This window comes from Shewanella sp. LC6 (assembly GCF_006385735.2).
In the GTDB taxonomy this organism is placed as follows: Bacteria; Pseudomonadota; Gammaproteobacteria; order Enterobacterales; family Shewanellaceae; genus Shewanella; species Shewanella xiamenensis.
This window is the reverse complement of record NZ_CP043902.1, coordinates 2,262,476-2,320,146: the sequence shown is the minus strand read 5'-3', so window position 1 is coordinate 2,320,146 and position 57,671 is coordinate 2,262,476. Positions and strand designations below refer to the sequence as shown.

The following is a 57,671-nucleotide window of genomic DNA, read 5'->3' as shown; positions in this document are numbered from 1 at the left end:
AGGTAACATCACATCGACTTCTTCAATCTTGAGCGGCTGTCCCGGCCCCCAGGCCACGGCGGCCTTTGACTTGATAAACTGTGGTTTTTCGTTCGACATGCTTGTCTTTCCTTCTTTTAATCAATGGGCTTATCAATTTACGGCTTATCCTAGCCCTACTCGCTTGTAAGCATAGATTGAGGTGGACGGATAAGCTTAAAAATAGTGTGCGGTAATGCAGTCACTAGATTGTATTTATTTCCTGAGGATTGATAATCTAGCATTTTGGCAATTCATTTTTACTGAGAAGCAACAATGTACCTTTGGGATGGCATATCAGAATTTGTAGCAGTAGCCGAAGCCGAGAACTTTACCTTGGCCGCACAGCGCCTCAATGTGTCCACCGCCCACGTGAGTCGGCAAATCGGCGCGCTGGAAAATCGCCTCGGCACTAAGCTGTTTTACCGTACGACGCGCAAGGTATCGCTTACCGAAGAAGGCACGATTTATTATCGCCATTGCCGCCAATTGCAAACAGGCCTCGAGGAGGCCGAGCGAGCAATTACCGATCTTAAAGACTCACCCCAAGGACTGATAAAACTCACCGCGCCCGTGGCCTACGGTGAAAAATTTATCATGCCGTTACTCAATGACTTTATGGTGCAATACCCGAGCGTGGAATGTAATGTTGACTTGACCAACAGAACCTTAGATTTGATTGAGGGCGGTTACGATTTGGCTATTCGCCTTGGTAAACTCGCCGACTCAAGCCTGATGGCCAAACCCCTTAGCAGCCGCACGCATTATGTGGCCGCCTCACCCAGTTACGTTGAAAAATACGGTGAGCCCCATACGCTTTCGGAGTTAAATCAACATAATTGTCTGATCGGGAATCACAATTACTGGCGCTTTATTGAACATGGCCGCGAGCGCAATATTAAGGTACGCGGCAACCTTATCTGCAACAGCGGTTACGCCCTGCGGGATGCAGCGTTAAAGGGCATAGGGATAGTACAACTCCCTGATTATTATATTGAAGAAGATATTCATGCAGGCAAACTTATCTCCTTTCTCGACGCACACCGCGAAGCTAAAGAAGGCATTTGGGCGCTCTACCCCCAGAATCGTCACCTGAGCGCCAAAGTGCGGGTTTTAGTGGATTATTTAGCTGAAAAACTGGCGAGCAGTTAACTATAACAATTAATCCAATATGAGTGACAATCATCTCGCTTTCGCCAGACTCCCCACCTGTTTAGCGCCAGTTTTCCCTGAGGGTGTAATACAACATACCTAGGGCCAGTGCCTGATTACCAAACCATTCATTCAGCGGGATCCGGATATGACGCATCGCGGCGAAGAGATCGAACTCTCGCATTTGACCATCGATCGCCAGCCCCATGATCTCGGCCATGATATGGGAAGTTGCCACGCCATGGCCCGAATATCCCTGACAATACAAGATATTCGGAGTAATTTTGCCCAACTGGGGAATACGGTTAATCACTATCCCCGCCATGCCAGCCCAGGCAAATTCAATGTCAACGCCCTTTAACTGGGGGAAAGTACGTTCAATCGCCGGGCGCAGCTCGGCGGCAACGTTTTTAGGATCGCGGCCGCTGTAATTGGTGCCACCGCCAAACATCAAACGGTTGTCGGCAGTTAAGCGGTAATAATCCAGCACGAAGCGACAATCATACACGGCCAAATCCTGCGGATTAAGTTGCTTAGCTAACTCAGCCGGCAATTGGGCTGTCGCACAATTGCCAAGGGAGGCAGGAAATAACATGCCCCGTAGCTTGGGACGGCCCAATTTGTGGTAGGCATTGCCCGCGATGAGCACGCTGTTTGCCTTTACCCTTCCCTTTGGCGTGAGCACGGTTGCAAGCTCTCCTTGCTGAATATCCAGCACCTGTGAATGTTCAAAAATCTTAGCGCCCAATGAAGCCGCGGCTCGAGCCTCACCAAGGCATAGATTTACCGAATGCAGATGCATATTGCGCCGATTGACTAAACCGCCGTGGTACAAGGGCGAGGCTAAATAGGTGGGCATCTCCTGCTCAGGCACTAAGGTCATAAACTCCCCCATGCCACGGCGATTAGCCTCGTCGAACATTTGCTGTAACTCTGCCATATGTGTGGGGCGATAGGCCGTCTGGATATGACCAAATTTTAAATCACAATCAATGTTGTACTTCGCCACTCTACTTTTGATGATATCGTGCCCACGCCAGCGAAGATCCCACACATAATCCTCGGCATCCTGACCAAGATGACGGCGTAATTGCTTGGTCATCGCTGCATCGCCAGATAGGCTTCCGGTCACTTGACCACCATTACGGCCAGTGGCGCCCCAAGCAATTTTATTTGCCTCTAATAATGCGACCTTGTAGCCTTTTTCAGACAACTCAACCGCTGTTGCAACCCCAGTAAACCCGCCGCCGATAATGGCAACATCTACACGAAGATTACCTTCAAGTTCTGGATAATCAGACTCTTGCTTAATGGTGGCATTGTAATAAGAGGCACAGCGTTTGGCTGACATAGGGTTTCCTTACACGATGTTATTATGATTTTTCGTTTAATATTTTTTACAAACGTTCAGAATTTTTGAGTATAACGAAGCTATTATCATGGTCAACAGAAGAATGCCCCCTGACAGGGAAATAAGCGAGTTTGGCAAAACAGCTTAAGCCATTGGATTAACGAGGTTAGTGACTTAAGCTAGGCACCACCCGCTAGGATGGTAATAGAATTGACCCTGCGTTATTGTCTCAAGGGTAATCGCCATCAGAAAGACGCATTTCACAAAGATTTATTTAACAATAACTTGTTTAACAATGACCTATCAGGAGAAACTATGCCGCAGGATATACAACCTCAAACAACTGATGTTCTGCCCTTTTCTCAAGCCTGTGAAAATAATAAAGCGCCTATTCTTGCGGTATTAAAAACCGCTTTTGCCAATACCAAACAAGTACTTGAAATCGGCAGCGGCACGGGGCAACACGCCGTTTATTTTGCGGCGAATCTCCCTCAACTTTTTTGGCAAACGAGCGATCAAGCGCAATATCTTGAGGGCATTAGTGCAAGATGTTTGCAACAAGGTCATCAACTTGGCGTTCATAATCTTGGCTTACCTATTACACTTGATGTGTCACTACCTTGGCCTATCAACGGCCCCCATATCGATGCAGTATTCAGCGCCAATACCTTACATATTATGAGTAAACCCAAGGTGGAAGCATTTTTTAATGGCTTAGGTGAGTATTTACCACAGCTCAACTCCCTATGCCTGTACGGGCCTTTTAACTATCAAGGTCACTATACCAGCGACAGCAATCGGCGATTTGATGACTTATTAAAACAAAGAGATAGTGAAAGCGGTATTCGAGATGTTGAATGGATTATCACCCTTGCCCAAGCCCAAAACTTAACCTTAGTTGAAGATATCGCCATGCCCGCCAACAATCGCTTACTGCATTTTAAACATTTATTGGCGTAAGGCGCTCAATCCTGAACCCAAGATTCGCATCACTGAAGCATAAGGATGCTGAGATTACTAACACTTAAACCATTATCCATACGCCCTCAAACTATACTGATAATAAGCAACAACTCAGCCCCGCACGCAATTACGGCCATCAGATTTAGCTTCATACAGGGCTTTATCCGCTCTGCTAAACAAGGTTTCTGCATCATCGCCCTTTTGCAAAGAGGCTAAGCCAATCGACACCGTAATGGCGCCCAATGAGAGTTTTTTATCTTTGCCTATCGCTAGGCGCCGCTCGGAGATCCGCTCCCTCAAAGTCTCGGCCACTTGCAGCGCATCATGAAAATGGGTATTAGGCAGCAACACCACAAATTCCTCACCGCCGTAACGGGCGACAAAGTCATCACCACGCACACATTGTTTTAAAGCCAGCGCAACATAAGCCAAGACTTTGTCGCCGATTTGATGCCCATAGGTGTCGTTAAATATCTTAAATCTGTCAATATCCACAAGTAATAAACTACAACGGGTTTGTTGTTCCTCCGCACGATGGATATGGTCTTGAATAGCAATTTCGTAAGCTCGGCGGTTATGTAACGAAGTCAATTGATCTGTCATTGCTGCCAGACTTAAATTTTCCATTTCAGCTTTTAAGTTTTGTACTTCTTGTCCCATGGCATTGAGGCTCTGCTCCATGGCTTGGTTATTAACCAATAGGCTCTGCATTTCATCAAGCACCCCATCGACTAATTGATTTAACGTATTCACATCGGGCGTTGATTGCAGTTGCAATCCAAAATCCGCCAAGGTGCTTGTAAATGCTTCCGTTCCTTGAGTTAACTGAGTAATTTTACTGATGAGAGAGTTAATCAGTATCTGAGTTTCTATCTGGACATTCTCAATGACTTCAGGGGACTTCTCTTGAATAAAATTCTTGTACAGACTGGTATTCACTTCTTTGGTAAATACGACATTGTTAGCAAGAAAACCATCAATAGCACGATTAAGATCTAAGTTTGACTGAGCAAAATACTCATACCAAATGGTGTAGTTTTCTGGCGTAACCGGTATATCGAGCGCAGACATTTGCGGTACAGCTAAACGTAAAATTTGAGCCGCTGAATCGAGCTCTTTATTTGCTGCAGGAAAAGACATGAATCATGCATCCATGAGTTGTTATAATTTTGTATAACTTAAGTTAACTCAACTGCTTCGTTTTGGATACTGGATAAAATGATTATTATGATGGCGCGCAAAAACAAAAAGAGGATGTTGCCATCCTCCTTTAATTTTTTATGTTATGCCAAAAGCGGCTCAACCTCGGCAGCGGGCAAAAATATCCAATTCAGGCTGATAAACCTGAGTTTGAACATTCATTAATCCCAATAGGCTATCGAATAAATTGTCATGGGAAAATCCCCCCTTTTCAGCTTCTTTAGCAAGACAAGCCATATTCAAGTGATTATCTTGACTAAAGTCCTCAGAAAACCAAGCCAGCATAGGAATACTCGTTTGCTCAATAGGCGCAATGCTGTAAGGGGCGCCATGCAAGTACATGCCTTTCTCACCCAAAGACTCGCCATGATCGGAGAGATAAAACATGGCGGTATCAAATTTTTCTTGCTGCTGTTTAAGTTTATTGACAACCTGACTAAGAATGTAATCGGTATATAAGATAGTGTTGTCGTAGGTATTCATTAACGCTTCAGCAGTGCAATTTTGAATATCACTACGTGGGCAATCCGGCGTAAATTTACGGTGCTCTGGCGGATAACGTAGATAATAGGTCGGCCCGTGACTGCCAATAATATGTAACGCAATCACGGTATCTTTTTGCTCGGCGTTAGCTAATGCTTCATCAAGTTTGTTCAACAAAACTTGATCAAAGCAATATTGACCGGAGCACAACTCAGGATCGCTCTTTAAATCGATAGTGATGTTCTCAACCTGATCGCACACGCCTTTACAACCCGAGTCATTATCAAACCATTGCACCTTAATCCCGCCATGATTCAGTACATCAACGGCCGTGTCTTGGGCATAGGCACGGCGGGAATCATAGTCATCGCGTCCCATGCGGGAAAACATGCAAGGCAGCGATACTGCGGTTGCCGTTCCACAAGAATGGGTATCCTTAAAGACCAGTAATCCTTGCCCCTGAGTATGGGCGTTAGTCGGTTTATCATAACCATAGTATTGATAGTTCATCGAACGAGCCGTTTCCCCAACCACCAGCACTAATAAATTGGGCTTACCGTTGGCATTGGGACTGACATTTTTTGCATCCAAGCCAAGCTGTTCATATTTGATTGGTGTTTGTAGGTAATGCACATTGATGTACTTAGCCGCCGCACCAATAAAATAGGTCGGCACGATATAACGCTTAATCTCATCATTATTGCGGCCAAAGGAAGCGTAGTCTTGGAAATAGAAGAAGGCGATAATCCCAAGCCCTGCTAACATCGCCAGCATAAACAACACTTTATGTAGTAACTCTTTGAAAAATGGCTTGTATTGGATATCAGCTTTGTAAATCAAATAGGCTGGCAAAATCCCCGTAAGCAGCATATTGAGTATGGAAGCAAAATTGACATACATCAGCGCTTCAGCGCTGTTGGTTTGAAAGGTGTTTTCAATCATGCCGTAATCAAACACGATATTGTATTTTAAGGCCGCAAAAAACACGCTAGATGATAATAAAGTGAGGATGATAAAAAAGGGCTTTAGCAGATACTTCACTGTAAACAGCGAAAACACAAAACTCAGCGCAAAGATCAAAAATAACGGCATACTGGCGATAAAAACCGGATCGACATCAGGTTGTTTTTCAATGCCTTTTTTGATGATTTCAAACAGTGGGATATTAAAAACGCAAACGTAAAATACTGCGGTGATAAAAGTGAAACGATTCACGGTTAGGGTTTTAAATCTCGTCAGCACTGGTTATGGTCTCTCAAATCAATAGTGGGCCGAAGCTAACTTAGTTTTCTTAAGGCAATCTTATGCCCTACAATTTGCGCCATCTTAGCAAGTCGTCAGATTCTCCTCAATTAAATAATCTTTATAATTAACAAGTTATAATGCGGATTAAAAAAACGGCCGAATCTGAAGGCATTCGACCGTTTTTGACTCCCCAACCTATAGGGACTTGCTCGGAACTAACCCCAGCTTGTTAATTTACTGCGGTAACAAGTGCGATTATTTTAACTGCTGTAATAAGTAGGCAAACGCCATTGAATTTAGTTCCGCAGCTTGATTATTATCTGCAGCCCCAGCATGCCCACCTTCGATATTTTCATAGTAAAGCACATCAATACCCATATCCTTCATCTTAGCCACCATCTTGCGGGCGTGCCCTGGATGTACCCTGTCGTCACGGGTTGAGGTGGTAAAAAACACCTTAGGATAATGCACGTCTTTATGCAGGTTATGGTATGGCGAGTAAGTTTTTATGTAGGCCCATTCCTCTGGAACATCAGGATTACCGTACTCCCCCATCCAACTTGCGCCAGCGAGTAACTTATTGAAACGGTACATATCGAGTAAAGGCACTTGGCATACCACGGCATTATAGAGATCGGGACGACGGGTAAAGGCGGCGCCCATCAGCAAACCACCGTTACTGCCACCTTGAATGCCTAAATGCTTGCTCGAGGTGATCTTACGGGCGATGAGATCCTCAGCGATGGCCTCAAAGTCCTCGTAGGCCTTATGACGATTCTGCTTAAGCGCCGCTTGATGCCACGCAGGACCATACTCGCCGCCACCTCGGATATTGGCCAGTACATACACACCGCCCTGCTCTAACCAGTTTTTACCAATGGTAGCTGAATACGCTGGGCGAAGAGACACTTCAAATCCGCCATAACCATAAAGCAGTGTTGGATTGCTGCCATCGAGCTTAAGATTTTTTGCCATCACCACAAAATAAGGCACTTTGGTACCATCCTTTGAGGTGGCAAAATATTGCTCGGTTTTAAATTTATCCGCCGCAAACTGCTGAGGCATACCTTTGATTTTTTGAGGTTTAAGCGCCTTAGCATTGACGGTATACAGGCTCGATGGCTCAAGGAAGCTAGTGTAGTTGACAAAGAAATCGTCACTGTCGCGCTCCATATCCATCACAGTTAGCGCGCCGTTGGCCTCAAAGGGCACTGGCGTGCTTTGCCATGCGCCTTTTTCATCTTGCTCGTAGCGAACCAGCTTACTCTTCACGTTATCGAGCCAATTAACAAAAATCGCGCTCTTACTAAAACTTAACTGCGCTATTGATGCTGTTGGCGTAGGGCTCACAAATTCAGTAAACGCCGCTTTTTGGGCAATTAAATCCGCCACATTAGCGTACACCACAGCGCCTTGGCCGAATGTCGCCGCAGGCGTTGCTAAGTCACTTTTTAGCTCAATAAACAATTTGCCTTGGAAATAGCCTTTAATCTCGGCATCTTGTGGGATTGGCAGCTTAGTCAGTTTTCCGTCTTGATAAACATATTGGGTGGCGGTGTAAAAGGTATGTGCTTCTGTGACTAGGCTCAGCGGAGTTTTATCGTCGAACATCACCCAACCCGATACTGCCACCGAGGTTTTATCACCACTAAAAATCGTTTTCGCTTGCTCAAGTGGCGTACCACGTTGCCATAACTTAACGACACGGGGATAACCTGAGTCCGTCATGCTTTGGCCATCACCAAAGTCGGTGCCGACAAATGCTTGGTCTTTATCTATCCAACTTAGGCTAGATTTCGCTTCTTTTAAAAAGAATGGCTTATCTTTTGCTGGCACAAAATCTTTGGTGGTTAAATCAAATTCACGCACTTCGACCGCATCGGCGCCGCCACGGGATAAAGACACAAAACAACGTTGATTATCGGGATATTGGCAATCAATGCTCTTAAATACCCAGTTAACCGATTCCGACTTACCTAAAGCATCGACATCAAGCACAGTTTCCCACTTGGGTTGCGCCTTTGTGTATTCTTCCATGGTCGTGCGGCGATAAATCCCCCGGACATGGGTATCGTCCTTCCAAAAGTTATACAACTTGTCGCCGATGTGGGTAGCGTAGGGAATACGCTCTTTGTCATTGAGGATAGCGAGGCTATTTGCGACTAAGGTATCAAACCCTTTGAAGGCTTTAATTTCGGCGGCTGAGGCGGCATTTTGGGCTTTAACCCATTCCATAGGCTTTGCACCTTCAACCTCTTCAAGCCACATATACGGGTCTTCTTGCGCGTGAACTTGAGCAGTCATAGTGAGCACACCTGCGATGCACCAAGGCAGTAATTTACGATTCATGTTATTCCTTTTTAAACAGAGCCCTTAAACATAGTCCTTAAACAGAGCCCTTAAATTGATTCCATCTTAATTTCTGCTCTACATTACCTTAATTGATTTTCAGTTCAACTTTTAATACAACAAGAATGTAACAAAAGATAAGGTATTGTAATCACGGATGATTAATCGAGAATGAATCGAAAATATTCAAGATGTTGTGTCATAAAAAAAGCGCCCATCGGGGCGCTTTAATCGTGACTTAATGAGCTACATAAATGTGCAATTAAAACTCTTGGTTCATCCGCGTCAGCAGGTTCAGCAGCACGCTGCGCTCCTCCGCGCTCATTTTAGCGGTGAGATCGGTCGTTAATTGCAAATGCAGCGCATCATGCTCAAGGAACAGTGCTTGACCCTTTTCGGTTAACTCGACCAGAATCGAGCGCCTATCGGTTTCGTGCGGGCGGCGCACAACCCATTGGGATTCGACCATCTTATCGATTTGCACCGTAAGCGTGCCAGTCGTTACCCCAATTTTATCAGCAAGTTCCTTCATCCGCATCGCGCCGTGCACTCCCAATAATTCAATGGTGTGAACCTGTGATAGGCTAAAACCCTTATCACGCACGATAGCATGCTCCCAAGATGATAATTTTTCATAAAACTCAATAATCACATGGTTTAACGCCTGATCCGTGGAATGGACGGCCGAGGCTGATAGAGCATCATGCTGCGGTGCAACTGTCATTAGGCTTCCTTAGCGACACACTCACGTTGACGACAAGTATGCAGCTCAATAGTAATATGGGATAACTCAGGGAACTTAGTCAGTAACTGATTAAAATAACTGGCTTCTTTCGGTGAGTGGGACACTATGGATAACATAATAGCATGGTGATCGGCACTCACGCGCCAAATATGTAAATCGGCGACTTGGTGATCAGGCACCGCTTCAATGGTTTCGCGCACTTTACGCTGTAACGCTGCATTTACCCCGCCGTCGAGCAAAATTGGACTCGTTTGCTGAATCAATCCCCATGACCAGCGGCTGATAATAATTGCCCCTACAATCCCCATAATCGGGTCGAGCCAAGTTAAGCCCATATATTTGCCGAATAAGAGTGCGGCAATCGCCAGCACTGAGGTTAATGCATCGGCTAATACGTGAAAATAAGCGGCTCTCAGGTTGTGATCATGCCCCGAATGCCCATGGGAATGTCCATGTGCGTGGTTGTGTGAATGGTCGTCATGGTCATGGTCATGGTCATGGTCATGGTCATGGTCATGGTCATGGTCATGGTCATGGTCATGGTCATGGTCATGGTCATGGTCATGGTCATGGTCATGGTCAGCAGCATGATGATCGTGCCCATGGCAGCAATGATTATCTTGATGAGCCTTATGGTCATCGTTCTCATCATCATGATCATGTGCGTGAGTGTGACCATGAGAGTGACCGTGTGAATGCCCATGTGAATGTCCATGGTCGTGGGAGTGATGGTCTTTCAACAAAAACACGCTTAATACGTTCACACTTAATCCAATCAAGGCTACGAAAATGGCCTCATTAAAGTGAATATTCTCAGGGTTTATCAAACGCATCCCTGATTCGATAAGCATGATAAGTGCAACCAGTCCTAAGGCGATGGCGCTGGTATAACCGCCAAGGACACTCACTTTACCGGTACCAAAGGCAAAGGTTGGATCATTGGCATGCTTACGGGCATAGGAATAGGCAAACAGCGTAATCATAAAGGCGGCGGCATGAGTGCCCATATGCCAACCATCGGCCAGCAATGCCATAGAGCCGTATATCGTGCCCGCCACAATCTCGGCCACCATAGTGATAACCGTTAAATACAGCACATAACGGGTATTTTTTTCGCCAGCAGTATTTTGTGTAGAGAATCCATGGGGATGTTGCCATTGGGCAATGGAGTGTCCAACGCCATGACTTGGCTGCGGCGTTGTTGTTGAAGGGGTTATTTTCATTATTTTTTCCTACGTTCCCTGCCCTTATCTGACCGATTTGGACAAAAGTACCTGTGGTGTTTGATGATGTCTGCCAACATTTTAGTTTGAAAATCAAAATATATAAATATCAAAATAATCATTTTTCAAACTATTTGCAGAAATATTGCCGACAATCACGAGATGTTAAAACGGACAGATACGGAAAACGGCGGAGTCTAGAAACACAAAGGCGCTTAAATCAACCGATTTAAGCGCCTTAACACAGGATTTGATTAGAATGCGGTATCAGAACATAGATACGAAGAATGCACTGAAAAATAAAGCAATTACAACTGTAGTACCTAGCGCCATTTTAAGTTCGGTGTTCATATTCACTCTCCTAGTGGGTATGAACCCATTATTATCAAGCCTGCGATAAATGCCTATATTGAGATAGTTATTTTGTGAGCAAGACCTAAATTATCCTGTACTTTTCACATCGCGTTTAATGGTGACGTGATACAGCTCACACCATGCAATCTCGCCTAGCGCACATCAACTCAAAAATCAAGGCATAGCAATTCGCTTATTCGATTAACATTAAGACTCGATTAACAATGATTTTTGTTATAATGCCGGCATAATTCATTGACCGAGATAATCCTATGTCACAACTGTTACACACAATGATCCGCGTTGGTAACTTAGAGCGCAGTATTAATTTTTACACTCAAATACTTGGCATGAAGCTGCTACGCACCTCAGAAAACCCAGAATACAAATATTCTTTAGCCTTCGTGGGCTACGGTGAAGAATCAACAGGCCAAGCGGTGATTGAATTGACCTATAACTGGGGCACTGAAAAATACGATCTCGGCACAGGCTTTGGCCATATCGCCATTGGTGATGAAGACATTTATGCTCGTTGTGAAGCCATTGCCGCCGCAGGCGGTAAAGTCACCCGCGCGCCTGGCCCTGTTGCGGGTGGCACCACCGAAATCGCCTTTGTGGAAGACCCTGACGGCTATAAGATTGAATTTATTCAAATGAAATCGGCAACCCAAGGTTTAGGTTAAACCTATTATCTTCCAACGTCTGATATAAAAACGGCGCTTGCAGTGTATGCAAACGCCGTTTTCTTTGCTCGTTGATAAATGCCAACACTACAGATTATCGCTTGCCCTCGGCGGCCATCGCGATACGGCTGCTGCGCTTCTTCTGCCAAATGGGTAAACGCCATGCGAGCAACAAACCAAAACCGAGGATATACAGACTCGGTTCGATGATTTCGGATTTGACCGACCAATAAAAATGGATCGGTGCTAGTATCGCCACGACATACACTCCATTGTGCAGCGTTTGCCAACGGCGGCCCATTTTTCGCATTAAGACCTTAAATGAGGTAATCGCTAAGGCGCTCACAATCACATAAGCCACAGCACCAACTAAAATATAAGGCCGTTTCGCCACCTCGCTGAAAAACAACTCCCAGGCAAACAGCAGATCTAAGCTGAAAAACGCCACAATATGCAGTGTGGCATAGGCAAACACATACAAGCCGACAAGCCTGCGAGTCTGCATTAACCAACCTAACTTAAATCTCTTGGCAATAGGTGAAATCAGTAGTGTTGCCAGTAGCGCATTGAGTGCGCCAATTCCAGTAAAGTGGATAATATGCTGCACAGGGTCGCCGCCCGCACGCCCCGACAGCACAGTAAAAACCAACCAAGTAATCGGGATAAACCCAATCAAATGAAAAACTAACTTTACCCAGAGCAGCTGTTTTGGTGTGACTCTTAACGCCGTGATGTTGAACATAAGACTCCTACTCTTTTCCCCTTTAAAGGCGCTAACCACTATCTCACTAGACAGATATTGCAACTTGTTCGCTAGGCGCAATCGATTGCGCCTAGAATACGGTCACCGAATGGGTTAATAAAACTGCCTCAAATCCATGCCGTCATATAAAGAGGCCACAAACTCGCCATAGCCATTAAAAGGCAATGTATCGATGCGCTGCGCCGAGAATAACCCACCTTCACCGATGCGCCGCTCACTCGCCTGTGACCACCGGGGATGATCGACAGCTGGGTTCACATTGGCATAAAACCCATACTCATGGGGTGCGAGTTGATTCCAGCTGGTGGGTGGCTGCTTGTCCATCACCCGAATACGCACAATCGATTTAATGCTCTTAAAACCATATTTCCACGGCACCACTAAGCGGATCGGCGCACCGTTTTGCGGCGGCAGGGTTTTACCATACAGCCCGACTGACATCAGCGTCAGTTCATTCATCGCCTCGGCAATGGTTAAGCCTTCCACATATGGATAATGAATGCCACCGCCCATTAAACGGCTTTTTTGTCCTGGCATTTGCTCGGGATCGAAGGCGGTCTCAAAAGCAACATATTTTCCCTTGCTGGTTACGCCCACTTTTTTCAATAACGCCGCAAGTGGAAATCCAACCCAAGGGATCACCATCGACCAAGCTTCAACGCAGCGCAGTCGATAAGTACGCTCTTCAAGCGGAAACAGCTTAGTCAGATCCTGATAATCAAGCGTCATGGGGCGCTCAACTTCGCCTTCAATACGCAATTGCCAAGGGTCGACTTTATACTGCTGCGCATTATCAGACGGGTCTTGTTTGCTGGTACCAAACTCATAAAAGTTATTATGGGTTGTGACCTTATCAAATGGTGTAAGCACCTCACCCTGACCAAAGCGCGCATTGGCCTCAAAAGTCAGTGGCGTGGTGATAAAGCTGGTTTTGGGCTGATCACCAAACAGATCAAATAATCCCGCCTGCACATAACCTGGGATACTGGCACCAATCGCACCTAACCCCATGGCTTTCACTATGTGGCGACGTGCCTTAAAGACCGACTCAGGAGTAACTTGATTGTCTTGTATATGCCAGCGTGCTTTTTTCAAAATACCCGGTGTAAAACGTGATTGATTAGTCAATTGACACCTCTGCAAAAATAAAATGTTATGTACCGGCTTTTGCTAACGCTAAGCGCTCACCCATAAAGCTCAGGTAAATTAACCTGTGTTGATAAGCTGTAGTGATATAGACACAGAAAACCGCAAAAAAATTTCATCCCTCACACTATATCAACCTAAGCGACTAAATCTTGCTCATTTGAGTCATCAGCTAAACAGATTGTTTATTAAAGCACTTGAAGCCTTTCTAGGGGCATGCGACCCTAAGCGCCATCGCAAAAGGAGTGCTAGTAAGATGCCATTTTCTCAATCTTTTTCCCTCGCCCAGATCATCGGCCTAATCGCCGTGGCCTTTTTAGGACTGTTAATCGGTGCCCTACTCAATCAACGTCTCACCCGTTCTCGCTGGCAACAGTTTAAGGACGAGTTAGAACAAGAAATGCGCCAAGTGAACGAAGATGCAGAGCTTTCCCTCGCGCAGCAGCAAATCTTAGTGGACGATAAAGATAGCCAACTCCGTCAATGCCAGCAGCGCCTAGAGCAAAAAATCGAACATCTAGGCAAAGCCGAGGCCTTAGCCGAGCGCGTGCCGAGTTTAGAGCAGCAATTAAACGATAGTCATCGCCGTCAACTCGAATTACAACTGGCGTTGTCTAAATCTAATGCCCTACAACAAACCATTCAGGCCAAAGCGGATGCCCAGCAAGAATCACTGCGGGAAAAGATCGCCACCCTAGAAAGTGCCGAAGTACGTCTGCAAACCCAATTTGAAAATCTTGCCAACCGTATTTTCGAAGAGCGCAGCGAAAACTTTAAACACCAAAACGCCAATCAATTAGAAGGCGTACTTGGGCCGTTAAAGCAACAGTTAGAAGGTTTTAGGCAGCAAATCCGCGAATCCTATAACCATGAGCAATCCGAGCGTAGTGCACTCAAACATCAATTAGAGCACTTGCGTGAGCTCAACTTAAAAATGAGCCAAGATGCCATTAACCTGACAAAAGCCCTAAAAGGCGATAATAAGCAGCAAGGCAACTGGGGCGAAGTGATTTTAGACCGCGTGCTGCAAGAAAGTGGCCTGCGCGAAGGCCACGAGTACCACACCCAGCAGGATCTCAAAGATGACAGCGGCAAACGCTTTAAGCCCGATGTCATCGTGCATTTGCCTGAAAATAAAGACGTGGTGATTGATGCTAAGATGTCACTTATCAGCTACGAGCGCTATTTTAACAGTGAAGATCCGCTGGTGCGCGAACAGGCCATCAATGAGCATGTGCTATCCATACGCAACCACATTAAAGGCTTGAGCCAAAAAGATTATCAGCGTTTACACGGGCTTAAAAGCTTAGATTATGTGCTGATGTTTATCCCCATCGAGCCCGCATTTTTGCTGGCTTTAGAGCATGACCCAAGCCTTGTTAACTTTGCCCTTGAGCAAAATATTATGCTGGTCAGCCCAACCAACCTCTTGGTTGCCCTGCGTACCATCAATAATATCTGGCGTTACGAGTATCAAAACCAACACGCCCAAACCATTGCCAAACAAGCAGGCCGGATCTACGACAAACTCTGCGGCTACCTCGACGATATGGAAAAACTTGGCCGCGCTTTAGATAACGCCGAGAAAACCTATCACAGTGCCATGAATAAATTATCCTCTGGCAAAGGCAATTTGGTGCGTCAAGCGCATTTAATGCAGCAACTGGGTGTTGATACCAGCAAACAACTCGATAAGATGTTACTTGAGAAGGCGCTCAATGAAGCCTTAGACGACAGTGATATTGATGAAACCAGCGAGTTCGAAAACGATAGCTCAGCTAAAACAACTGAACACCAAACCAGGGTAACAAAAATTGAGGATGCCACCGCACTCGAACAACTCAACACCCAAACGCAGCAAAACGCCTAAATCACTATTAATCCTGAATCGATAGGGAAAAATCGATTGTAACCTTGATGCCCGGAGGCAAGTTCTGCATGTGCAACCCATTCACAAAGATGGTGTTATCCAGCGCAATTATTATCGCAGGTGCATTTAATGCCTCTGCGGCTTTTGCTTTAACGTCGACCCAAAAGACTTTTCTTGAGGCTGAAAAAGCCTTGAAGAAACAAGACTATGCAACCTATAAGCCCCTACGTGCTAAGTTAGGTGAATATCCGCTGGCGATCTACTTAGACCATGATATCGATATAGGTCGGCTCAATGATTTACGCGGTAATGACGCTAAGTTTTTGATAGATAAATATCAAACAACACCAATGTACCAAAGACTGCGTTCGAAATATTTATTGAATGCTGGTAGCCAAAAGTGCTGGAACGATTTTCTGACGCTGGCTCAAGATGCGCCAACCGATGTCAGACTACAGTGTTATTTTTATGAGGCAAAACTTGCCAAAGGTGAAACCCAAACCGCCTATACCGCCGCGCAGTCGCTATGGGTCTATGGTGATTCCCGTCCGAAAGAATGTGACCCTCTGTTCAATGCCTGGACCAAAGCGGGCAAGCGCACTCAAGAGGTGATTTGGGCAAGGATGTTAGTGAGCTTCGATGAAGGCCAAACCAGTCTTTTGAGCTTTCTATCGCAAAAAATTACGGTCCATAGCGCCGAAGCCAAACGCTTAGTCGCCGTATTTAAAGATCCCAATAGCCTGCGCCATACTGAAAAATTTAAAGACAAAAATCCTATTGTTGGCGATATCGTTGCTGCTGGGTTAAAACGCCTTGCCCGTAAAGATCTCGACCAAGCCATCGATTTATATACTCGGTATCAAAAAGCCAAACGTTTTAGTCCCGCGCAAGATCTACAGCTGCAAAAGTATCTGGTGCGCCGAGTATTGATTGAGCAGGATGATAATTTTAAAGACTGGGCAGATAATCTGCTGCCAGAGATGAAAAGCGACGATATGTTCGAACGTCGTTTACGTTGGGCGATTCGTGAGCAGGACAGCACCCATATTGCTCGCTACTTAGATTTATTATCACCTGAAGCTCAAGCCAAAGAGCGCTGGCAATATTGGCTGTATCGCACCAATGCCAAACACGCCCCAGAAAGCGCCACCAAAGCCCTAGCGGCCGTTAGCAATGAGCGCGGCTTTTACGGTTTTGCCGCCTCACAATTATTGAATAAGCCCGTATCGCTAAATCAAAGTCCTGAGCCGGTTATCAATGGGAACAGTCCAAAACTCGAAGATGATTTGGGTTTTGTGCGAGTACAGGAGCTGATGGCGCTCGATCGTTATTTCGATGCCCGTTATGAATGGGTGGCACTGCTCAAACGCAGCAATAATGACATGCGTGCTCGTTATGGTCGTTATGCCCATGATCAAGGCTGGTATGACTTTGGCGTCGAAGCCAGTATTCAAGGCAAACTTTGGGACGACATCCCCCTACGCTTCCCAATGGCGCATCAATCGGGCTTTGAACATGCGAGCAAAAAGCACAAAGTTAATATCGATGAAATCCGCGCCATTAGCCGACGCGAAAGTGCGTTTTTCCTCTATGCAACGTCTGGCGTTGGTGCCCGCGGTTTAATGCAGATTATGCCCGCGACCGCCAAGGCCACAGCAAAAAAACACGGTGCTAAGTACAACGATCCAAAGGATCTCTACAGTGCCGAACTTAACTTAAATTTAGGCAGCGCCTATTACGCCCAATTATTGAAGGAATTCAATCAAAACCGAGTATTAGCCACAGCCGCTTATAACGCAGGCCCATCAAGGGTTCGCCGCTGGTTAGCTGAATCAAATGGTCAACTCGATGCGATGAGTTTTATCGAGTCTATTCCCTTCACCGAAACCCGTGAATATGTACAAGCCGTGTTAAGTTATCGCTTGATTTACGAAGCGCAAAAACAACAGCCACAGCCTTTATTTAACGAGGCTGAGCTGAAGTTCCATTACTAAGGACAAGACTAAATGTAATAAAGGTGGCAAAGGCCACCTTTATTACATTAACAAACATAATACCGTTTCAAATTCATACCGTTAAGCTATGTATATAAAATCAGCAAACGCACATCACTCAGGCAAACTTATTTGCACTTAGCACTATTAAATGCGAATAATTAGCAATTAGTCATTATCCATGCGTTGCTACATGCTCAAGCTCAGCGGTTTATCCTTAAGTTGCGAATACCAACCCTTCGTTTGCCCTCACACTAAACACATTCATGGTTATGAAGCACTCGCCCGTTTCTACCTTGAGCAAGGCCAAGCCATCGCTCCTAATCTGGTATTTGAGCAGTTACACGAGAACAGCGATGCACTTGCTTCGATCGAGTATCAGGCCAAAGCCTTTCAGCTTAAACACGCCCCCGCTGAACAAAGCTTATTTGTGAATGTCGATCCCCATGCAGCTAACGGCGTGCATACCCAAAAGTTACTCGACCTACTCTCCAGTCACCCGCAAGTCACAGTAGAGATTATTGAGAATACCTGCATTAATGACGCCGAGCTTGCCAATCAACTGTTTCATCAATTTAAAGCAGCAAATATAAACGTGGCACTTGATGATATCGGTGCGCCCCACTCCATGCTGTCGGTCGATTTAATGATGAATGTGGATTATCTGAAGTTTGATCGTCACTGGCTAAATTTAGTTGCCGAACCTCACGGCATCGCACTACTCAGTGCATTGATTGAATTTGGCAAACGCACTGGCAAACAATGTATCCTCGAAGGCATAGAAACCGACGCCCAGCTCCAGCTAGCCCGCGAGCTGAATGTCGATCTAGTACAGGGATTTTTATTCAAACCTTGGTTTATCCGCCCAGAGCAAAGCGAAAAGTTAATTTGTTAGGGACAATAAAGTTTTATATAAAAAATATTAATTGTCATTGTTTCCCCAGTAACACGACGTCTATTTATTTAATAAGAAGTGTCCTTATAGACTCGACCTCGGCATCTGCAACACATGGAAGTGTAAATGCCGCGATGAAAGAGCGGCCATGCCGCCAACGGTCACTGTTGCAACAATGGCAATTTTAATGACCATTGAACTGTTCATCTGGTTAAAAGCTTTTTGCACCAAATTGTGTTTCGTAGTTCAAAAGGGGAATTGGACAAGTAAAGCTCTGCCTATAGAAAAGTTGATGGTTCCAGTTAGAAGTTATGCATCCCTTCCTTTTGTAGCTTCAATGCTTTAATCAAAATCAAAGTCGTGGCAAAAAATAGCGGGGACAACCATATCTTTTTGTGGATGTATCAACGAAAGTAGCGCCAAGATACTGACAAGATTAAATATTCCCCATGATAATTGGCTCAAGCTGACCACCGAGTTTGGCAAACTATTTCACGGGCCAGTGGGCACGCTGCAAGAACTGAGCGATTACTGCGAACACTTAGAAAAGCGACGACGGCACTTTGCATCAAGCTGCCAGCACTTGCGCTGCAACTGACAACGACTTATATAACTTCGAAAATAACCCTTGCTGAGTATTTCCTAAGAACTGGGATGATTTACCTCGTCTGAAATGCCCCATTTTTTAAGGGATTAGCGCAATTTATTGTCTCAGATGCTGTCCCTATGACTTTTGATGGTTCTTTTCCAACAATGTTAACTTTTACAAGTTGTAGGCAAACTGAAAGTGCATTATGTTATTGATTTATATTGGGTGGCCGGATTTGCTTTAGTATATCAACCTTGTTCAAACCCTTAACAGCAAATATAGCTATACGTGGCGCAGGATATTATCAGGAGCATAAGCAATCTAAGCTATACAGTTCATCTAACGGACATTTTTATGACATAGATATTAACATCCGTGGTATGCGATATGGGCCACTAAACCCCGGAACCAGATTTGGTGATAACAAAGGGGACGGCGATGCAATTCTAGATGGCCACATATTCTTTGACTCATATTGTGAGAATAGATAAATGAAAAGGCTTATACTTTTATTTTTGGTTTCCTTGGTTGCAGGATGTAGTGATGATGCAAACTTTCACGTTATCAGTGACCAAGAAGTAAGTAATTACGTAAAAAGACACAAAGCCGATTTAGAGGTTTTAATTGGCAACATAAAAGAACTACCCAATTGGAGAGGGTTAGGCTTGCTTCTGGTAAATTAGAAACGCTACCTAAAGGGGTGTCTATACCGAAAGAGCTTGTGCAAGCTATGACCAAGGCAGAGTTGGAATTAATTGATATTAGAATGGATGAAGGAAAGCTCAAATATGTAGAGTTTATTTTGTCAGTCTCAGGGAGCGTGCTCAGCGGTGAAATTAAGGGGGTCCTATACACGCCGATAGCCTTAAGTGATAATGTTTATGAGAGTTTAGATGAGCTTAGGGAAAGTTCACTAAAGAGTAAAACTCAAGAGTCAGTAGTAGGCTACAAGCAACTCTCACCAAAGTGGTATATTTTCTATTCAATGGATTTTTAATGGCTCCCAATCAATACTAAAACAGGACAGCCAGGAAAACAGGACAGCCAGATCTTTTTGATGTTCGATAACCCCTCGATGCAAAAGGATCAACATAAAGAGGCAGGACAGGCATCGAACAAAACTGGACACCCAGCCTTAATAGCGCGGTAGTAAACCTCCGACTATGCTTTGGTTAAGCATTAAACAAGGAGGTTTTTATGCCGCGCCCTCGTAGAGCCCAGATAAGTCTTGAACTCTCACCTTAACATCAGTCCCTATTACCATTGCTGTAGTCGCGTTGTTCGGCGGGCATTTTTATGTGGTGATGATAGTTACTCGGGTAAAAACTATGACCATCGCCGTGCTTGGGTCGAGTCATTATTTTTTGAACTTGAAGCCGTTTTTGCTATTGATGTGGCGGCCTTTGCGGTGATGTCGAATCATCTGCATTTGGTGCTGCGGGTGGATATCGACAGTGCAAATCGTTGGACTGACCGCGAAGTGCTTGAGCAATGGCATAAGTTGTTTAAAGGCGATGAGTTAACGCAAAAGTTCGCAAAAGGTGAGTTGGTCGAGGCGCATGAGGTCAACAGATTAAGGCATGCAATCGCCCTTTATCGCAGTCGATTATGTGATATCAGTTGGTTTATGCGCTGCCTCAACGAACCCATTACAAGGCAAGAAAATCAAGAAGATAACTGCACAGGTCGTTTCTGGGAAGGTCGGTTTATCTATTTATTTTATGGAGACTCAAGCCCTACTCGATGAAACTGCGGTGTTAGCCTGTATGACTTATGTTGATTACTCTTTATTACAAGCAAAGTCCCATCATAGCCCAACAGGCTGATACATCTGAACAATCCGACCATACCAGTATTCAACTACGTATTCGGGCCGTATTAAAAGGTGAGCAGCCGAGCAATCTCCTGCCATTTATTGGTCACGAGAGCGACAACCAACCCAATGGCATTACGTTTGTCTTAACGGATTACCTTCAATTGGTGGATGATACCGGCCGAATCATTCGCAATGATAAACGTGGATGCATCAGCGAAAGTAGCGCCAAGATACTTAACAGATTAAATATTCCCCATGACAATTGGCTCAAGCTGACAACCGAATTTGGCAAGCTATTTCATGGTCCAGTGGGCACCTTGCAAGAACTGACCGATTACTGCGAACATCTCGAAAAGCGAGGACGGCACTTTGCGGCAAGCTGCCAGCACTTTCATTGCAACTGTTCTATATCACTTCGAAAATAATTATCGCCTAGTACCTTTCATGCACTATGGGCTCACTTGCCACTTCTGAAATACACCATTTTTGAATAAATTAGTTCAACTTATTGCCTCAGGTTCAGTTCTCGCGACGTTTGATAGCTCTCGCTCAAACCATTTGAGCCCGAGCAGGTTGTAGGCAAACAGAAAGTGCATTATGTTGTTGATTTAAAATGGCAGCTTGTTTGAAAGTTGATGAATGCGGTTTAAAAATAGCTAAATTAATCGTATAGTGACTTCGCAATAACCGAATGATTTAGCTTGAATAACGCTGTAAATTTCGCTTCGGTGAACAACGATTAATATCAGGAGACCACATCATGGATGACACACCAAGCAATACTAATGCTGCCAGAATCATAGTATTTGAGCATCCTGTGGTGGCACAGGATTGTGTCGATGCGTTGGTCAATCTTGGCTTTTTAGTCAGTTATATGCCAATAAAAGAAAACGTCATGAGGATCATGACGGATAGGCCCGATTATGTTTTTACCATCAACTTTAACCAGTATGTTTCTGAAGCGTGTGAACTGCTCAAAATTCCTTATCTCGCTTGGGTAATCGATACGCCCTGTTACTCCGTTTACGATAAAGCGATTAATAATTCCTGCAGTTTCACTTTTATGTACGATGTTGCCGTTGCTCAACGACTGAGAGACCAAGGTGTGAAGCAGGTATATCACCTGCCAGTCGCCGCTAACTTAGCGCGGATAAACCAAGTTTTGCAACATGAAGACGATACGTCTCTGGCCAATGATATTGTCCTAGTAGGCAATCTAACCAAAACTGAATATCACTCATTCATTATGCCCAAGTTAACCACAGCGACATTAGCTAGCTGTAACAGCTTGATTGAAAGCTTAAATACTCCCAGTGACACTTTCGAGCTAGCCGAACAGATTAGTGAAGACTTGATAGCCTCCATTAGACAGGAATCGGGCTACCATTTAGTTGGTGATCACCATCTCACGACCGCAGAAAAGTTGGCCTACTTATTGGGACGAGAGCATTCGTGGCGAGAACGAATTGAATTAATTCATACCCTAGAACAGCGCTTACCAATTCGAGTTTATGGTAACAACGAATGGCAAGCATTTGCGAAGGGATATGCGGGTTACGCTGACCACTACAGCCTGATGCCAAAAATATTCAAACATGCCAAAATCAATATCAATTTAGCTCGCTCTTTTGTGGAATACGGCTTGCCACTGCGAGTGTTTGATGTCATAAGTTGTGGTGGTTTTCTGCTCACCAATGAAAAGCAAGATCTGCATCAACTGTTCTCAAATGGTAAGGACTTAGTGATTTTTCGAGATACGCAAGATTTGATGGAAATATGTGAGTATTACCTTGAACACGATGCCGAAAGACAAGCTGTTGCAGCACACGGTTTGGCTACGCTGATGGAAAATCACACTTATCACCATCGAATGATCGATATGTTTACCACAGTGCAGAATCATTTGCGTGGACTGCCAACGACGTTAAGCCGTTGGTATATTTAGTTGGTGGGTTTAGTTAGGGCAAACTGCGGTTGCGAAAGTCCAGGAATACATACAGGAAGTACTAATACCGAGTTGGATATGGATAATGGAATGCCATCGAGGCATTCGTGAACCCATTTACATCAGACGGGTGGCCCGGCATCCACGGATGGACTTTCACAACATCCGTGTTTAACGGCCAGTTCGCCATCTGATAGGCAGGACGCCTGAATGTCGTGCTATGCAGGGACGCATGAGAACGACCATAGCTCTCGTTCATAAGCTTAGAAACCTAAGGTTTCTATTCACCGCGTCGGCGAGCAAATACCGCGGCTCGCCTGTAAATTCGAGCTAAAAGAACTTAACGCTAAACAACCATTCTTCCACTAACAAATTCTATTGAGCTCATTTGTAACGCTTTTCAGCCTCAAATCATACAGTGTGCAGATAATCGAATGCTTCGGCTCACCCCTCTATGGACAATAGGAATCTCACTAAGCCGTTTGATTTTACAGTAAAAGCGACTGGCTAAGCGCGGCATATTCCGCCATAGTGGTAGAGCGAATGACCTCATCCATGCACAAGGAGTCTCCAGTGGCACATTCTGGTTTAAGCCAACTATTACAACAACTTGAACAGGTTTTATTGGGCAAGCCACGGCAAATTCGCTTAGCCCTCGCCTGTATTCTCGCCCGTGGCCACCTATTAATTGAAGATTTACCCGGTATGGGCAAAACCAGCTTGTCCCATGCCCTCGCCCAGAGCCTAGGCTTAAGTTATCAACGCATTCAATTTACCAGTGATATGCTGCCCGCCGATATTCTCGGGGTATCGATTTTTGATAAACACCAAGCGCAATTTGTGTTTCATCCAGGTCCGATTTTTAAGCAGATGGTGCTGGCCGATGAGATTAACCGCGCCAGTCCTAAGACGCAAAGCGCCTTGCTCGAGGCCATGGCCGAGCAGCAAATTTCTGTCGATGGTATTACCCACAGATTGCCCAATCCATTTTTTGTGATTGCTACGCAAAACCCGACTGAGCAATCAGGCACCTTCCCACTGCCCGAATCCCAGCTCGACCGCTTTATGATGCGGATTTCCATTGGTTATCCCAGCCACGATGCCGAGCTTGCGATGCTCAAAACTGTGCAAACGCCGCAAACTCTGGATAATCTGCCGCAATGTTTAACCCCTTTGGCGTTAACCCAATTGCAGGAGCAATGCGATAAGGTCAGTGCATCCGATGCGCTGCTTAATTATATTTTGGCCTTAATCCATGATTCTCGCAGCCAAACGGACGCCATTGGCCTGTCGCCACGGGCAACCAAAGCCCTGTTACAAGCAGCCAAGGCTTGGGCATTTTTAGAAGGTAGACACTATTTAGTGCCCGAAGATGTGCAGGCGGTGTTTTGCAGCGTGGCCGAACATCGACTGCGCACCAGCAGTCAATTACAGGGAGAAGCGCTCTCGGAGCGGATCCTCGCAGGTGTGAATCCGATCATGTAACGGCTCAATCAGCCATTAAATGTGAATATTGATAAGAAGATGAGGACAGTGTGAAACGCGTGTTTTCTGCTTTTTGGCAGCGCTGGTTGGCAAGGCGCATGCCGCCCAGTTCTGAGTTCACCTTAAGCCATCGCAGTATCTTTATTCTGCCCAGTGGCTTTGGGTTTGTTTGGTTGGGGCTGATATTGCTACTGTACTTGTTTGGTACTAACTATCAGAACAATCTCGTGATTGGCCTGAGTATTTTGCTGCTCAGCTTATTCAATACCTGCATTCTCTATAGTTACAAAAACTTAGCAGGGCTACGACTACGGGCACTCACGCCGCCGGAGGTGTATGCGGGCGAGACGATCACTTTTCCTATTTTGCTTAACTCAAACCACAGCAGCCATCATATCAGCCTAAATTATCCGAATAATTTAGGTTATTTAGTCAAACACGTTGGCACGCAGGACGAGCAAGCGCTAGTGTCGTTTGCAAATCAACAGCGTGGAATAGTCTCCGCTGGACGGCTGAAGATTGAATCCACCTACCCTTTAGGACTCTGCCGTGCATGGTCGCATATCGACCTTGATAACGCCCATATTGTCTATGCCCAGCCGCTTGAAAGCCCCTTACAACTTGAAGCCGCAACGGAATCCGGACAGGACGAACCGCTTGAGCGAGCAGGCAAATATATTGCTGGCATTGATGAATATAAAGGCCTTAAACCCCATGTGCTCGGTGAGTCATTAAAGCAAGTGGCATGGAAACAATGGGCCCAAGGGCGTGGCATGTTAACCAAGGAGTTTGAACAGCCTCAAGGTGATCCGGTCTGGTTAAAATTAGCCCCTGATCCTACGCACCTCGAACAGCAACTCAGCCAATTAAGCTGGCAGGTGAACCGCTTAAGTCAGCTTGAGCAATATTTTGGCCTTTGGCTGCAACAGCCTAATGGGGAAGATATTATTCTGGCGCCCGCCCTCGGTAACTCGCACCGAATCGCCTGCCAACGGGCACTGGCGCTTTATGGAACACATACACAAACGCAAGATACAAGCGACAAATTATCTGTTAATCATGGATTTAGTCATAAGCCACATATTCCTCCCCACAGGCATAGCACTCAAACAGCATCACATGTTGAGGATCGCCTATGAGCCTCAAATCAATGACTAGTGCAATGGCCACTGAAAGTGCAGCTCAGCTAAATGCCTATCGCGCTAATGGACCTCAAACTGGGGATAATATCAGTCGTCAAACCCTGTTTTGGCTATTGCTCACCAATTTAGCAGTGCTCAGCCCGTTATTTGATAAAACCACCCCTTGGACCCTTGGGATCTGCGCCATTTGCTTGCTGTGGCGCATTGGTATCTATGTCGGCAAAGTCGCTAAACCTCCCCGTTATCTTGTCACAAGCCTTGCTATCGGCGCGGCAATCACGCTGGCACTGGTCTCGGGCACAATTGGGCTATTAAACGCTTTAGTCAACCTGCTCATTTTAGGTTATGCATTAAAATACATTGAGATGCGAAGTGTTAGGGATGTAAGAGCCGTCGTGATTGTCGGCTATTTTTTAATTGCCCTCACCTTTATTGACCACCAATCCATGCTCAATACCGTGCACCTTATTGGCGTCACGATTATCAATACCTGCGTACTGGTCACCCTCTACCAAAGCCAACATCGCTGGCAACACACGGCATGGATTGGGGCTAAGTTATTGCTGCAAAGTATGCCCTTAGCGTTATTACTTTTTTTGGTGCTGCCCCGTTTTGCACCGCTTTGGCTTGTGCCCAATGTGAAGGAAGCCCAAACCGGGCTCTCGGACTCCCTTGCCGTGGGCGATATCAGTAAACTCACTCGCTCATCGGCCTTGGCATTTAGGGTGAGTTTTACCGATGCCAGCCCCACGCAAGCCGAACTCTACTGGCGCGCCCTAGTGCTGGAAGATTATGACGGCTTAACATGGCGCCAAGATGCGGGTATCAAACAAATTCAAAAGGATGCGTTTTTCTTTCCGCCCTCAAGGCCAGATCCTGCGCGGCAGTTGCCCTCGTTAACGCCAAAAACACAAAACAGTACCAGCAATAGCCAACCAAGGGTTTACCGTTACCAAGTGATTGCCGAACCCAGTCATCAACCTTGGCTATTTGGCCTTGATGTGGCCTACAGCCAAGATGATAAGCTGGTGAATTTGCCCGACTATCGGCTCTATGCGCTGCGTAATGTCGATCAACGAATGGGCTACAATGCCAGTTCGTGGCCACAGGCGAAAATGGATCTCACCTTAAGTGACAAACAGCGACAAATAAACCTCAATCTACCAGCGGACAGCAATCCCCGAGCGCGCCAACTCGCCGCTGAATTTAAGGCTAAATATCCAGAACCCCATAAGCGACTTTGGGCCATGATGGGCTATTTTAATCAACAGCCGTTCTTCTATACCCTCACGCCCCCACCGATTGGCCGCCAGCAAGTCGATGACTTTCTGTTTGAAAACAAAGCAGGATTTTGCGCCCATTATGCCTCTGCCTTTATTTTTATGGCGCGCGCCAGCGGCATACCAGCACGGATGGTGACAGGCTATCAAGGAGGCGAATACAACCCACAGGCCAATTACCTCAGCGTGTATCAATACATGGCCCACGCCTGGGCCGAGGTGTGGCTCGAGAATGAAGGCTGGGTGCGTTTTGATCCGACCGCCATGGTGGCACCTAATCGGATTGAACAAGGCTTTGATGCCGAGTTTTCCCCTGAGCAAAGTTACCTGCAAGAAAGCCCTTTTAGCAGTTTACGATTTAAATCTATGCCTTGGCTCAACGAGTTGAGGCAACGCTTTGCTAGCGTTGATTATTACTGGAGTTTGTGGGTGCTCGGTTTTAATCAAGAACGGCAGAACAAAGTGCTAAGCGGTATTTTAGGAGAAGTCACTAAGGCCAAAGTCGCAATGTTTATGAGTGTGTGTATTGGGCTTATTGGCCTCTATATCGCCTACAGCGTAGGGCTATTTCGCTTTAAAAGGGAACAAGATCCCATCAGCGCTAAGTACCAACGCATTTGCCAGCGACTCAGTAAATTTGGCATCGCCCGCCCAGCCCACTTAGGCCCGAACGCCTTTGCAGCGCAGCTTATTGACACGCACCAGCAGCAATCCCCTCTGTTTTGTCGTGAGTTTGACACGTTCACCCAAAGCTACGTCGCATTGAAATACCAAAACTTGGCGGATAACGACTATCAAGTGGCGCTAAAGCGCTTTAATGCCGCGGCCAAAGCCCTCAACTGGCTGCTATTTGGCCCAAGTAAACAGTTAAAATAGATAGGATAGACCGCGGACAGACAAGATTGTTGAATCTTATAAATCAAACACATAGAATTGCCAAGCCCGTTTGCTATGCATAAAAGCAATTGGCTATGCATAACAGCAATCCCAAATCGTGAGTCGAATATGCTGAAGTTAATCCAATCCAACCAAATGGAAGTGCTCTGTGCCCATCTCGCTGCATATTTGCGCCAACCACTACCCGGCACGGCGTTATTGCAAAGCGAGCATATTTTGGTGCAAAGCCCTGGGATGTCGACTTGGTTACGCCTTGAAATTGCGAAACAAAATGGCATTGCCGCCGCGCTTGAGTTCCCTTTGCCCTCCAGTTTTATTTGGCAACTGTGCCACGATTTACTGCCCAATGTCCCCAAGGAAAACGCCTTTACTAAAGCGGCAATGACCTGGAAATTAATGCAGCTACTGCCTCGCCTACTTGAGGAGGAATCCTTTGGGCCACTGCGGCATTATTTAGGTCATATTGAGTCAAGCAGCCCCAACTCGAGCACAACAAATAATCAACTTGAAGCGTCAAACTCAATCGCCGCCGATAATATTAAGCTTTATCAGCTCTGCGGCCGTATCGCCGATATCTTCGACCAATATTTAGTTTACCGCCCCGACTGGATTGCCGCATGGGAAGCTAATGAACCACTCGATGCACTCAAATTAAATGAGGAACAACGCTGGCAACCTATTCTTTGGCGGGCGCTGATTGCCTTCAACCGTGATGAGCTGCGTCAAAGCCATTACCACAGGGCCAATTTACATCAGGATTTAATTGCCGCGCTGGCTGATAGCACCCATTCCATTGCCAAATTGCCTGAGCGTTTATTTGTGTTTGGCATTTCGTCTATGGCCCCACAAACCATTGACGTGCTCCACCAGCTCGCGGGCCGAATTGATGTCATCATCCTTAACCTCAGCCCCTGCCAACATTATTGGGGCGATATTATCGATCCTCGGCATCGAGCGCGAATGGCACTGCAATATGCTGGCAAACGCCAATTGGCTGAGCAATGGGAGGATAAACTCGAGGTCGGCAATCCGCTGCTTGCCAACAATGGCAAAATGGGCCGCGAATTACTCGATATGCTGCTCGAACTCCCGCCTGAACACTGCGATTTTGGTGACGATGTGTACTGCGAGCCCTGCAGCGATCCTAACGATCCGCATAGCAACGCCAGCATGCTGGCGGGGGTGCAATACGATATATTAGAAATGCAAACCCTCGACCGCGTACTCGGGCCTGATGCCGAGCTATATCAAGACGTTGTCAATCGAAGAGTGTTAAAAAACAGCGACCATTCGATTCAAATCAAGAGCTGCCACAGCCCGCTGCGTGAAGTCGAAACCTTACACGATCATTTACTCGACCTGCTGGATCGCGACAACCAACTCACGCCCAAAGATATTGTGGTAATGATGCCAGATGTCGCTGCCTACGCGCCTTATATCGATGCGGTGTTTGCCGCCAAACAGGGGCTCGAATATATCCCCTACGCCATTGCCGACCGCGGTGCGGCGCAGGAATCGCCACTCATTAACAGCTTTTTGAATTTACTCAATATTAATCAGAGTCGCTTCGGACTGACCGATATTTTAAGCATTTTAGAAGTGCCAGCGATTTTACGGCGTTTTCAACTCGAAGAAGACGAGCTACCACTGATCCGCCGTTGGTTAGATGAAGCCGGTGTGCGTTGGGGGCGCGATGAGCAAAGCCGTGTTAAACAGGGTGTGCCTGCCTTTGAGCAAAACTCCTGGGCCTTTGGTATCAAACGGTTAATCTTGGGCTATGCCTTAAGGGACGATGCCCCCTTGTATCAAGCAAGCCCACAGGCGCCGAGCTATTTAGTGGTGTCAGGGGTAGAAGGCCAATCGGCGCAGGCCCTTGGCAAACTGTTGAACTTTATTGAAGTCCTCGATGAAACCACGCTGCAATTAGCCCAGCCTCAAGCGCCTTGCCAGCGTTTATTTGAACTGACTGAACTGTTAAATGCTTTTTACGCCCCCGATGAGGATGAGCGTGAACAGTTACAGGAAATCCGCGACGCCATTGCTACCTTAGAGCAAGAGTTACTGGCCGCCAGCCCTGCTGACAGCTATACATCGGCATACGACTTAACCCCCAACTTCCTAGACCAAAGCGGCTTACACTCAAACGCCTTGAACTTAAGCATCGAAGTACTCGCACAATGGTTTAATCAGCGCTTAACCGAGTCACGGGTTGGCCAGCGTTATCTGGCGGGCAGTGTAAATTTTTGTACTTTAATGCCGATGCGCTCGATTCCGTTTAAGGTGGTGTGCCTACTCGGCATGAATGATGGCATATATCCGCGCATGCAACATCCTGTGGGCTTTGATCTGATGGCACATTTTGGTGCTCGCAAAGGCGATCGCTCCCGCAGATTAGACGATAGGTACTTGTTTTTAGAAGCACTACTCTCGGCACGGGAACAGCTTTACATCAGCTATATTGGCCGCAGTGAGCGGGATAACTCGGAGCGTATTCCCTCTATGCTAGTCTCCGAGCTGATTGAATATTGCCAGCTGTGTTATGTGCCAGAATCGCTTACAGCAGAAACTCCAGCCGTGGGTAATGAAGCCGCCCAACAGGCATTGCTTGAGGCCATCATAAGCCACCAGCCGCTGCAACCTTTTGATCCTAAACTGTATCAATCAACAGAGGCGCAAGCGCAGACGATAAAACAAAGTTACAGCCAGCAATGGTGCCCACCGGACATCAGCACACAGTCACTCCAGCGTCGTTTTATTGATACAAATACGCTGATTGTGCTCGAAGATGACACGATTGGGGATAGTGATATTCAACAAGATATTGAGCCACTAAGTGAAGAAGAGCATGTTGATATCTCCGCTTTTATCCGATTCTTTCGTAATCCCGCGCAATATTTCTTTAACCGCACATTAAAGGTTGATTTAAACCTGAATATTCAAGCGGATGATAATGATGAACCTTTTAGCCTCAATGCGCTTGAGCGTTATCTGTTACAGGCAAGGTTGCTCGATGATGCGCTCGAACAAGGCGCTCTTGAACAAGGACAGGCGCAGCCCAGTAGCGAACTATTACAACGCTTAAAAGCCAGTGGTAATTTACCCATGCAGCCCTTTGATAATCTGCTGCTGCGCCAATATAGCCATGATATCGCGCCGCTTGTCGGCAGAACCTTATTTATGCGTGGCGATGTCCCCCCGCGCCATGCGGATATTCGGCTCGCCTTTGAGTTACCTCATCAGAACGCAGGGAATCAGGTAAAAACCAAGCGCGTGATCCTCGAAGGTCGCATTGATGATATCAGTCCAAAAGGCTTGGTCAGTTGTCGGCCCGGCAGTGCCCATGGGCGGGATATTTTAGCGCTGTATCTGCGCCATTTATGTTTAATGGCCGCAGGACTAACTCAGCCTAGCGATCATCTGCAACCTAGCTATCTCCTCGATATGGGGCATTTTCACGCCCTCTCGCCGATTGCGCCAAAGCAGGCCCATGATCAACTGGCTCACTTGTTACAGCATTTTTATCAGGGACAGTTGCATCCGCTGTGTTTTATGCCCAAAACCTCCCTTGCCTACGCCAGTGCAGAGATCAATGAGGATGAAACCAGTCAACTTGATGGCAACCACGATAGTCAGCACAGTGTGCGGCTAGAGGCGGCGCAAAGCGAATGGCTGGACGAACAAGGTGAGCTTGGCGAAGGCACCGATCCCCATTACCAGCGGCTATTTCGGTTTCCTCAGGATTTTACCGAAGCAAATTTTGGCAAACTGGCCGACGAGATCTATCGACCCATGCTGAGCTTGTACCATAAAGACACCCTCGCCCAACTTGAGGAGTTTGTGCTCAATGCAGAACCACAAGCCGCCACATCAGAGGGAGCGCAGTAATGAGTGAACTATCAAATAATATGATCCTTCCTACTACATCACAGGCGCTGCCGTTAGATCCGCTCACCCTGCCATTTGGTGGTAGCCGATTGATAGAGGCCAGTGCGGGCACAGGTAAAACCTATACGATTTCGGGCTTGTATCTGCGACTACTGCTTGGGGATGGCTTAAGCGAACCACTGAGTTGCGAACAAATTCTGGTAGTAACCTTCACCAATGCCGCCACCGAAGAATTAAGGGACAGAATTCGCCGCCGTATACAAGTGGCTTTTAAGTGTTTCTTAGGGCTCGAAATTAACGATCCCTTTGTACAGGCGTTGTACGATAAAACCCCAGAATCTGAGCGCGCGATCGCCCTTAGACGCTTCGACTTGGCGCTCAAATCCCTCGACGAAGCGGCGATTTTTACCATTCACGGTTTTTGCCAACGGATCTTAGCCGATCTCGCCTTCGAATCCTCTTTACTGTTCGAGTCAGATTTTACCTTAGACGACAGCGAGTTTTTGCACCATGCGGTACGGGACTTTTGGCGTGAAGCCTGCTATCCGCTGCCGGAATATTTAGCCCAGATTATTGCCAGCGAATTTGGCGATCCCGATGGCTTAGTCAAGCAGCTTCGAGCCTTGCTCGGTGCCAGTGAGGCAAAACCGCTTAAACCCGTGCAGCCCTTTACTCGTTTGGCTGAGTCCTTAAGCCAGAGTGTGCAGCGCTTTAAACTCGCCTGGCCGCGTGGCCGCGACGCGCTGTTAGAGTTACTTCATAGCCTGCCGCTTAATGGCCAGCGCTTTGGTAAAGCGAGCGACAATTACCCCAAATTGGCGGAAATGTTCGACCAATTGGACAACTTTATCGCCTTTGGTCACGGCTTACCGCCGCTAAAAGTGCTTGAGGCCTTGTCACTCTCAGAGCTTAAGCTCAATAAAGGCGGTGTACTCCCAAGTGCCAGTGAAGCACCACTGCTTGACCATATGGAGCAATTAGCCGCGCTGATTAACGCGATTAAACCCGCATTTCTCTATAGCGCCAAACAAGGGATCAGCGAGCGCTTTGCCAAGCAAAAACAGCAGAAAAATGTGCTGACACCCGATGACCTGCTCACAACCTTGGCAGCGGCGATGCAGGCCAATCCAGACACTTTACCTAAGGCTGTGGCGAGTCGCTTCCCCGTGGCCTTAATCGATGAGTTCCAAGATACGGATCCTCTGCAATTTGCAATTTTCTCAGGGATTTATCAAACCCGTTTGGGGCTTGAAGCTCAAGGTTCGACGGCTGTCGAACCTAAGGATCGCTCGGATAGCAAATTAAGCCTGCTGATGATTGGTGACCCTAAACAAGCGATTTATGCTTTCCGCGGCGCCGATATTTACACCTATATCGAGGCGCGCAGACAAACCCAAGCACACTATTTTCTCGACACTAACTATCGCTCGAGTCGTAATCTGGTGGCGGGAGTGAATCATCTATTTGCCCAGCATCCCAATCCTTTTATTAGCCAATCGATTCCCTTTGACAGGGTAAAAACACCCGCCAGTGCGGCGGCAAAACAGTTAGTCGATAGTACAGCCAATAGTGCCGCACTGCGGTTAAAACTGTTACGCGAGGGCGAAACGGGGCTGAATAAAGCCAGCGCCAGACAAACCTTGGCCGAAGATACCGCCGCCGAGATCACCCGTTTACTCACACAGGCCGCCAATGGACAATGCCATACGCCAAAAGGGCCGTTAATTGCCAAAGATATTGCCATTTTAGTGCGGGATAGAAACGAAGCTGCGGTCATGAAAACGGCGCTCAGTAAACGCCAGATTGGCGCGGTATTTTTAAGCCGCGATAGTGTGTTTGATACCGTTGAAGCGCGGGAAATGGCGCTCATTCTGCGCGCATTGGCCAGTCCCAAGGATGAGCGCGCCCTGCGCAGCGCTCTCGCCACCGCGCTACTTGGCTATAGTGCCGAGCAAATTCATGCCTTTAACCAAGATGAAGAGCAGCGCCAAATGCTGCTCGAGCAGTTTTTTGCGCTACATCAGATCTGGCAAAAGCGCGGCATTATGCCGGCGCTGCTGAGCTTAGCCAACGCTACCCATATGGTGGCACGGCTACTGCAAACACCCAGCTTTACAGCCACTGCCGACCAAGATAGCGAAGAGCCCGATGAGGCGAGTAATGGCGAGAGGCGACTAACAGATTTTCGCCACTTAGCCGAGCTGTTGCAGCAAAAGGCCACTGAGATTGATGGCATCAGTGCCCTACTCAATTGGTATGAGCAGCAACTAATTGATAATACAGGGACAGATGAGCAGCAGCTTCGCCTTGAAAGTGAGCAAAATCTGGTGCAAATCGTGACTATCCATAAAAGTAAGGGGCTGGAATACCCAGTGTGTTTTATCCCCTTTGTTAGCCTTGCACGGGATAATCGCCGCCGCCCGACACCCATGCTCTATCACAGAACCGATGCGGATGGGGCACAAGAGCTGGTATGGGATATTGAAGGTACAGACGAAGGCTGGGAGCAGGCAAAGCAAGAAACCTTAGCCGAAGATCTTCGTCTACTTTATGTGGCGCTCACCCGCCCCGTATATTTGTGTTATTTGTACATCGCTAACCATAGCCGGATGTTAAAAGCCGGGATCAAAAGCCAACTGCATGAAACCGCTATCGGTTACCTTTTAGGCATTACCGATGCCGACTGTGATTTTGCTCGTCTGCACAATGCGGCGCAGGCGCTACTTAATGGTGTAGAGTCGAATGCGCAAGCGATCAGCGTTGAGTGTGTTGCTGACAACATTGCTGATAGCAAGCTGCACACGGGTGAAATGCAATCCCACACCTTAAATGCCCGTAATGTCACCCGTCAGTATCGCACCCCATGGCGAGTAGGCAGTTATTCAGGTTTAGTCAAAAATGCACCCCACGCCAAAGCCAGTCCGGGCGCCGATGATGAAGTTAGCGCGGTATTTGGCGCAGAACCTGCCAATAGCCTAAGTGAATCCTCATGGCAAGATAGCGCTGATGTGCCGCAGCTACCGCTACTCAATCGCTTTAGCTTTGAGCGCGGCGCCAACGCGGGGAGTTTTATGCACTTAGTGCTTGAGTTAATTGATTTTACCCAAGCTCAAACCGACTTACCGCGAGAGCTACCTAAGGCTATGTTGCAATACGGTATTGCCCCCGAATGGCAAAGTGTATTAGAGGATTGGTACCTTGAGGTCTTACAGGCACCGCTGGCATTGATGGCGCAGGATAATCAGCTCATCAATCCCGAGCTGTGTTTAGCCGCGCTCGCGCCACAACACACCTTAGTGGAGATGGAGTTTTACCTGCCTTTAAATCGATTAAAAGATGCTGAGCTGAATCAACTCCTCGGGCAATTTCGTTACGATACCGCGCTGCATTTTGATGAATTACAGGGCATGCTCAAGGGATTTATCGACTTAACCTTTGAATATCAAGGTAAGTTTTATATCGCCGACTATAAATCAAACCATTTAGGCGACACGATTCAGGCCTACCATTATGGTGCGCTTAAGCAGGCGATTAGCGATCATAGGTACGATTTGCAATATATTCTCTACTCCCTCGCCCTGCATCGATATTTGGCGATGCGACTGCCAAACTATGACTACGATACCCATATCGGCGGCTGTTATTACTTGTTTTTACGGGGAATGTCGGTTCAGTATCCCGGCTTTGGGGTTTACTACGATAAGCCACCTAAGGCGCTCATTCTCGCCTTAGATGCGCTGTTTAACCGCAGCCAAGATGAAAGCCATATGAGTCAACATAATACGGGAGCGATGGCATGAACCACAGCACCGAAATGAATAGCGCCGACATGAATAACGCCACAGCCCTTGCAGCCAATTGGTACAATGCAGGCGCACTCAGACTTAAAGCACCACTGGCTGAGTTGCTCAAATATTGGGAAAAAGAGCGGCTTATCACTGCACTTGATCGCCATTTTGCCCTCGAGATGGCCCGTCTTCACCCCAATGACGCCCAAGAGCCACTGTTTATGCTGCTGTGCGCCCTGTTGAGTCAGCAACTGTCGGCCCAACATACTTGTCTAGTGCTCGAATATATAGTGCCAACCAATCCGATGGCAGAGCCAGTAAACCGCTGTCAAATCCGTTTAAGCCTTACTGAACTGATTGACGCACTGCAACACTTTGACGCCATTGGTGCACCAAATAGCAATAAACCACTGATTTTTGAAGATGGTAGACTCTATCTTGAGCGTTATCATCATTTTGAAACCCAAGTCGCCAGCGCCTTAACAAGGTTATCAGCGACGGCGCTTTCGTTAACGCCCTCGCAGCCTTTAGCATCGGATAATCAGTCACTTTTACAACTACGCAGGCAACTGGATTGCTTATTTCCAAGCGCAACCCAAACCGTTGAAGCAAACATCGATTGGCAAAAGGTCGCCACCGCTACTGCGCTCGGTAGAAAGCTGGCGGTGATAACTGGTGGCCCCGGTACAGGTAAAACCACCACGGTGACTAAATTGCTGTTGTTACAACAATTAGGTACACCAAAGCAGATAAGACTTGTCGCCCCGACAGGCAAAGCGGCCGCCCGTTTAAGCGAATCCATTAAGGCATCTAAAGCGAGACTCGAGCAGGAACTTAAGCAGGCTCAAGCGACAAACGAACTGGCGCAAAACCACGAAACCCAAGCCCTGTTAGCCGCGCTTAAGCAAGTACCGGAAGAGGCATCAACCTTACATCGCCTGCTGGGTGTCATCCCCAACTCAGCGCATTTTCGCCATCATCAAGGCAACCCATTACGGCTCGATCTTTTGATTGTGGATGAAGCCTCCATGGTCGATTTACCTATGATGTACAAGCTGCTTAGCGCATTGCCGGAACACGCAGGCTTAATATTGCTAGGGGATCAGGACCAACTCGCTTCAGTTGAGGCTGGCGCCGTACTTGCCGATATTTGCGCCGGACTTAAGCAAGCCTCGATGCAACATACCGAATGGAAAATGCGTTATAGCCAAGCACAGGCCGAACAATTAACCGCGCTCACGGGCTTTAATTTAACCCCCTTTATCCACGCTGAGCCTAAAATTGGCGATAGCCTGTGTATGTTAACCCACAGCCATCGATTTAAAGGCGATGCCGGGATTGGCTTGCTAGCCAGCGCAGTCAACCATGCCGATCTCGCGGGCATTTTAGCGGTATGGCAAAGAGGGCTTGCCGAATTAACCTGGCTAGAACACAGCGTAAATCACAGCCAAACTCAAGCAAAAATCAGTGAACCTAGTAGCAATACCGGACTTAAAGCGCTACTTGCACAAGCCTGTGACCAATACGGTGACTATTTGCGCCTATTACAACCAACGCACGCCACCACAATACACACGAGTGAGCCATTTTGCCCGCCAAGCGCCATGGAGGCGATTGCCAAATTTAATCAATATCGCATTTTGTGCGCCATGCGAACCGGCGATTATGGTGTCGAAGGGATTAATCTTGCGGTGACGAAGGCGTTAGCACAGGCCAAACTTATTCAGCCGCAGCAGGAATTTTACCTCGGGCGCCCGATTATCATCCAAAGCAACGACTATAACTTAGGTCTGTTTAACGGTGATATTGGTTTGATTTTGCAGGATGAAGAGAGAGCTGACCGACTGATGGCCCACTTTATAAAGGCCGATGGCAAACTGCTAAAAGTGCTACCCGCAAGGCTACCTAGCCACGAAACCTGTTACGCCATGACGGTACATAAAAGTCAGGGCAGTGAATTTAATCGAGTCGCCCTAGTGCTCCCGCCAAATCCTAGTCTCGTTCAGTGGCAATTGCTCACCAAAGAGCTGATTTACACTGCTATTACCCGTGCAAAACAACACTTTAGCTGTTTAGGTACACAGCAAGTCTTCGAGCGTGCTAGCTTGCAAGCTACCCAGCGCGCCTCAGGTTTAGCGGATAGACTCTGGCGCGATAAGTCGATAATCAATTAACATTTAATAAATTGATTAATAAATAAAAATAGCAAAAAAAGGAGCAAGGGGTTGATGGAGCAAACAATGATAAAACTGCAACAGATGCAAGATGTCATCAATTTATTTGATAGCATCAAGCCTGAGGCGCAGTTACCCGCGCAATACTATGAAAGCACACGCTATATTCGTTGGTCTGAATTTGAGGCAATGCAAGTGTATGAGCTTGATTTTGAGCCTTATTTATCAATTGCTGAACGCTGTAACATGCGTTTTTTTACCCTGCATCAGAGCCAGCAACGTGTATACCTTGCTCATTTGAATGATGCTGGCCACGCACCAAGATGGGAAGCCCGGCCACTCTTATTATCACAGTTGCGTGATACCGAGTTGATGACATCTCTTATGCAAGATCACGCCTATCAATTAGGGCTGAAGATCAATCTCGAAGCAAACTACCCTATTTAGATTTTAGCGCTAGACGACATTGAAACCGCTTGTGGATCGATTGGAAAATATATTTTTACCTCAGTTCCCTTGCCTAACTCAGATGCGACGTCAATCGTACAATCGTGCTGACGCAAAATTTGAAGCACAATAGACATTCCCACTCCGGTCCCAGTCCCAACGGGTTTAGTGGTATAAAAGGCATCAAACATTCTTGTGAGGGTATACTCATCCATACCGCAGCCGTTATCAACGACCCTTAAGCATATGTTTGTATCGGATTGGGAGAGGTAAAGCTCTATTGCAGCAGATCTATCATCGACCACACTACAGGCCTGATAAGCATTCACAATAATGTTCATTAATACCTGATTGAGTTCGCCAACATTAAATAAAACCATAGGCACATGCGAAATCTCATTTTTTATCAAAACATTATTAAGCATTGGTCGCAATAATTTAAGGGTAAACTCTAGGGCATCGGCTAATTGAATGTAGGACTTCCCCGTTGAATCTGTTCGAGCAAAAAAGAGTAAATGGTTAACAATATCTTTGATACGCATTAAACCTTGGCAAGTATCGCTTGCCAGCTCAGGCAAATCTTCCTTAATAAACTGTAGCTGAGCCTGATCAATCTGTTGTTTATTGCCCGGCTCAATACTCGCCAATAAGTCCTGAGCATAGCTGGTTAAACTCCTGACATTTGAAAGAATATATGCAAGTGGATTATTAATCTCATGGGCAACCCCAGCAGCCACTGTGCCAAGTGATGCTAATTTCTCCTGCTGAATAATTGATTGTTGTTGCTGCTTAATCAGATCGATTTGTTGCTGTAACAACAGATTTTTCTCATAGAGTTGGCGGGTACTGTCTTCGAGCAACTGCTCCACCTCTTGCCTTGCCCTTTTTTCCCGCAGATAGGCTGCGTAGTAAGGATTTTCGCTGTCAGTCATGTTGTAACTCGATGATTAACATACAATGATCGGCGCCAGTATGCATGCAAGTATCGTGGGTGATCTGGATCTTTTGTTTAAAATGCTCTGCGGCACCAAACAGCAATCCTTCAGCACAAAAACACAGTCGGCGGGGGGATGAGTACCTTAACGCAATTTGATTGTCTGACAAGTGCTGGCCAGTAATATTCGGCAATGAGGGTTCATGGTAGAGCTTATTGACTTCTAAATGGATCACATCGTGGATCCCCATCACTAACGAAGTAAAATCTTCAAAATGTTCAACAACACCAGCGTGGCGTGAGGCCAGTCCATTAAACAGAAACTGGCCAAATGCTTTGACTACGTCCTGTATCGGCATATTAAGCCGCTGAGCCACGTCCTGAACAATGCTAAATAACTCCGACTCAGCATAACTTTTGGCAGACACATACACGCGATCCTTAGGAGCATGTTTTTCCAACAAATCGTTCCACACTGACATACCGCACTGAGCTACGACCATATCTTCAAGCACATTAAAAATAATTCCTTTCATACACACCTCATGGGGTGACCAAGTCGAGCTAACAGGCGAGTGTCACATTTGTCCTATACATTACCTATAAAGTAATAGCAGCAATCTTAATGTTCACCAGTATTTTTATGCGAAGTTGCTAGGGCGTGTTGAATGTTTCTAAACCCAAGTCATCAAGTAATGACGTCATAGCCAAGCCGTTAATAACATCGTCGATAATAACCCTTAGCAGCAGGTCTATTCGTGAAGCGTTACCACTCACTGGTTAAATGTTGATTTAGATACACAGATGCGAACTTGCGTCTCTTTTCTTGAATAAAATCAACAGGAGTATAAGTCGACGTCCATCAATGCAGCATCCTGTTATACAAGGGTTGTTGATGCGCTAAATGCGCTTATCGCGCCCTTTATGCCAGTAAAAATTGCATCGCAATTTGACAATCTGATGGATAGCCACTTTTGTTTAGCCTAATATGCCACCAACTGTGAAATAGGCCATGCGACAAACGCATATTACAAACATTGCCATACCAATAAGTAGTCACTTTTATGCCTAAAACACCCGCCCACTCGCCCGCTAATACCCTTGTGGTCCTCGATTTTGAAACCTCGGGTCTTTCGCCCAGTCAAGGTGCTCGAGCTATTGAGATTGGGGCGGTATTGATTGAACAGGGCCAAATCACTGCGCGTTTTTCAGAATTAATGAATCCAGGTTTTCGGATAAACACCTTTATTGAAGATTACACCGGGATCAGCAATCAAATGCTGTCACGTGCAGCGCCCTGCGCCGAGGTAATGTCACGATTTGCCAAGTTTATCGGCAAGCACCATTTGGTTGCCCATAATGCCGCATTCGATCAGCGGTTTCTTGATGCTGAATTTGCTCAAATTGGTCACCAATATTCCGGCCAGTTTGGCTGCTCTCTCCTGTTGGCAAGGCGCTTGTACCCAGAGGCGATTAATCATCAACTGGCAACGTTAGTAAGCTATAAACAACTGCCGACCGAGGGGACTTTTCACCGCGCGCTTGCTGATGCGGAAATGACGGGACACTTATGGCTACGAATGTTAGCGGATCTGAAACGGGACTTTGCAATAGCCGAACCACCCTTCAGTCTAATGCAAAAAGTGATGCGCAAGAGTAAAGCTGAGGTGCCTAAGTTTCTGCGTCAATATGCCAGAGGTTAATCCACTCAGCGTTGACCAGTTTTACACCATACACCAGCCAAACTTGTCATAAAAAGCCAAGTGCTAGCAAACACTTGGCTTAATCGCGTAAATCAATACAGAGACAGCTTAGCCTAGCAATGCGAGGTCAATCCCGCAGGAACTGCGAACGACTAAGGTGGTTGGGATCAATTGAGGGCCTACCGCCTGACCGCGAATAAGCTTGAGCAAACTCTCGACTAAAATCTCACCCGCTAACTGAGTATTTTGTTTGATGGTTGTCAGTGGTGGATTAGCAAAACTTGCCACAGGAATATCATCATAGCCCACCACAGCCACTTGCTCTGGCACTAATATCCCCTTCTCTTTTAAGGCACGAATGGCACCAATAGCAATCAAATCACTAGCGGCAAAAATCGCATCAAACGTAAGCCTTTTTTCTATTAATGCCATCGCCGCATCATAACCAGCACTTTCAGTGCTAATGGCTGAAATTTGCCGCTCAGCCACCACTGGTAATCCTGCGGTTTGTAAGGCTTTGACATGACCTAAATATCTGTCCCTAAATTCTGGGCTATGACTAGAGGCGTCACCTAAGAAGGCAAAAGCGCTACGGCCAAGGGAAATCAAATGTTCAGTGGCTATCAGGCCACCTTGGTGATTATCACAACCAATGGATAATACGGATTTATTGTTATGCTCGGCGCCCCAAATCACAAAATGAGTATGTTGAGCGAGTAACTTTTCAAGCTTCTGCTCGTAATCCATATAATCGCCGTAGCCCAGCAAAATAATGCCATCAGCTTTATTACTGTCTTCGTAGTCGGCATGCCAATCGCTAGAAAGCTGTTGAAATGAAACGAGTAAATCATACCCCTGTTGCGCAGTTGCCCGTGTTATTGAGCCTAACATCGACAGAAAAAATGGGTTGATGAGGGAATCATCATTAGTCGGGTCTTCACACAATAACAGCGCCAGAGTATGACTATTTTGGGTACGCAAATTACTGGCGTTTTTATCAACCTTGTAGTTAAGTTCCTTTGCAATTGCTTGGATCCGCTGACGGGTCTCTAAGTTGACAAGCGGGCTATTTCTGAGGGCTCGGGAAACTGTAGACTGGGATACACCAGCACGATAAGCAATATCAATTGAGGTCGCTTTCGATGCCATAACGGAGGTCACCATAATTATTATTTTGGGGGATACTAAAACAGTTCTAATGACTTGTATAGCCGAAGGGTTTACAACTGTCTAACAAGTTAACCGAGTTAATCTGCTTTAACCTATTGAAAGCTAAACTAACTTAACCGCCACCTTAACGCTGGGTGCTTAACCACGATAATGCGGCTTATGATTGTGTGACTAAAAACACAGACTAGAGAAAATAAATGCTTCAAAAAAACCGCTAACGCTATTCACAGCTTTGCATTCACTAATAATTTGCTGAGTCGCATTTATTTTCTCTTAACCAGATAGAAGTTAAATCCCTAATTCATCGAGTAAATCATCGGCGTCCACATTGGTATGATGTTGACTTATCGCGGGCTTGTCCGCCATTCGGCTCCAAGGAGTGCTTTCAACATTTGAAGCTTGCGTCCCACTCACGCCGTGCTGTTCGAGTAAGCTATCAGGGTCAAACTCCTCATCATATTCAAACTCATCCAGTTTGATAAACTCGGTCTTATCCATCGCAAATTCAAGGTAGAAAATGTGATTATTTTCGGTTTTAAAGGACACTCGCCTTGCTACAGCATCATCCAAGTTTGCATCAATAGAGATAGTCAACTCTTTGTTTATCGTTAACATTTTTGGCTGACTTTGGCTGATGGAAGTTTGTAATTCCTTAGAGACTTTATTAATAAAGTCACCTAAGATTTGGTTCATTAACTCCCCCATCACATTACCCACTTCATCAGAAGTATGGGAAAAGGCTAATTCCTCTTCAGGCATGCCCATATTGAGCATATAGCGACGGTAGATTTCGATAGCCGCAGCAGCGGAAAAGTTAATAACAACAAGCCCTGAAAATCCCCCATCAAAAATCGAAAAACATCCTAAGTCGGGTTTTAAGCGGGTACGGGTAATGCTTTGTACCATACCTGCATGGCTCACATGGCTTGCGCTGGTACTCGATAATACATGGGCAACAGAGTGGCATAACTTCAACAATATATCGTCAGAAGTCACAATCGTATTTGTAGTCATAATTGATTCTCAAACATAACAGTTGATTAATCTTGCGCGTAAAACGGTAAAAAATCAAAATTAAAACAACTAATTAGATATAGTTATCATGATTGAATTTGTTAATAAATGGTAAGTTGTTGAATTTAATAAATACTTCATCACATGCGATTAAACTGATGAAATATCCTCAAAATAAGCCATAAAATCACCACTCAGGAGAAGGCCTGCAAAGATCCTGCTTAAGATCAAAGAAACCCCATATTGTTTACCAGTTTATATGAAATTTAACCCGCTAATATTCTATTAAAAAACATTCGCAGGTATATTGTTGAACATTATTTTTGCGCCCGAGGACTCCAGATGATCACTTTTTTGCGCCAATTCACCATTTTAAAACGTCTAATGATGATGTTAGTGATGGCGGCCATTGGAACTGTTTGTTTTGCAAGTTTTTCGATTAAAGAACAATACAGTAATTTGATCGAACAAAAATGGTTACAAATCGATGGTCAACTTGGCAGTATCCTCAGTGTGATAGACGTTTATCGCCAAGATGCTGTTAACGGTAAAATGAGCGAGCAAGAGGCTCAAAAAGCTGCTGCGAACCTCATTAACCAAACCCGTTATGCCGGGGTTGGTTACTTTATTCTGATTGATGACAACAACCAAATCCTAGCCCATGGTGAAAATGCCAGCCTAATCGGTACCTCTGCACAAAATTTCACACTCCCCAATGGCACTAATCCGCTGACTACGATGCTGTCTCAAGCTCGGCAACATGACAAAGCCATGCTGGAATATCCGATTGCTAATCCTGTTTCAAAAATTGTTGAGGACAAATTGGCCGAAGCCCGCTACTACCCACAATGGGGCTGGACTGTGATCACAGGGGCTTATCTCAGTGACGTAAAAGAGAGTCTGTATAATGTGATGATCGACTATCTGATTATCATGTTTTTGATTTCTGTACCTATTTTTGCATTTTTCCTTGTTCTTAATCATTCGATTACCTCACCATTGAATGATGCTATTGAAGCCCTTGAAGATATCGCTCAAGGCGAAGGCGACTTAAGCCAGCGTTTAAGCACTCAAGGCAAAGATGAAGTTGCTCATCTCGCCCAAGCCTTTAACCTTTTTGCCCAAAAAATTGGCGATATGGTGGGACATTTGCAACCCCTGGGAAAATCGCTCGACAACGATGCTAAACAGTTAATGCTTGCCGTTGAGGAGTCGAACCAAAGTGCGGAACATATCCACCGTGAAACCGGTAGCGTAGCAACGGCAGTTAATCAAATGCTGTCTACGACCCATGAGATGGCGAGCAATACCCAGCAGGCCGCCGATGCCGCCACCAGTGTGAAAAATCAGGCTCAGCAAAGTAAAGCTGTGATTGACAATACGGTGCGCGATACAGAGAAGTTGGTCCAAGAGCTGAAAGCATCAGAAGCAATCACTCAAAAATTGGGACAAGCCTCTGGTCAAATTGGCAGTATTTTGGATGTGATTCGGGGCATTGCTGAACAAACCAATTTGTTGGCACTTAATGCCGCCATTGAAGCTGCTCGTGCGGGTAGTCATGGCCGAGGATTTGCCGTTGTCGCAGATGAAGTAAGAGCCTTAGCCAATCGCACCCAAGACTCGACCAATGAGATCCAAAAAATTATCTCAGAAATTCAAACCGGTGTGGGCTCAGTGATGCAAAGCAATAGCCAAACCCAACATCAATCAGAAGAATTGCAAGCTAAGGCTCAAGAGGCTGGGCAAGCCATGGCCGCAATTCTGGGGCTAATTGCCCACATCAGCGATATGAACACTCAGTTAGCGAGTGCGACAGAAGAGCAATCCCTCGTGACAGAGGAAATTAACCGTAATATCTGTAATATTTCAGAGCTAACCGAAGTGTCTGTAAAAGCCAATGACAGTAATAGCCGAGCAGCACAATCATTACAGGATATTAGCCAGGATATGTCCCATACCTTAGGGCAATTTAAAATCTAACCTAGCGAATGTTTTCAATAGCAAACAAGAGGACGTATAAAAACGTCCTCTCTTCCTTTAACATTAGCTAATGAAACGACACAACCAACCCTAGCATACGAAATGCAGGCTGATTGAGGATGCACTTGAGAACAATGTCCTTTAAACAGGAATCCATGTTATAAGGTAAACTCCTAACTTGCATTCACCTCGCCAAAGGAGAACCGCCTATGCGTATGACCTTAGCCGTACATACCCGGCAATATACCATTCACAGTTTTAGCCCTAAGGCGCAAATTCCTACCGAAGTCTTTGCTGAAGAAGTGTATTTTATCTGCAAAACAGAAGAAGGTTTGACCTTGGTTGTGCCTAGTGAGCTTGCGCTTGATAGCTTAGAGCAAGAAACTAACTGGAGCTGTCTAGAAGTGTTAGGCCCTCTAGGATTTTCATTAACGGGTATTTTATCAAAAATTGCCAGCACCTTAGCCGATGTGCAAATCAGTATTTTCGCCCTTTCAACCTTTGATACTGACTATATTCTCGTGAAGAAAAATTGCCTCCAAGGCGCCATTGCTGCCTTAAAAAAGGCCGGTTATAAGATTATAGAGTCGAACGAAGCGCCATAATATTCATAAAGAGTTAAGCCACTATGTACGAAAAATCTGTCACTATCACCGCAAAACATGGTATTCATACCCGCCCTGCGGCACTATTGGTGAAAGAAGCCAAGACCTTCGATTGTGACGTTTTGGTTGAATGTAACGGCAAGCAAGCCAGTGCTAAGAGCTTATTTAAGCTACAAACATTAGGTTTATACCATGGTGTCACTGTCAGGGTTTTCGCCGAGGGAGAGCAGGCGCAGGAAGCCGTCGAAAAAGTCTCGGCCTTGTTAATCACCTTAAGTTAGCGAACCGCCCAACATCATTAGGAATGACTATGTCGATAACGGGGATTATTGTGTCATCGGGTATAGCCTTCGGTAAGGCTTTACACCTTAATCATTGCGAAAACCACCTCGACTATCGCCCAATTCCGCTCTCTAGGATCCCGCAGCAACAAAGTAAGTTTCTTAAGGCATTACAAACACTGAAACAACAGCTCAGTCTAAGCCAAACTAAGCTCGATCCTGACAGTGAAAACTACCAACTGATTGAAGCCGATTTATTACTCCTTGATGATGAAGAACTGATAGAACAAGTCAAAGAAGCCATTCGCACCTTACAACTTTCCGCCAGTGTTGCTGTTGAGCGAATATTTGCCCATCAAGCCAATGAACTCGAGTCCCTAGACGATCCCTATTTAGCCAATCGTGCCCAAGACGTTCGATGCCTTGGACAGCGCATAGTCACCGCGATTAATGGCCGTTTGGACCAAGGTTTAACTCACCTGAGTGAACCGACGATACTGCTAGCACAGGATCTCACCCCAGCAGAATTTGCCTTGCTCCCTAAAGAGCACATCAGCGGTATTGTGCTTAAAACCGGTGGACTCACCAGTCATACCGCTATTTTGGCCCGTGCAGCAGGTATACCCGCTATTTTAAGTTGTCAGTTCGATGCAGAGCTCATCCCTAATGGCACCCCGTTAGTGCTCGATGCAATAAGTGGGGCGCTTTATGTCAATCCGGAGCCTGAGCAACAAGCTCGTTTAACCGTGACCCTGCACCATGAACAAGCAAGACGTCAGGCACTTCAAGCTTATCGCGATGTTCCGGCTCAAACACAGGACGGACATCAGGTTCGCCTGTTGGCAAACGTCGGCAATTTGAATGAGATCACCCATGTCAAAGATGAAGGGGCCGATGGAATAGGCTTATTCCGCACTGAATTTATGTTAATGCATACCAGCACCTTGCCGGATGAAAAAGCCCAGTACAATCTTTACTGCGAGGCTCTGCATGCTCTAGGTGGTAAAACTTTTACGATCAGAACCTTAGATATTGGCGCCGATAAAGAACTCCCCTGCTTATGCCAAGACATAGAAGATAATCCCGCCTTAGGACAACGTGGGGTGAGATACACCTTAGCGCACCCAGAATTATTTAAGACCCAACTTCGTGCCATTTTACGGGCAGCAAATCACGGTCCGATTCGCTTAATGTTTCCTATGGTCAATCAAGTGGAAGAGTTAGATGAGATATTTACGCTTATCGCCGAATGCCAGGATGCCCTCGAAGACGAAGAAAAAGGCTATGGTGAACTGAGTTATGGCATAGTGGTAGAAACGCCCGCGGCGGTGTTGAATTTAGCCTCTATGCTACCAAGGCTGGATTTTGTCAGCATAGGCACCAATGATTTAACACAATATGCCATGGCAGCAGACCGCACCAACCCACAACTGACACGGGATTACCCTTCTCTTTCACCTGCGATTTTAAGCTTGATAAACATGACAATCATTCAAGCCAAAGCAGCCGAGGTCACAGTATCACTCTGTGGTGAATTAGCCAGCTCGCCACACATCGCTCCGCTACTCGTGGGAATGGGGCTGGATGAACTCAGCGTTAACTTAAGCTCATTACTAGAAGTGAAAGCAGCCATTTGCCAAGGTGAACTGGCGAAATTTTCTGCGTTAGCGCACACTGCGATGCAGCAAAATAGAATTTCAGATCTGCAACAGTGTATAACAAACTGTAAATAGTACATTTAATTGGTTATGCTGCTTTACAGACCAACACAGAACAACAAAAACAAGCAAAGGGGCACCACATTATGGGATTTTTAAGCCGCATAAGGCGATTGGTATCAGGACAGCCACAACTTGCAGGTGGCATTATGGTCTACGCCCCCGTCAATGGGGAAATAGTCGCGATTGAAAAAGTCCCCGATGTCGTTTTTGCAGAAAAGATTGTCGGTGATGGCATTGCTATCGCGCCTAAGGGCGACACGATTGTTGCACCTATTGATGGTACTATCGGTAAAATATTCGAAACTAATCATGCCTTTAGTATTGAATCACCTCAAGGATTAGAACTATTTGTTCACTTTGGTGTTGGTACTGTCGAGCTAAGAGGGCGTGGCTTTAGTCGTTTAGCCGAAGAAGGTCAAGAGGTCAAAGTAGGCGATCCGATTTTGTCATTTGATATTGAGTATCTTAAAGACCAAGTAGACAGCTTACTCACGCCCGTGGTGCTTGCCAATATGGAAGATGTGAAGTATTTAGACAAAGCTCAGGGGAGTGTCACCGCGGGCAAAGATCCTATTTTTACGGTGCAACTTTAACAATTAATCCAGTGTTAATTAGCAGTCCATTTAAGATCCATACCTTAGCTAATCCCCTTTTCTTCGTTAATCATACCGCTGGTAGTTTGCTGATACTGCCAGTGGTCACATTCGCAGCATTAACCTAAGCAAAAACAGCAGCACCTCAAACAGCTAATCGACCTAATATCCATTAATAGTGATAAATTCAGTATTTTCGATAATAGGTAATTGGCCTAAGCGTGATAATTCTTGTTTGAGTTTGGTCATCACATCCATCTGTTTAGCTGAAGGCGGTAAATGTATCTTAACAATCCGTATAGCCGCGATGGACTTATAGTCAATCACCCGTCTTACAAATACGCAGTCTTTTGCCTGTATTTGAGATATCACTTCATTTGATACTTCATAATCCAATGGAAAATCAGCCTCACCTACCAGTCGTAATTGTAGGTAAACACTGTGTGACGCTAAGAGACTAATGCATTCACGCCATTTGGTATTGTTCATCACAACTCGTTGTCGTTATCTTTAATTCTGAATAGTATATATTTTTCAGATAGATAAATCATAGATTGCAATCTAAAAATAAAAGGCCAAGTGTGGAGAGCACTTGGCCTTTGACTGGAGATGAAATATTACACGCGATTAGAAACCTTCAACGCCCGCCATATCGGGAAGATGATGGGCAATACCTTTGTGGCAATCAATACAGGTCTTCTCACCACTGGCCAGCGATGTGGAGTGCATCTGCGCGGCGCGTGGTGACTGCCTAGTAAAGTCCATATAGGTAAAGTTATGGCAATTTCGACACTCGAGCGAGTCATTTGCCTTTAACCTTGCCCATTCATGTTCAGCCAGCTCGCGACGTTTACTCTCAAACTTTTCGCGGGTATTGATGGTACCAAACACTTTACCCCACACTTCTTTCGATGCCTGCATCTTACGGGCAATTTTATCGGTCCAGTTGTGTGGCACATGGCAGTCAGGGCAAGTTGCACGCACCCCACTACGGTTAGTGAAATGGATAGTCGACTGTAACTCTTGGTAGACGTTATTTTCCATTTCATGGCAACCAATACAAAAGGCTTCTCTGTTCGTGGCTTCAAGCGCAGTGTTAAAGCCCCCCCAAAAGATCACCCCTGCCACAAAGCCACCTAAGGTTAGAAACCCTAAACTGTAGTGCACACTCGGACGATTGAGCACTTGCCAGATCTTTTTAAGTTTATCTAACATGCTGACTCCTAGTGTTTTTTCTGCTCAGTGTTCGCTTTAATCAGATGATCCATATCCACAAAGTCGTTCTCGACCAGTAATTTGGCATCCAGTTGCGGCACATGGCACTGAGTACAGAAATAACGCCTTGGTGAAAGCTCAGCTAAAAAGTTGTTATCCCTATCCATATAATGGGTCACGCTCACCATGGGTGCTTGCGAATCTCCAGTGCGTTGTCTTGCATGGCACGCCATACATTTATTGACCTTAAGATCGAGCTGATAGCCATCGATCTTATGCGGGATCACGGGTGGCTGCATTGGGTAGTTACGCACCTCTTTGATATCTTTATTCAGCACCGCCTGCATCGCGGGCGGTGTTGGCTCAACGTTAATCGGCGCCTGACGTAAGGTATCGATCTTATCCTCAGGAATACTGGCTGCAGTCACACTTGTCATCATCAGGGCTGAAAAGACAAGCGCACTAAATGCTGAAGCTAATTTGAATGTTTTCATCCTGTACTCCTTATACCTTGACGATTTTCACGGCGCATTTCTTAAAGTCGGTTTGTTTCGACAGCGGATCTGTCGCATCCAAGGTGACTTTATTAATGAGCTGACTGGCATCAAACCAAGGTACAAACACCAGACCCACTGGCGGCTTGTTACGACCACGGGTTTCGACACGGGTTTTGATTTCACCACGGCGAGACACGACTCGAACTTCATCACCACGGCGTAAACCACGTTTTTTGGCATCTTCTGGATGCATAAAACACACAGCATCGGGGAAGGCACGGTAAAGCTCAGGCACACGTTGGGTCATCGAGCCCGAATGCCAGTGTTCAAGTACACGACCCGTGGATAACCAAATATCGAACTCTTCATCAGGAGACTCTGCTGGTGGCTCATAGGGCAGCGCAAAAATCACCGCACGGCCATCAGGATGTCCATAAAACTCAAAGCCTTTACCCGGTTTAACATAGGGATCCGTTCCCTCACGGAAACGCCATTGGGTTTCTTTGCCATTAACAACTGGCCAGCGAAGGCCATGGGCTTCGTGATAAGCATCAAACGGGGCCAAATCGTGACCATGACCACGACCAAAGGTGGCATATTCTTCAAACAACCCTTTTTGAACATAGAAGCCGAAATGTTTCGCTTCATTGTTCAGATACTTAGGATCAGTATCTGCCAACGGGAACTTATCAACATTGCCGTTTTGGTAAAGCACTTCAAAGAGGGTTTTGCCTTTAAATTGCGGGTTTGCGGCTAAGACTTCCTTCGGCCAGACTTCGTCGGTGGTGAAGCGTTTAGAAAACTCCATCAACTGCCACAGATCTGAGTGTGATTCGCCCGGCGCCTGGACCATTTGATGCCAAAATTGAGTGCGACGCTCAGCATTACCATAAGCACCCTCTTTCTCAACCCACATCGCGGTTGGCAGAATTAAGTCCGCAGCTTGAGTCGTCACTGTGGGATACGCATCGGACACCACAATAAAGTTGGCAGGATTGCGATAGCCAGGTAAGCCTTCCTCATTGATGTTCGGGCCAGCCTGCATATTGTTGTTCACTTGTACCCAGTAGCAGTTCAAGTCGCCATCTTTTAAGCGGCGGTTTTGTTCTACGGCGTGATAACCAGGTTTTGGTGGAATAATACCGCTGGGGATCTTCCAAATTTCTTCGGCGTGTTTTCGATGCTCAGGGTTAGTTACCACCATATCCGCGGGTAAACGGTGGGAGAACGTCCCGACTTCACGAGCCGTACCGCAGGCAGAAGGTTGGCCAGTTAACGAGAATGGGCTGTTACCGGGAGTTGAAATCTTACCTGTTAGTAAGTGGATGTTATAAATCAGGTTGTTACACCACACACCACGGGTATGTTGGTTAAAGCCCATGGTCCAGAACGAGGTGACCTTGGTATCGGGATCGGCATAAAGCTTCGCCAATTCGATAAGTTTAGCCTCAGGCACACCCGACATCTTGCTGACCTTCTCCACCGTATATTCGGCGACAAAGGCCTTAAAGGTATCGAAATCAATCGGAGTCGAATCCCCTGCCGTTTTCACGTTTTTGGCTTTCTGCTCCAGCGGATGGGTTGGACGTAAACCATAGCCGATATCCGTGGTACCTTGGCGGAAGTTAACGTGCTTCTTCACAAAGTCCCAGTTTACTTTATCGTTTTGAATGATGTAGTTGGCGATAAAGTTCAGGATGGCTAAGTCGGTTTGTGGCGTAAATACTATCGGTAAATCCGCCAAGTCGAAGGAGCGATGCTCAAACGTCGAGAGTACCGCAACCTTCACATGGGATGCGCTTAAACGGCGGTCAGTCACTCGAGTCCATAGGATCGGGTGCATTTCAGCCATGTTGGAGCCCCACAGCACAAAGGCATCGGCCGCTTCCATATCATCGTAACAGCCCATAGGCTCATCGATACCGAAGGTACGCATAAAGCCGACCACGGCTGACGCCATACAGTGACGCGCATTCGGATCAATGTTGTTAGAGCCAAAGCCCGCCTTCATCAGTTTAACCGCGGCATAGCCTTCCCAGACGGTCCACTGGCCCGAGCCAAACATTCCAACTGCGGTAGGGCCTTTGGCCTTGAGGGTTTCTTTCCATTTTTGCGCCATGATATCAAAAGCGCTGTCCCAGCTAATGGGAGTAAATTCACCGTGCTTGTCGTACTTGCCATCGGTCATTCTGAGCATTGGCGTGGTCAAACGATCGCTGCCATACATAATTTTCGACAGGAAGTAACCTTTAATACAGTTAAGGCCGCGGTTCACTTCGCTGTTTGCATCGCCGTGGGTCGCAACCACTTTGCCATCACGTGTCGCAACAATCACAGAGCAGCCCGTACCACAGAAACGGCAAGGCGCTTTGTTCCACTCTAATTTGGTTTGCTCTGAGCTAGTAATTAAATTGCTGGCTGATGCCGGCAGCGCTAAGCCTGCGGCGCCCGCTGCTGCAATCACCGCATTGGCTTTAATAAAGTCACGTCTATTCATGTTCATTCTTCACCCTCTTCGAGCTGTTCACTCTGGTGGTAAACCATAGTGGCGGACAAGACGCCAGGAATGGCATTAATCTGTTCGATACCGTCCATCAAGGCACGTTGGGAGTTACCTTCAAGTACAACGACGAGTTTTACTTCGTTATTGACAGAGAGTTCGGCATTCTCAATCGCCATAATGTGTTGCCTAACATCCGCCATCTTATTTGGCATGACTTGCACCACGAGACTTGTGATATGCAGCTCTTTGCTCATCCGACACTCCGCTTTAATTCTGTTGTTATTATTTTGTATTGACTCAACCAGCCCCAGGTGGGCCGGTGAAGATTTGGCTAAACCATATGGCAAATCCCAATCCACTCACCAACAACACGGATAAGAGGGGGGCGAGAAATACGGTTAAAAAGATAAAAATTTTCAGTTCTAAGGATTTTTCTGCTGCGCTGTTAGCACTCATGCGTCCTCCAAGAGGTTCGTTCCTGTGATGGATTACTCTGATCACTACAGGATTTATAGGTATCTCTATTGCATCTTTGATCCACCAATTGATCATATCATAGCGTTAAGGTGTTAACAAACTGTATACCTCAAAATCGGTAAACCCTTTGATGCTTGATCCAGATCATCAATTTGGCGATAGATTTAATTAGATCATGGTTTTTGAGCGTTTTTTCAGATTGTAAACAGGTTGATTAGTTATGTTTTTTTATTAACCAATTGCTAAAGCATGGAAAAGAGATAGGCGTTAGGCAACTAAACCGCACAAAATTTAAACAAAATATTCCTTAAGGAGTATTAGGGGATGGTAAAGGAAGGCACAAATTACCGATTATCTGCAGCGAAATTGGCTTAACATCTTCGTCAAATCGTTAACTCGCTCAAGATATAGCTAAAGTCCCTGCTGTATTCGCTAACTGTTTATCAATTAAAAGCCATTAGGGGCCATTCATTCGCTACCTACTTTGCCCTTTGGGGTTAGCCTGTGATAGCCCATAGCAAACAATCACGCCTGCAACAACATGCTGATCGCGGCTAATTATAGTTAGGTGAAAATGAGCAATAAAAAAGCCGAACCCTAAGGTTCGGCTGTTAATGCTAAAGATGATGCATTATGCATAACTGACTGAATCTACAGTTTCAGTCAGTTATGTATCAACATCATTAACTCAGCAGGATATGGTTTAAGATCCGCTTTTCCGAGATGGGATAAGCCGTTCCCAGCGCCTGTGCAAAGCAAGACACCCGGTATTCTTCAATCATCCAACGGGCTTCAATCAGAGCCGCAGGCACGGGCTGTGAGCGCGGCACCTTAGCAAGTTGCGCCGCTAAGGCCTCCTGCACTTTAGTGATACTCTGCATATGCAAGCGGTCACGGGTCGGGTCTACAGGTAATTTATCGATGCGGATTTCAATCGCCTTTAAGTAACGCGCCACATCGGCTAAACGCTTCCAACCGCAGGCCTCAACAAATCCCTTAAAAACTAATTGGTCCAATTGGCTTTGAATATCACTCATCGCAAAAGCGATATCTAAGCTGATTTTACCCTTAGTCCGCTTTTTAATACCTTGATAGAGCGTCAAAATCTGCTCCACTTTTAGGGCGATTTGCTCAGCCGTTGGATTCAGCTCTTGGCGCACCCAATCCTTGGCCTGTTCGAACTGAGCAGCATCGCGCACATCCAGCGCTTTCTCATCGAGTAATTGCTGCACGGCTGCGGCAATAATGTCATCAATCAGAATTTGCACTTGGCCAAATGGATTGAAATACATCGCCAGTTTGGCCTTGTTGGGCAGTGCCTGTTGCAGGTGTTTTACCGGCGATGGAATGTTGAGTAACAACAAGCGACGTAGGCCTTGACGGTGCGCCGCCTCTGCCTCAAATTCATCATCAAATAATTTGATGGCAACTGAATCTTTATTGTCAATCAAGGCGGGGAATGCCCGCACTTGATAGTTACCCTTACGCTGCTCAAATTGCTTAGGTAAGTCACCAAATGACCATTCGGTGAGCGCTTCTTTCTCAATGCCCTTATCCGCCACCTGACGAATCGCCTTCGCGACCACGCCCTGTAATTCCGCTTTGAGGGTATCAAGCACCCGCCCCTGTGCCACTAACTTGCCCTTATCGTCCTCAATCTTAAAATTCATTTGTAAATGCACTGGCATCTGCGAAACATCAAAATCTTCGGGATTGACGCGCGTGCCACTCATACGCAGCAGCTGTTTGCACATGGCGTCGAGTAAACTGGCGCTAAAGGGCTGCATCGCCTGTACGCAGGCTCGGGCATAATCGGGCGCAGGCACAAAGTTACGTCTTAGTCCCTTAGGCAAAGACTTAATCAGGGCGACGCATTTCTCCTCACGCATCCCCGCCACGAGCCAATCGAAATCCGTATCATCGATTTGATTGAGTAGCGCCACTGGAATATGCACAGAAACGCCATCATCACTCGCCGCAGGATCAAAGTGATAACTCAGTTGCAAGCGGATATTGCCCTTGTGCCAAGTATCGGGGAAATCGAGCGCCGATATGTGATCGGCACTGCGCTGCATCAATAGCGACTTATTAAAATCGAGTAAATCGGGCTGAGTTCGGCGCGCTTCTTTCCACCAGCTAAAGAACTTAGGCGCGTTATAGATGCCTTCGGGGATACGCGGCTCATAAAAGTCCATCAACACTTGTTCATCGACCAAAATATCGCGGCGACGGGACTTGTGCTCGAGCGCTTCGACATCCTCCAATAACTTTTGGTTAGCGATAAAAAAGGCTTCTTTGGTCTGTAACTGCCCTTCGGCGAGCGCGCTACGGATAAAGATCTCCCGCGCTTCAACAGGATTAATCGGCCCGTATTGTACGCGGCGGCGATGCACCACGGTCAAACCGTAAAGCACTTGGTTTTCAAAGGCAATCACACTGCCCTGTTTCGCCTCAAAATGTGGCTCTAGGTGATTCTTTTTAATCAGATGCGCCGCTAACGGCTCGAGCCACTCAGGCTCAATCTTGGCGCAGCAGCGAGCAAACAGCTTAGAGGTTTCCATCAGCTCCGCCGCCATGATCCATTTCGGGCCTTTTTTCGCCAGCGGTGAACCTGGGAACACAAAAAACTTACGATTGCGCGCGCCTAAGTATTCGTTGTTATTGTCCTTAAAGCCAATATGGCTGAGCAGACCCGATAACAGCGCACGGTGCAGCGCATCGTAGTTGGCAGGCGTGTCATTTAAGCGCCACTTTAAGTCGTGAACCGCTTGTTTTAGCTGAGTATATAAATCCTGCCATTCGCGCACACGCAGGTAGGCTAAATATTCATCACGGCATTTTTTACGGAACTGGCTGGCGGATAATTCCTTTTGCTGCTCTTTTAAGTGCTGCCAGAGGTTTACCCAACTGACAAAATCAGACTGGGGATCGGCAAAGCGACGATGGGCCTCATCGGACGCCTGCTTTTTATCCATGGGCCGCTCACGGGGATCTTGAATCGACAGCCCTGAGGCGATCACTAACACCTCATTTAAGCAACCAAGTTGGTGGCTCTCGACCACCATACGCGCTAAACGTGGGTCGACGGGGATTTGCGATAACTGCCGCCCCAGCGGCGTTAACACTATATTGCCCTTCTGCTGTTTAACCGCCTGTAATTCCTCAAGCAATAAGAAGCCATCGCGAATATGGCGCGGATCGGGTGGCTCAATAAACGGGAAAGCAGCGATATCGCCAAGGCCGATAGCGAGCATCTGCAAAATCACCGACGCCAAATTGGTTCGTAAGATTTCGGGATCGGTAAAGGCTGGGCGGTTATTAAAATCCGCCTCATCGTATAAACGGATACAAATCCCCGGACCAACACGGCCGCAGCGGCCTTGGCGCTGATTGGCACTCGCCTGTGAAATCGGCTCGATCGGCAAACGCTGTACTTTAGTGCGATAACTGTAACGGCTGATGCGTGCTGTTCCTGGGTCAATCACATAACGAATACCCGGCACAGTCAGCGAGGTTTCCGCTACGTTAGTCGCAAGCACAATACGACGCCCTGTATGGCTGCTAAAGACCTTGGATTGCTCGCCGTAGGAGAGGCGCGCGTAGAGCGGTAAAATCTCGGTATCGCGGTAATTACGCCGATTTAGCTGCTCTGCGGTATCGCGAATTTCACGCTCACCGTTCATAAAGATCAAAATATCGCCTAAGCCTTCGGCAACCAGCTCATCAACGGCGGCAAAAATCCCTTCAATTTGGTCGAGATCGGCCTCAGTATCTTGTAACAATGGGCGATAACGGGTTTCGACCGGATAGGTACGCCCAGACACCTCAATAATCGGCGCATTATTGAAATGCTTAGAAAAACGCTCAACATCAATGGTCGCCGAGGTGATGATGATCTTAAGATCGGGGCGTTTTTTCAGAATTTGCTTAAGGTAACCAAGGATAAAATCGATGTTAAGGCTACGTTCATGCGCCTCGTCGATGATGATTGTATCGTATTGATCTAAATAACGATCTGAAGTCAGCTCCGCCAGTAAAATCCCGTCGGTCATCAGTTTGATATAGGATTCACTCTTAAGCGCATCGGCAAAACGCACCTTAAAGCCCACGACTTCGCCGAGCGGGCTTTGTAATTCTTCAGCCACCCTTGACGCAACACTGCGCGCTGCCAACCTCCGCGGCTGGGTATGACCAATAAAACCACGGCTGCCTAAGCCCAGTTCTAAACAGATTTTTGGCAACTGCGTGGTTTTACCCGAGCCAGTTTCACCCGCAATGATCACCACTTGGTTTTCACTAATGGCTTTGGCGATGTCTTCGCGCATGCTACTGACGGGCAGATTGTCAGGATAGTTGATCTTAGGGCGAGCCTTCAGGCGCTGCTCTACTTTCTCGAACGCTGCTTGCGCCTGCTCAGCAAGTTTGGCTAATTCTTGTGTTTTTTTGTCAGAATCGGCTTCTTTATGGAGCTTAAATAAACGGCGGCGGATCCGCGAGGCATCACTTTGAAAGCACTGCTGGAGAAAAGCGCTCGATAGCGGATGTTTGTCAGAGTTCAAAACCAAATTCCATTGCTAGCATCGAAAAAGGCGATCCTAGCAAGGAACCTGGTTTATTGGTATGGCTAATTGTTCAAAACACACCGTAAACCGCTGGAAATTAGCCACCCAAATAACGGCTTAAGCAGGTGCAAGATAACATTGCTGCATGTACACATTCATCGCCTTCAACACATTGGTGCGATTGATTGTGCCGATGACTTTGCCATTATCCACCACCGGATAGGTCTTTGGTTTAGCGCCCAGCATCTGCTCCGCGAGTTGTAAAATACTCTCATCAGGACCGACATACAGGACTTCAGTGCGCATACAATCCTTCACCACTGAGGTTAAGTCACAGTGATAGCTGCTCTTTAACATGACAGCTAAGCAGTCTTGCTGGGATAAAAAGCCCACTAAATTACCACTGTCATCCACGACAGCTGCACCCATCTTGTTATTATCTAACAGTTTCTCAACCGCAGTAGCCAGTGACATATTTGCACTGAGCAACACAGGCTGACGGTCCATATGGTCGCGTATTTTGATTGAATCCAT

Annotated in this window: 43 protein-coding genes and 2 pseudogenes (1 of these 45 cut by a window edge); 24 read left to right on the top strand and 21 right to left on the bottom strand. The window is 46.4% G+C overall.

Annotated features, from left to right (window positions below):
* Positions 1-99: the beginning of an S-(hydroxymethyl)glutathione dehydrogenase/class III alcohol dehydrogenase gene (locus FJD32_RS10545; RefSeq protein WP_011622557.1), read on the bottom strand. Its footprint begins 1,041 nt before the window's first position; the window shows 99 of its 1,140 coding nt (coding positions 1-99); its start codon is at positions 97-99; its stop codon lies off the left edge, out of view.
* A gap of 195 nt (positions 100-294) precedes the next feature.
* Between FJD32_RS10545 and FJD32_RS10540 the strand changes: the two genes are divergently transcribed.
* Entirely contained in the window at positions 295-1,170 is an 876-nt protein-coding gene (locus FJD32_RS10540; protein ID WP_140907036.1) for a LysR substrate-binding domain-containing protein, read from the top strand.
* A 61-nt stretch (positions 1,171-1,231) separates the two neighbouring features.
* Here the strand turns inward: FJD32_RS10540 and FJD32_RS10535 are convergent, their stop codons facing one another.
* Positions 1,232-2,521 carry an FAD-binding oxidoreductase gene (locus FJD32_RS10535; protein ID WP_140907037.1) on the bottom strand — a complete coding sequence of 430 codons (1,290 nt, stop codon included), beginning with the start codon at positions 2,519-2,521 and terminating at the stop codon, positions 1,232-1,234.
* Positions 2,522-2,836: 315 nt separating this feature from the next.
* On the opposite strand from FJD32_RS10535, the gene FJD32_RS10530 reads away from it, so the two are divergent.
* Complete coding sequence (locus FJD32_RS10530) at positions 2,837-3,481, top strand: DUF938 domain-containing protein (protein ID WP_140907038.1); 645 nt, start codon at positions 2,837-2,839, stop codon at positions 3,479-3,481.
* A 114-nt stretch (positions 3,482-3,595) separates the two neighbouring features.
* Here the strand turns inward: FJD32_RS10530 and FJD32_RS10525 are convergent, their stop codons facing one another.
* The 5 genes from FJD32_RS10525 to FJD32_RS10505 all read right to left on the bottom strand — a co-directional run bounded on the left by FJD32_RS10525 (position 3,596) and on the right by FJD32_RS10505 (position 10,729).
* Positions 3,596-4,624: a GGDEF domain-containing protein gene (locus FJD32_RS10525; protein WP_140907039.1), complete on the bottom strand. Its 1,029-nt coding sequence runs from the start codon at positions 4,622-4,624 to the stop codon at positions 3,596-3,598.
* A gap of 159 nt (positions 4,625-4,783) precedes the next feature.
* Positions 4,784-6,409, bottom strand: coding sequence for a phosphoethanolamine--lipid A transferase (locus FJD32_RS10520; RefSeq protein WP_140907040.1), 1,626 nt, complete (start codon positions 6,407-6,409; stop codon positions 4,784-4,786).
* A 258-nt stretch (positions 6,410-6,667) separates the two neighbouring features.
* Positions 6,668-8,761: a prolyl oligopeptidase family serine peptidase gene (locus FJD32_RS10515; RefSeq protein WP_055646629.1), complete on the bottom strand. Its 2,094-nt coding sequence runs from the start codon at positions 8,759-8,761 to the stop codon at positions 6,668-6,670.
* A gap of 262 nt (positions 8,762-9,023) precedes the next feature.
* Positions 9,024-9,485 (bottom strand): MarR family transcriptional regulator, encoded by a 462-nt coding sequence (locus tag FJD32_RS10510; RefSeq protein WP_037417825.1) that lies wholly within the window; start codon positions 9,483-9,485, stop codon positions 9,024-9,026.
* A complete protein-coding gene (locus tag FJD32_RS10505) occupies positions 9,485-10,729 on the bottom strand; it encodes a cation diffusion facilitator family transporter (RefSeq protein ID WP_205403044.1) in 1,245 nt (414 codons plus the stop codon). The genes FJD32_RS10510 and FJD32_RS10505 overlap by 1 nt, the downstream gene beginning before the upstream one ends.
* A 626-nt stretch (positions 10,730-11,355) precedes the next feature.
* Here FJD32_RS10505 and gloA point away from each other — a divergent pair.
* A complete protein-coding gene (gloA, locus tag FJD32_RS10500; RefSeq protein ID WP_037417829.1) occupies positions 11,356-11,766 on the top strand; it encodes a lactoylglutathione lyase in 411 nt (136 codons plus the stop codon).
* A 94-nt stretch (positions 11,767-11,860) separates the two neighbouring features.
* Here gloA and msrQ read toward each other — a convergent pair whose 3' ends face one another.
* Both msrQ and msrP read right to left on the bottom strand, forming a co-directional pair.
* Positions 11,861-12,508, bottom strand: a complete 648-nt coding sequence (gene msrQ, locus FJD32_RS10495) for a protein-methionine-sulfoxide reductase heme-binding subunit MsrQ (protein WP_037431360.1) — start codon at positions 12,506-12,508, stop codon at positions 11,861-11,863.
* Positions 12,509-12,622: 114 nt separating this feature from the next.
* The gene (msrP, locus tag FJD32_RS10490; RefSeq protein WP_037431361.1) at positions 12,623-13,657 is read right to left on the bottom strand and encodes a protein-methionine-sulfoxide reductase catalytic subunit MsrP; all 1,035 of its coding nucleotides are present in this window, start codon (positions 13,655-13,657) and stop codon (positions 12,623-12,625) included.
* Between the two features lie 274 nt (positions 13,658-13,931).
* Here msrP and rmuC point away from each other — a divergent pair, with 274 nt between their 5' ends.
* From rmuC to FJD32_RS10420, 15 genes and pseudogenes are all read left to right on the top strand, one after another.
* The gene (rmuC, locus tag FJD32_RS10485; RefSeq protein ID WP_037431362.1) at positions 13,932-15,545 is read left to right on the top strand and encodes a DNA recombination protein RmuC; all 1,614 of its coding nucleotides are present in this window, start codon (positions 13,932-13,934) and stop codon (positions 15,543-15,545) included.
* A gap of 68 nt (positions 15,546-15,613) precedes the next feature.
* Positions 15,614-17,539: a transglycosylase SLT domain-containing protein gene (locus FJD32_RS10480; protein WP_140907042.1), complete on the top strand. Its 1,926-nt coding sequence runs from the start codon at positions 15,614-15,616 to the stop codon at positions 17,537-17,539.
* A gap of 193 nt (positions 17,540-17,732) precedes the next feature.
* On the top strand, positions 17,733-18,434 hold the full coding sequence (locus FJD32_RS10475) for an EAL domain-containing protein (RefSeq protein ID WP_037431641.1): 702 nt from the start codon (positions 17,733-17,735) through the stop codon (positions 18,432-18,434).
* A 148-nt stretch (positions 18,435-18,582) separates the two neighbouring features.
* Positions 18,583-18,780, top strand: coding sequence for a hypothetical protein (locus FJD32_RS10470; protein ID WP_055648455.1), 198 nt, complete (start codon positions 18,583-18,585; stop codon positions 18,778-18,780).
* A gap of 57 nt (positions 18,781-18,837) precedes the next feature.
* Positions 18,838-19,032, top strand: a pseudogene (locus tag FJD32_RS25050) (transposase); the annotation flags it as partial.
* 640 nt (positions 19,033-19,672) lie between these two features.
* Positions 19,673-20,020, top strand: coding sequence for a hypothetical protein (locus FJD32_RS10465; RefSeq protein ID WP_055648454.1), 348 nt, complete (start codon positions 19,673-19,675; stop codon positions 20,018-20,020).
* A 200-nt stretch (positions 20,021-20,220) separates the two neighbouring features.
* Positions 20,221-21,264: pseudogene (locus tag FJD32_RS10460) on the top strand (transposase).
* A gap of 335 nt (positions 21,265-21,599) precedes the next feature.
* Positions 21,600-22,784, top strand: a complete 1,185-nt coding sequence (locus tag FJD32_RS10455) for a glycosyltransferase (RefSeq protein ID WP_037430102.1) — start codon at positions 21,600-21,602, stop codon at positions 22,782-22,784.
* Positions 22,785-23,357: 573 nt separating this feature from the next.
* Positions 23,358-24,269, top strand: a complete 912-nt coding sequence (locus FJD32_RS10450) for an AAA family ATPase (RefSeq protein WP_037418048.1) — start codon at positions 23,358-23,360, stop codon at positions 24,267-24,269.
* A 50-nt stretch (positions 24,270-24,319) separates the two neighbouring features.
* Positions 24,320-25,408 (top strand): DUF58 domain-containing protein, encoded by a 1,089-nt coding sequence (locus FJD32_RS10445; protein WP_037430103.1) that lies wholly within the window; start codon positions 24,320-24,322, stop codon positions 25,406-25,408.
* A gap of 23 nt (positions 25,409-25,431) precedes the next feature.
* The gene (locus tag FJD32_RS10440) at positions 25,432-27,567 is read left to right on the top strand and encodes a DUF3488 and transglutaminase-like domain-containing protein (protein ID WP_181159824.1); all 2,136 of its coding nucleotides are present in this window, start codon (positions 25,432-25,434) and stop codon (positions 27,565-27,567) included.
* A 129-nt stretch (positions 27,568-27,696) separates the two neighbouring features.
* Positions 27,697-31,473: an exodeoxyribonuclease V subunit gamma gene (gene recC / locus FJD32_RS10435; protein ID WP_055648452.1), complete on the top strand. Its 3,777-nt coding sequence runs from the start codon at positions 27,697-27,699 to the stop codon at positions 31,471-31,473.
* Entirely contained in the window at positions 31,473-35,273 is a 3,801-nt protein-coding gene (gene recB, locus FJD32_RS10430; protein ID WP_122040731.1) for an exodeoxyribonuclease V subunit beta, read from the top strand. The genes recC and recB overlap by 1 nt, the downstream gene beginning before the upstream one ends.
* Positions 35,270-37,435, top strand: a complete 2,166-nt coding sequence (gene recD, locus FJD32_RS10425; RefSeq protein WP_140907044.1) for an exodeoxyribonuclease V subunit alpha — start codon at positions 35,270-35,272, stop codon at positions 37,433-37,435. The genes recB and recD overlap by 4 nt, the downstream gene beginning before the upstream one ends.
* 66 nt (positions 37,436-37,501) lie before the next feature.
* Positions 37,502-37,882, top strand: a complete 381-nt coding sequence (locus FJD32_RS10420; protein WP_082389677.1) for a hypothetical protein — start codon at positions 37,502-37,504, stop codon at positions 37,880-37,882.
* Here FJD32_RS10420 and FJD32_RS10415 read toward each other — a convergent pair.
* On the bottom strand, positions 37,879-38,814 hold the full coding sequence (locus FJD32_RS10415; protein WP_037430108.1) for an ATP-binding protein: 936 nt from the start codon (positions 38,812-38,814) through the stop codon (positions 37,879-37,881). The two genes, FJD32_RS10420 and FJD32_RS10415, sit on opposite strands and share 4 nt — an antisense overlap.
* Positions 38,807-39,352: a heme NO-binding domain-containing protein gene (locus FJD32_RS10410; RefSeq protein WP_109277762.1), complete on the bottom strand. Its 546-nt coding sequence runs from the start codon at positions 39,350-39,352 to the stop codon at positions 38,807-38,809. Before FJD32_RS10410 ends, FJD32_RS10415 begins: the two co-directional genes overlap by 8 nt.
* 528 nt (positions 39,353-39,880) lie before the next feature.
* Here FJD32_RS10410 and FJD32_RS10405 point away from each other — a divergent pair.
* The gene (locus FJD32_RS10405; protein ID WP_055648448.1) at positions 39,881-40,519 is read left to right on the top strand and encodes a 3'-5' exonuclease; all 639 of its coding nucleotides are present in this window, start codon (positions 39,881-39,883) and stop codon (positions 40,517-40,519) included.
* A 108-nt stretch (positions 40,520-40,627) separates the two neighbouring features.
* Here FJD32_RS10405 and FJD32_RS10400 read toward each other — a convergent pair whose 3' ends face one another.
* Entirely contained in the window at positions 40,628-41,668 is a 1,041-nt protein-coding gene (locus FJD32_RS10400; protein ID WP_055648447.1) for a LacI family DNA-binding transcriptional regulator, read from the bottom strand.
* Between the two features lie 309 nt (positions 41,669-41,977).
* Positions 41,978-42,703 carry a DUF3334 family protein gene (locus FJD32_RS10395; RefSeq protein WP_047537307.1) on the bottom strand — a complete coding sequence of 242 codons (726 nt, stop codon included), beginning with the start codon at positions 42,701-42,703 and terminating at the stop codon, positions 41,978-41,980.
* Positions 42,704-43,045: 342 nt separating this feature from the next.
* On the opposite strand from FJD32_RS10395, the gene FJD32_RS10390 reads away from it, so the two are divergent.
* The 5 genes from FJD32_RS10390 (at position 43,046) to crr (ending at position 47,883) form a co-directional block, all read left to right on the top strand.
* Positions 43,046-44,683 (top strand): methyl-accepting chemotaxis protein, encoded by a 1,638-nt coding sequence (locus FJD32_RS10390; protein WP_055648446.1) that lies wholly within the window; start codon positions 43,046-43,048, stop codon positions 44,681-44,683.
* A 209-nt stretch (positions 44,684-44,892) separates the two neighbouring features.
* Positions 44,893-45,288: an ACT domain-containing protein gene (locus tag FJD32_RS10385; protein ID WP_037418252.1), complete on the top strand. Its 396-nt coding sequence runs from the start codon at positions 44,893-44,895 to the stop codon at positions 45,286-45,288.
* A gap of 23 nt (positions 45,289-45,311) precedes the next feature.
* The gene (locus tag FJD32_RS10380; protein ID WP_037418255.1) at positions 45,312-45,569 is read left to right on the top strand and encodes an HPr family phosphocarrier protein; all 258 of its coding nucleotides are present in this window, start codon (positions 45,312-45,314) and stop codon (positions 45,567-45,569) included.
* A gap of 29 nt (positions 45,570-45,598) precedes the next feature.
* Positions 45,599-47,302: a phosphoenolpyruvate--protein phosphotransferase gene (ptsP, locus tag FJD32_RS10375; RefSeq protein ID WP_037418258.1), complete on the top strand. Its 1,704-nt coding sequence runs from the start codon at positions 45,599-45,601 to the stop codon at positions 47,300-47,302.
* 71 nt (positions 47,303-47,373) lie between these two features.
* Positions 47,374-47,883: a PTS glucose transporter subunit IIA gene (gene crr, locus FJD32_RS10370; protein ID WP_037418261.1), complete on the top strand. Its 510-nt coding sequence runs from the start codon at positions 47,374-47,376 to the stop codon at positions 47,881-47,883.
* 162 nt (positions 47,884-48,045) lie between these two features.
* Here the strand turns inward: crr and FJD32_RS10365 are convergent, their stop codons facing one another.
* From FJD32_RS10365 to FJD32_RS10330, 8 genes are all read right to left on the bottom strand, one after another.
* Positions 48,046-48,372: a hypothetical protein gene (locus FJD32_RS10365; protein ID WP_088585512.1), complete on the bottom strand. Its 327-nt coding sequence runs from the start codon at positions 48,370-48,372 to the stop codon at positions 48,046-48,048.
* A gap of 138 nt (positions 48,373-48,510) precedes the next feature.
* Positions 48,511-49,098, bottom strand: a complete 588-nt coding sequence (locus FJD32_RS10360; protein ID WP_037418266.1) for a cytochrome c3 family protein — start codon at positions 49,096-49,098, stop codon at positions 48,511-48,513.
* Between the two features lie 8 nt (positions 49,099-49,106).
* Positions 49,107-49,592, bottom strand: a complete 486-nt coding sequence (locus FJD32_RS10355) for a nitrate reductase cytochrome c-type subunit (RefSeq protein ID WP_037418269.1) — start codon at positions 49,590-49,592, stop codon at positions 49,107-49,109.
* Positions 49,593-49,602: 10 nt separating this feature from the next.
* Positions 49,603-52,092, bottom strand: coding sequence for a nitrate reductase catalytic subunit NapA (napA, locus tag FJD32_RS10350; protein ID WP_140907067.1), 2,490 nt, complete (start codon positions 52,090-52,092; stop codon positions 49,603-49,605).
* Between the two features lie 2 nt (positions 52,093-52,094).
* Positions 52,095-52,352 carry a chaperone NapD gene (locus tag FJD32_RS10345; RefSeq protein ID WP_047537299.1) on the bottom strand — a complete coding sequence of 86 codons (258 nt, stop codon included), beginning with the start codon at positions 52,350-52,352 and terminating at the stop codon, positions 52,095-52,097.
* Positions 52,353-52,395: 43 nt separating this feature from the next.
* Positions 52,396-52,554 (bottom strand): nitrate reductase, encoded by a 159-nt coding sequence (locus FJD32_RS10340; protein WP_011716898.1) that lies wholly within the window; start codon positions 52,552-52,554, stop codon positions 52,396-52,398.
* 704 nt (positions 52,555-53,258) lie between these two features.
* Positions 53,259-57,140, bottom strand: coding sequence for an ATP-dependent RNA helicase HrpA (gene hrpA, locus FJD32_RS10335; RefSeq protein WP_140907045.1), 3,882 nt, complete (start codon positions 57,138-57,140; stop codon positions 53,259-53,261).
* A gap of 114 nt (positions 57,141-57,254) precedes the next feature.
* The gene (locus FJD32_RS10330) at positions 57,255-57,671 is read right to left on the bottom strand and encodes a CBS domain-containing protein (RefSeq protein WP_037418282.1); all 417 of its coding nucleotides are present in this window, start codon (positions 57,669-57,671) and stop codon (positions 57,255-57,257) included.

Excerpts from the sequence above, each read along its gene's own strand:
- FJD32_RS10400 (WP_055648447.1), bottom strand. The coding sequence starts at position 41,668 with ATGGCATCGAAAGCGACCTCAATTGATATTGCTTATCGTGCTGGTGTA.
- rmuC (WP_037431362.1), top strand. The coding sequence starts at position 13,932 with ATGCCATTTTCTCAATCTTTTTCCCTCGCCCAGATCATCGGCCTAATC.
- FJD32_RS10440 (WP_181159824.1), top strand. The coding sequence starts at position 25,432 with ATGGCCACTGAAAGTGCAGCTCAGCTAAATGCCTATCGCGCTAATGGA.
- FJD32_RS10355 (WP_037418269.1), bottom strand. The coding sequence starts at position 49,592 with ATGAAAACATTCAAATTAGCTTCAGCATTTAGTGCGCTTGTCTTTTCA.
- FJD32_RS10340 (WP_011716898.1), bottom strand. The coding sequence starts at position 52,554 with ATGAGTGCTAACAGCGCAGCAGAAAAATCCTTAGAACTGAAAATTTTT.
- FJD32_RS10475 (WP_037431641.1), top strand. The coding sequence starts at position 17,733 with ATGCTCAAGCTCAGCGGTTTATCCTTAAGTTGCGAATACCAACCCTTC.
- recB (WP_122040731.1), top strand. The coding sequence starts at position 31,473 with ATGAGTGAACTATCAAATAATATGATCCTTCCTACTACATCACAGGCG.
- FJD32_RS10505 (WP_205403044.1), bottom strand. The coding sequence starts at position 10,729 with ATGAAAATAACCCCTTCAACAACAACGCCGCAGCCAAGTCATGGCGTT.
- FJD32_RS10385 (WP_037418252.1), top strand. The coding sequence starts at position 44,893 with ATGCGTATGACCTTAGCCGTACATACCCGGCAATATACCATTCACAGT.
- recC (WP_055648452.1), top strand. The coding sequence starts at position 27,697 with ATGCTGAAGTTAATCCAATCCAACCAAATGGAAGTGCTCTGTGCCCAT.
- ptsP (WP_037418258.1), top strand. The coding sequence starts at position 45,599 with ATGTCGATAACGGGGATTATTGTGTCATCGGGTATAGCCTTCGGTAAG.
- FJD32_RS10365 (WP_088585512.1), bottom strand. The coding sequence starts at position 48,372 with ATGAACAATACCAAATGGCGTGAATGCATTAGTCTCTTAGCGTCACAC.
- FJD32_RS10515 (WP_055646629.1), bottom strand. The coding sequence starts at position 8,761 with ATGAATCGTAAATTACTGCCTTGGTGCATCGCAGGTGTGCTCACTATG.
- FJD32_RS10410 (WP_109277762.1), bottom strand. The coding sequence starts at position 39,352 with ATGAAAGGAATTATTTTTAATGTGCTTGAAGATATGGTCGTAGCTCAG.
- FJD32_RS10330 (WP_037418282.1), bottom strand. The coding sequence starts at position 57,671 with ATGGATTCAATCAAAATACGCGACCATATGGACCGTCAGCCTGTGTTG.
- FJD32_RS10540 (WP_140907036.1), top strand. The coding sequence starts at position 295 with ATGTACCTTTGGGATGGCATATCAGAATTTGTAGCAGTAGCCGAAGCC.
- FJD32_RS10345 (WP_047537299.1), bottom strand. The coding sequence starts at position 52,352 with ATGAGCAAAGAGCTGCATATCACAAGTCTCGTGGTGCAAGTCATGCCA.
- crr (WP_037418261.1), top strand. The coding sequence starts at position 47,374 with ATGGGATTTTTAAGCCGCATAAGGCGATTGGTATCAGGACAGCCACAA.
- FJD32_RS10480 (WP_140907042.1), top strand. The coding sequence starts at position 15,614 with ATGTGCAACCCATTCACAAAGATGGTGTTATCCAGCGCAATTATTATC.
- recD (WP_140907044.1), top strand. The coding sequence starts at position 35,270 with ATGAACCACAGCACCGAAATGAATAGCGCCGACATGAATAACGCCACA.
- FJD32_RS10395 (WP_047537307.1), bottom strand. The coding sequence starts at position 42,703 with ATGACTACAAATACGATTGTGACTTCTGACGATATATTGTTGAAGTTA.
- FJD32_RS10455 (WP_037430102.1), top strand. The coding sequence starts at position 21,600 with ATGGATGACACACCAAGCAATACTAATGCTGCCAGAATCATAGTATTT.
- napA (WP_140907067.1), bottom strand. The coding sequence starts at position 52,092 with ATGAATAGACGTGACTTTATTAAAGCCAATGCGGTGATTGCAGCAGCG.
- FJD32_RS10510 (WP_037417825.1), bottom strand. The coding sequence starts at position 9,485 with ATGACAGTTGCACCGCAGCATGATGCTCTATCAGCCTCGGCCGTCCAT.
- msrQ (WP_037431360.1), bottom strand. The coding sequence starts at position 12,508 with ATGTTCAACATCACGGCGTTAAGAGTCACACCAAAACAGCTGCTCTGG.
- FJD32_RS10530 (WP_140907038.1), top strand. The coding sequence starts at position 2,837 with ATGCCGCAGGATATACAACCTCAAACAACTGATGTTCTGCCCTTTTCT.
- FJD32_RS10420 (WP_082389677.1), top strand. The coding sequence starts at position 37,502 with ATGATAAAACTGCAACAGATGCAAGATGTCATCAATTTATTTGATAGC.
- FJD32_RS10360 (WP_037418266.1), bottom strand. The coding sequence starts at position 49,098 with ATGTTAGATAAACTTAAAAAGATCTGGCAAGTGCTCAATCGTCCGAGT.
- FJD32_RS10415 (WP_037430108.1), bottom strand. The coding sequence starts at position 38,814 with ATGACTGACAGCGAAAATCCTTACTACGCAGCCTATCTGCGGGAAAAA.
- FJD32_RS10525 (WP_140907039.1), bottom strand. The coding sequence starts at position 4,624 with ATGTCTTTTCCTGCAGCAAATAAAGAGCTCGATTCAGCGGCTCAAATT.
- FJD32_RS10470 (WP_055648455.1), top strand. The coding sequence starts at position 18,583 with ATGCCGCCAACGGTCACTGTTGCAACAATGGCAATTTTAATGACCATT.
- FJD32_RS10535 (WP_140907037.1), bottom strand. The coding sequence starts at position 2,521 with ATGTCAGCCAAACGCTGTGCCTCTTATTACAATGCCACCATTAAGCAA.
- FJD32_RS10405 (WP_055648448.1), top strand. The coding sequence starts at position 39,881 with ATGCCTAAAACACCCGCCCACTCGCCCGCTAATACCCTTGTGGTCCTC.
- FJD32_RS10390 (WP_055648446.1), top strand. The coding sequence starts at position 43,046 with ATGATCACTTTTTTGCGCCAATTCACCATTTTAAAACGTCTAATGATG.
- FJD32_RS10380 (WP_037418255.1), top strand. The coding sequence starts at position 45,312 with ATGTACGAAAAATCTGTCACTATCACCGCAAAACATGGTATTCATACC.
- gloA (WP_037417829.1), top strand. The coding sequence starts at position 11,356 with ATGTCACAACTGTTACACACAATGATCCGCGTTGGTAACTTAGAGCGC.